This window comes from Acidithiobacillus sp., from assembly GCF_023256195.1.
Classification (GTDB): Bacteria; Pseudomonadota; Gammaproteobacteria; order Acidithiobacillales; family Acidithiobacillaceae; genus Acidithiobacillus_A.
In genome coordinates this window covers 1-57,671 of sequence record NZ_JAGDWX010000036.1, presented here as the reverse complement: position 1 = coordinate 57,671, position 57,671 = coordinate 1, and the positions used below count along the sequence as shown (strand labels likewise).

Below are 57,671 nucleotides of genomic sequence, written 5' to 3'. Positions count from 1 at the left end.
TGGGCGGAACCGGTTTCGGTTTCGGTTTCGGCGGCGCCGGCTGCACCATGTGGATGGCGATGCGCTTGGGTTTGGGCGGTGGCGGTGGCGACTTCTGGTTGCTCACCCAGACCAGGGCAAAGATCAAGCCTGCTTCCAACAGCGCGGCGACGATCAAACCCCGACCAAAATATCCCTGGGTTTTGGGCCCGCGCCGCGGCATTCCCGGGCTGCTGATCGTGACACTCATGGACTGCTTACCTCCGTCATGGCCCAGCCTGCCTTTGGAATCTTTCGCAAAAATCCCAAAGGCAGGCGATGGCATCCGCAGATGCCACGCCCGGGACTATCAGAAATGTGCGGAAATACTGCCGTATACGGTCAAGGGAGCACCGGGCAGAGCCAGCACCTGACCCGCCGAATCGCCACCCAGAAGACCACCACCGGTGATATACTCGAACTCGTTATAGCGGTTATTGGCTATATTGAGGATATTGACGCTGAAATCGACGGTCTTCAGCATCGGTACGCGGCCCTGCATCGGCACCGTTCCGTGCAGACCCAGATTCAGCGTGCCATAGCCCGGCATCTTGGTCGTACTGGGAGCACCCGCGTTGTTGTCGAACAAGGACTGGGCGCCGACGTACTGATACCACAGGCTCGGCTTCAACAATATACCTGCTAGATAGTAGCGGTAGCTGGCGCCGATATTGAAGGTCTTGTTCGGCACGTTGGAGACCGGCAGGCCGTCGTAACTGACACCGCCGGTGACATAGTGATCGAAGGTCGCCTTTTCAAAGTTGGCGTTGGCGAAGACGTGCAGGTTGTAGAGGATATCGTCTTCGATAGCAATATTTACACCCTGATAGATTGAGTCACCGTTGGCATCGCCGATGTAGCTGCCGTTGGCATTGTACAGGGGGATATACTGGTTGGTGTAATGCAGGTGATAAAAGCTCGCCGAGGCCAGAAAGTTATGCAGATAGGGGGCATTCTGGAAGTGTACCTTGACACCGGCGTTGTAGTCGGCGCCCTTTTCCAGGTTGTAGATGGGCGCCTTCTTCTGGAAGAGGCCACCACCGCCGCCGAACTGCGGCTCCTTGTAGGCCTGCGAGTAGCTGGCAAAGACTGCCAGCCAGTGCAGCGGCTGCCAATTGAAATCGACCGAAGGCTCGACCTTGGTGAAGCTGGTATTGGCTGCGGGCAGCTTTCCCTGATCGTTATTGGGATAGAGGGCATAGGCCTGGGCAAAATCCGTCTGCCCCGCCGGCGTGTAATGGGTCTGCAGATTGATGAAACGCACGCCTGGAGTGATGTGCAGATTGCTCATCGGACTGATACGATCCTGCAGGAACGCGGCCAGGAAGGTCTGGTCGAAGTAGTCGCTGCGGTAATGCGCATTGGGAACGAAGCGCGTGCCACCATCCGCCGGATTGTAGAAGGCGTTGCGGGTATTGTAACGGCTGTTCAGGAAGTAGCCGCCAAAGCTTACATCGTTATAGGGCAGTTTGGCGCTGAGCCACAGCTTATCGCCATAAACAGAATCGTGTGGGTTGTTGTACTCGTACAGATTGGATGGGTTACCGAGACCGTAGTTGTTGTAGTGGAAATGCAAACGATGACCGTAACGGTACCACACCATATTGTGTAGTCCCCAAGTCTGATCCAGTGCGATATTGAGCTTGCTGTAGATCAGCCAAGTGCTGTTACTATCCTGCTTGTACCAGATGTTCCTTGGAAGCGAGGAGTAGAAGCCGGAGGTCGCCTGACTGTAGAGGGGGGATCCCGTCGCACCGGTAAAGGTCACACCATTGATGGGATTCACCGGAATGGGCACGGGTCTATATCCGGAGCCCTTGGCCAGGTAGGCGCCGACGGAGAAATCGCCGTTACTGAAGGTCTTGCGCGTTTTCAAGAACCAAGCGTAGCTGTAGCTGGGATTGTTGAAACCATCGGGACTCTGGCGGTAGCTGTTGGAGGACCCGGCACCACCGGCAATGATGGTAGACCAACCATCGATACTGCCGGTGCGGATATTGAAGACGATATCCTTGGAATTGTAGCTGCCGTAGGTCAACTTGATATCGCCGCCGGGCTTGGCCGTCGGCTGTAGAGGGACGAAATCGATCTGTCCGCCGATATTGTTATACCAACGATCTTCGGGGTTACCCGGACCGTAGGTCAACCGGATACCCTGCAGGATGCCCGTCTGTGGCACCTGGGGCGACTGCCAGAGCCCCGTGCCCGGATCCACCATGGGCACGCCGTCGAATACCACGGACAGGCTGCCGTCGTCGATCTGGCCGCCGGAAAAGCCGCCCCAGCCCTGCTTGATGCCATTGATACTGATGGATGTCTTGGTCGCACCCGTGGAGCCGTAGCCGGAGACGCCCACACCCGGGGCGTAGGACAGAGCCTGGGCACTGCCACCCAGAGGACCCGCTGCCGCCATCTGTTCCTTGCCCAGGACCTTGATGGACTGACCGGAATTGAAATTATGCTTCTGCGTCAGGGACTGCGCCTGCGCGCTGCCCAGATAGGACTCTGCCGCTGCCGCAGCACTGACCTCGCCCACCGAGACCGCCGCAGACTGCGTCGGTGCCGTGGGGCCAGCCGCGTCTGCGGCAAAGACACTGGGTGCGAACAGGGCGCCGATCACGGCAAGGACAAGCGGCGAAGGTAACAGGATTGCGGCACCCTGCTGCCCGGCATGGGCGTCGGGATGCGTGTTGGACGCATGGGTATACACGATCGTTCTCCTTGTAGCGGTTAGTTTTTAAAGCGAATCAAGCGCTGGGTTTGGCGGCGATACCGATGTTGCTGACACCGGCCTTCTGACAGGCATCCATGACGTGGATGAAGTTCTGGAAAGGCACGGCCTTGTCGGCGGCGATGGTGATCTCGGTCTTGGCCGGATCGCCGTCACGCGCCAACATATTCTGCAGTCCGGCCAGGTCATAGTGTTTGCCTTTCACTTCGACGCTGCCATCCTTTTCGATGTTGATGGTGTAGTGCGGTCGCGGCAGCTGCTTGGCCTGACTGGACTGAGGCAGCTGCAGGTTGAGACCCTGATCGGGGATCATCTGCAGGGTGATCATGATGAAAAACACCAGCAAAAATAGCATGATGTCGATCATCGGGATGATCTCCACCCGCCCCTTGCGTTGTTCGAAATAACGCCGCTCCATCAGCCGACCCTCGCCATTCGCGGCAGCTCGGCGGTTTCGATGTTCTGGTCGCCCTCGGGATTCAACATGGGCTGGCCATCCATGCGGTTGATGAGCATGGTCTTGACCGAATCCAATTGCAGCAGGATCTGTCGCACCTGGTTATTGAAGCCGTTGAAAGCCAGCAGACCGAGGATGGCGATGAACAGTCCAGAGGCCGTGGCCACCAGCGCGTCGGCGACCCCCCCCGTGACCTCCGTCGGCGCATGTCCGGGCGCGGCCAGCACGTGGAAGGCGTGAAACATGCCGATGATGGTGCCGAAGAGGCCCAGCAACGGCGCCAGGGTGATGATAGTGTCCAACAGCCAGAGGCGGCGATCGAGATTGGGTGCCAAGGTGATGACCGACTCTTCCAGCCGGCTGGCCAGGGCCTCACCCTTGACCTGCCCGGCGTGCGCAGCGGCCATGCGCAGGAGCACGCCCTCCGGCAGATCCCCGGCACGATCGGCAAGCTCTCGCAACTGTTCGCGGTCGAGCCGGCCCTGATTTGCCACCTCGTGGACAATGGCATCGCCGCGCACGATGGTGCGGCGCAGATACCAGAAGCGGTCGACCATGACCGCCAACTCTACCAGCAGCAGCGCTGCCAGAACGTAGAGCACACCTTCAGAATAGTTGGCCAGGTGAATGATGTAGGAAAAGTCCATGGATTGGTCCCTCGCTGTGGAGAGCAAATCCTAGCACTGGAATATGACAGTATTATGAAGCTTGTATGACATTTTTGTGACATTTTTATGATAATTTTATGACAAAAGACCTCAAGGAGCCGGTATATTCAGCCGGTAACCAAAGCCGTGGACCGTTTCCAGCCAAACGTCCGCCCCCGCGCCCTCCAGCACCTTGCGCAGGCGGTGGATCTGCGCGGCGATGGTGTTCTCCTGCACGAATTTACGACCATCGCTCAGGTGGTGCGCAATCTCTGCGGCCGAGAAAGTCTGCCCGGGATGCAGAGCAAGGTAATGAAAGAGGCGAAAAATACGGCGGCTGAGCTGCAGTTCCTGCTCCTGCACCCAGATCCGGTGGGCCATGGGATCGATCCGAAGTATTCCCGGCAGCTCCACGGCGGTGCCCTCCCAGCCTTGACCACCGCGCAGCAAGGCGCTGGCCTGGGCGATCAGCAGGGTCTCGCTGAGGGGATAGGTGAGATAGGCATGCACACCGGCGTCCAGGGCGGCCATGGCCTGGTCGTCGCCCTCCGGGCCAAGGGCCAGAACCCGCAGCTTCTCGCCCTGAGGCCCTGCCAGCCATTGGCGTAGATCCGCCGCCAGCTCGATCTCCCAGGACAGCAGGATGAGCAGCTGCGGACGCCAGTCGCGCAGCACCTCAGCTACGAGCGCCCGGTCCGTGGCGCGGCGCGGAAAGGCGCCGGAACGACGCAGACGCTGCGTCAGCCCATCGATTTCGGGGGCTTGCCCAAAAAGCAGGGTACGGGCACGATAAAGGGGGTCCATCTCGTCCCAGCGCACGGCACTCAACAGCGCCAGGGCATCGCCGAGGTGGACAGCGTGGTGCAAGGTTCCGGCAATCAGGGCGTACAGCATGGTAGGGATCCTCCCAAAGTCGCAGCCCAAGCCCAGGTTGCGAAGCTTAGACTCATGCTGTAAGGATACCCGACTAATATGACATCTTTATGAACCTTTTATGACAAAATGATGACATGTGACGGCATATTCTGGTCGCCTACAGACTGCAGAGGAGACTTTCCACCATCAGGCATCTTATAATCGCGATCTGTTAGGACAAGGTTTTCAACGCTCCCCGATGTCGGCAACCCTGGAAATGCCCTACGCATGCTCGAAACCGCCAACTGCAGAAGCATCTTCATCTCCGACATCCACCTGGGAACCAAGGGTTGCCAGGCCGAGGCCCTGCTCGATTTTTTGCGTCACTATCGGGCGCCACACCTGTATCTGGTGGGCGACATCATCGATCTGTGGGCACTGCGGCGCCGCTGGTACTGGCCTAGCGCCCACAGCACCGTGATCCAAAAAATCCTGCGGCAGGCCCGCAACGGTATTCAGGTGGTCTATGTGCAGGGCAACCACGACCCCATCCTGGGTTTTCTCCATTCCCTGCTGGAGGCCGAGGGCGGTGGGCTGCATTTCGGTGACATCCGCATCGTCACCGACTGCGTGCACGAGACAGCCGACGGCCGCCGTATCTGGGTCACCCACGGCGATCAGTTCGACGTCAGCGCCCGTTATGCCGTCTGGTTGACCCGCCTGGGGGATCGCGGCTACGGACTCCTGCTCGCCCTCAACCGCTACCATCAGCGGATCAATCGCCTGCTTGGCATCCGCAGTCGCTGGTCCCTCAGTGCCTTTGTCAAGCATCGCATCAAAAAGGCCGTGCAGTTCATCAGCCAGTACGAGCAGTTTCTCGCCTTGCGCTGTCACCAGGCGGGCTTCGATGGCGTGGTCTGCGGTCACATCCACCACGCCGAAATCAAGAATCTTGCCGGGGTCCAGTACTTCAACGACGGTGACTGGGTAGAGAGCTGCACCGCCCTGGTGGAGGACTTCGATGGTCGGTTCCACCTCGTCCATTGGGGACCCGATGGTCTGCCTGCCGACCAGCGGCCGTTGCTGGATCCGAAAAGCGTGGTGCTGGATGAGGACGTCCTGGCATGAAGATCGCGCTGGTCACCGACGCCTGGCACCCGCAGATCAATGGCGTCGTGCGCGCCCTCAGTGAGACGGCAAGACAAGCGCAGCAGATCGGTCACGAAGTGCTGGTCGTCAACAGTCTCGGCCAGCGTACCGTACCCTGCCCCACCTACGAGGAAATCCGCCTGACCCTACGTCCCTATGCTCTGGTCCGACGCCTGCTGGGCGAATTTCAGCCGGACGCCGTGCATATCGCCACGGAAGGGCCGCTCGGTCTTGCGGCACGCTTCTACTGCAAGCGGCGGCGCTGGGATTTCACCACCTCTTTCCATACCCGCTTTCCCGAATACTTGGCGGCTCGTGCGCCCGTACCCCTGGACCTGAGTTATGCCTTTCTGCGCTGGTTCCACGGCGGCGCCGTACAGACCCTGGTATCCAACCAGGCCCTGGCCGACGAAATCCGCGCGCGCGGCATCACCCGCCTCGCCTTGTGGAGTCGCGGCGTGGATACCTCCCTGTTCCGTCCCCTATCGGAGTCGGAACGGCGCTCCGTCCTGGATTTGCCGCGACCCATTTTTGCCTACTTCGGGCGGGTAGCCGTAGAGAAGAATGTCGAGGATTTCCTGAGGCTGGAGCTACCCGGCAGCAAGGTCGTCATCGGCGACGGGCCGCAGGCTGCGGACCTCCGGTCGCGCTATCCCAGGGTACACTGGCTCGGCATGCGCCAGGGCGAAGACCTTGCGCGCCACCTTGCCGCCACCGACGTCATGGTTTTCCCGAGCCGCACCGACACCTTGGGGCTCGTGATTCTGGAGGCCAACGCCTGTGGCGTGCCCGTGGCTGCCTACCCGGTGGTGGGCCCGCTGGCCACGGTGCGCAGCGGTATCAACGGTATTCTCGATGAGGATCTCGGCAAAGCCGCGCGCGCGGCCCTCGATCTCTCGCGCGAGACCTGTCGCGAGCGCGCCATGGTCTACGACTGGGCGAGCTGTACCCGCGAATTCATCGCCAACCTCGTGCCGGCGCGCGGCCGGCACTAGGACTCAGGCCGCCTTTCGCTCAAGGCTCTCGGGCAGGCTCTCGCGAGCCATTTCGTTACCGAGCCAGAGGGTGGTTACGACTCCCACCACTCCTGCCCCCGCCAGCAGAAAGAGCAGGCCCGCCTCACCCAGTTTTTCCTGCACGGTGGGCAGCAGGAAAACGCTGGTGGCAGCCCCCAGACGGCTGACGGCCGTGGCAAAGCCGTGGCCGCTAGCCCGAAGCTCCGTGGGGTAGAGTTCCGTGGGAATGATCCAGGTGGTGGTCCCGGGGCCGAAACTGTTGCTGATCTGAAAGAGCAGCAGACCGGTCGCCACGGCCCAGAATGGTGGCTCACCCAGAACTACCAACAACACTCCGACGAGTCCAAGGCCCACGGCATCCCCCAGAAAACCGATGATCTGGGCGCGACGCCGACCGATACGATCGATGAGCAGCGCCAGCGGTATCCAGCCGATCACAAAAGCGAGACTGAACAAGGTATTGCCGATCACTGCCTGTTCGTTGGTCTTGAGACCGAGGTGCAGAAGCATGAGGGGAAGGAAGATAGCCAGAGCGTAGCCCATGACATCCATCATGAACCAGGGAATACAGGCGTAGAGGGTGAGTTTGAGGTAGCGTTTGCCAAAAAGGTCCAGCCAGTTGTGGCGTTTGGCCCCCTCCATGGCGGCTGCCGTCTCTTGTAAGGCGGCTCGCCGCTGCGCCTCCGTCAACTGCGGGGCGAGCCAGGCAACCACCCGCTCGGCGTCTGCCACCCGACCCCGGCGCAGATACCAGCGCGGCGACTCCGGCAGATTGCGTCGCATCCACAAGACCAAGATCGCCGGCAACGCGCCAGAGGCCAGCATCCAGCGCCAGGCATCGGGACCGGTGTGCAGTAGAGCGAGGCCCACCAGGCTCGATACCACCGCACCTCCCATCCACAGCCCGAAGATCCAGGTCATCACTCCACCTCGCTGATCCTTGGGCATGAACTCCGCCATGTAAGTGGAGCTCAGCGGATAATCGGCACCGACGCCGAGGCCCAGCAGGAAGCGAAACGCCACCAGCGAGGCGATGTTCCAGGCAGAACCGGAGAGCAGGGCGGCAAAGAAAAAAGCGGCGATGTCGATGAGGTAGATGGTCTTGCGGCCATAGCGATCGGCAATGGGTCCGCCCAGCAGCCCCCCGACCAGGGCACCCACCAAGGCCGCCGTTCCCAGCAGACCCAGGGCGGCAGAGCTCGGATGCCACTGATCTTTGAGCACGATCAGGGCAATAGCCATGATGCTGAGGTCGTAGCCATCGAGAAAGATCCCCAAACCGGACGCCCACAGGATGCGGCGGTGGCGATTCGTGATGGACTGTTCATCGAGGGTGGTGAAGACGGCGCTCATGGGACGCTTGCTCCTCTGCGGTGGCGCGCGCGGCGGGATCCCGCCGGCAGCAGTGCCGGATCATCGACTCGATACCCAGTATAAAGCTGGAATGTGACACTTTGATGACAGTCACAACCGGCTCGGGTCCAAGAGCTCAATGCAATTTCCCCTCATTCGCCTCGAAGCTGGCCACGGTGGTGCCGTGGGCAGCAGCGTAGCGTCGCAGGTAGGCCTCGAAATTTTGGTAGCTCTGCCGTCCCTTACTGGCAATCCACTCTTGGCGCAGTTGCTCTGGCCCCGACACCTTGAGCAGGCTCGTGGGCGTATAGAGGTCGGCAGCATCCAAAGCCACCTTGGCCCCATGGGGATTGGTATGGGTCTTCAACCAGGCCGCCGTGGGGATATGCCCCGTGGCGCCGGCCTCGCGGCGCAGGAGTAGCTGCCGACTGCATTTACCAGGATTGATCCGGACCGGCACCTGCACGCTCAGGACCGGCATGGGGTCGTGACGCGGACGCTGGCGCCAGATGCCGGAGATCACCTGAGCGTTGGCATCCCATTGGGACATGGGCGGCAGGTCGAACACGCCCTCGATGGTGCGAACGATGTTCACCTGAGACAGGGGCGTGGTATCCAGATACCCGCTTTTCACCCAGGGCCCCATGGCCAGGGCGAAAGTTCGGTGGGCATTGATGTGGTCGGCGCCCGACTGGGCATCGTCCTCCGTCAGGAACACCGCCATGTGCTGCCACTGCGGGGTGCTGGCCAGATAATGGAGCAACTCGGCCGTGGCGTGGTCGTTGTCTGCCACATAGGTATCCGGACTGTAGTAACAGGGAGCAAGACCCGCCGTGTGATCGTCGGGGATCCAAAGGAAAAGGAAGTGCGGAAACTTCGATCCCGGGTGCGCCCGCAGCCAACGGATGGCCGCCTTGACCCGGGTGCCGTCCAGCAGCATCCGATCCCATCCCGGATAGCTGGCATCGACGTGGGCGAGGAGCGCCTGACGCAGAACGCCGTCGCGGCGGCGGCTCAGATTCTCACCGAAATCCTCAAAGGACACCCTGTGCGTCAGGAGATCGTTGAAAAGGTAAAGCCGTTCCGGATAGCTCATCCAAGGGTTGGTATCGTGGCCCAACTGTCGGCGATTGTATTGATAGGGATTGTGGCTGCCGGGTGCGCCAGGACTCAGACTGGAGGTACCGCCGGGGCCGGCATTCCAAAGGAGGCCCCGACTGGAATAATATTCGGGCCACAGGCGCTGGACGACGTCGGAATCCGAGGCGCCGTCGGTCCACTGGTGACCTTGGGCTGTGACCTCGCCATCGGCCATGAAATTGGCAAAGAGCACGTTGTGCGCGGCCATGCGGTAGAGGTTGGGCAGTTCCTTCGGTCCGTACAGGTCGAACTTCGGATCGGCCCAGGAGCCCGCGGCCTGGTAGTCGCCGAAATCCTCATCGAAGGTTTTATTTTCCCTCAAAATGAAGACCACATATTGGATATGCTGGCGCAGGAAGGCTGCGGTTTTCTCGTTCTGCACCGCCAGTTCACGCCGCGTTTTGGCGTCGAAGCCATTGTCCTCGAGAGCCATCGTGGTCCAGTGGGGTAGCTTCTGCGGAAGCTCGCGCAGATCCACCTTCTGCAGGAGGCCGTGCATCATATTGCCGATATACTGCCACTGCAGGTTGGGGCCCGTGCCAAAGCCCTTGCCGGCGGTGATATAGAGGGCACCCCCCTGCACAGCCAAGGCCGTGGGATACCAGGCCGTGGGAATCAGGCCCTCGGCCTTGCCCGACTGGGCGTCGAAGACCGCCACATCGTCGTTGCCGGCATTGGCGACAAAGAGCTTGCCGTCGGCCAGGGCCAAGGCGTCGGGATAGCTGCCGGGTGGCGCGTCTGGATAGGGGCTGTCGGCGATCACGCGCACGGGCTTTAGGGTCTGGCTGTCGATTTCGACGATGGCATCGCTGTTGGCATCGGCCACCCAGACATCGGGACCGGCGCTCGCCGCCACCAGGGCCGTGGGGTGGGCTCCGGCGGCCTGACTGTGCGGCCCCAGCGGCGGTGCCGTGCGCACCCGACCCAACACCCGAAAGCTCTGGCGATCCACCACCGTCACCCCATCGCCCGCCCAGTCACTGACCACGAGCCGCTGCCCTCCGTCGGCCAGCACCACCGCAAAAGGATAGGGGCCGACATTGACGTAGTCGGTCTTGCCGCTCGCCAGATCGATGCGTGCCAGACTGTTGGCAAGCATACCCGTCACGTAAAGGTGTTGCTGCTGAGGTCCGAGGACGACGGAATCGGGATAGAACAACCAGGGCTTCTGCCGGTGGTTGCCTTGATAGACGTAGGGATACTGATCCTTGGGGAAGCTTTGCCAGTGCAGCGGATAGCTGCGCAGGACGCTGACCTTGCCGTCTCGCTCCTGCAGGGCATAGACCACATCGGCCACACCGCCCGTCGCGTACCAAACGCCATTGGGACCGGCCACGAGCCCTTGGAAGAGATCGGCCTTGCCCAGGGTCGTGGTAGACAAGGTCGTGGGATTGGACTCGACCTTGAGACTGGCCTCGGCCTCCCCCTCCAACACCGACGCCGTTTGCGCCGTCGCATAGGCGGTTCCCGCCGCACCGGTGTGGGCAGGATCGATAGCGATGGCCGTACCACCCGGTGTGGCAAAAGCCACGGGCTTGGGCGGCACGGCCTTGCCCAGGGCCGCGAAGCGTTTCTCGCGTTGCAGCTCGGGATCGAACCAAGTGATGGTCTGGAAAGGCGTCGCGCCGTTGGCGAGCACCGCCACCTGGCCGCCGGCCGCCGCGACCTGGGTGGGGAAATTGGGCGTACTCACCACGGACCCAACCGGAGTGACCCGTCGCCAGGTGGGAAGGATACCCGTGTACTCATCGCGATTGGCGGCGGATATCCGCACCGGCTGAGCCACGAGCGCGGGCGCCGCCGACGTGCCGGCGCTAGCCTCCAGCGGAACAGACACTGCACCCACGCAGAGCAGCAAAGCCAAAATCGCAGGACGCCGATTGGCCGAAGACCGCTCAAAACCGGGGGTTTCTGCTGTACAAAGCTTCATACTCGCTTCCTTTTCATCGACTTTTCTGAACTGAGGTGCATCCTGAGCTCAGAAAAAACGCGTCCCGAGGGACGCAAGGCTCTTGAGGAGGAGAACTACCGTACAACCCTTAAAAACTGGCGGAGAGAGAGGCGTAGACCGCGCGCGGCGCGCCCGGAATAACCAGGATGGCGCCCTGACTGTTGGGCCCATATTCGCCACCGCTGGTGATGTAGCCCTGACTGTTGTATTTCCGGTTGAAGAGATTGTCGATCATCAGACTCACGCCGAGCTTCTTGAGTCCCGGAATCATGGAATCGAAGGCCAGGGTATCGGCGGAAAGGCCAAGGTTGACGATATTGTAAGCGGAACCCGGCAAACGCGTCGGATCCGGAAGATTGGTGTTATTGTTGAAAGTGGTGACGGAAGACGCGTACTGATCGCTGAGGCGCAGAGCAAAACGGGTGTTGGCCGCAAACCAACGGTACCCAGCATCAAAGCCCAGAATCAACGTGGGCGTACCAGGCATGCGCGCGTCGATCACAGGGCTCCCACCCGCCGGCAGATAACTCGGGTAATAGGCGTGTTGGATGGTATCTCGTGTGCCCGCAAAAAATCCCAGACCCTCGCCGTACTGCAAAAGTATATTGACGCCGTTGTAGATGGCGCTCACCCGATCCAGTTTGCTGATGAGGTCCGAAGGCAAGAAGGTGGCGATGACGGCGTTGCCCAGATGCTGGTGGAAGCCGCTCAACTGCGCCTGCCAGGCACCCTGATGCCACTTGAGACCGGCAATGTAGCTGTTGATGTCCGTCGGTGATGTTGGCACTTCCACCGTGGCCCTTTGATAATTGCCGTAAGCTGCGGCCGGCGCCGTCTGAAAATTCTTTGCCCAGATAGCGAAGGCATGCAGTCCCGGCAGGAGACGGTAATTGATACCCAGACTGGGCGCGATTTTGGTGTAGTTGTTGTCGTTGTTGCCGGCCGGAAAGGTCAGGGGAGCAGAACCCGGGGGAATGGCGCCTACCGAGTTGTTCACGAATTGGACGTGATAATTGATGAGTTGCAGACCGGGGGTAATGTGCAGAGCCGAAATGGGATGAAAATCGTCCTGCAGGAAGGCCGTGGCGCCATCCCAGTAATCGAAGTAGTCACCAACATACAGGGGTTTGTTTCGGCTGCTCCCATAGATCGCTGGATTATATCCATAGTACAGACTTTGATAACGGCTGTGCTGATAGTAGCCACCGAACCGGACCTCGTTCATGGGCAAATTCCAGCGAAAGGCTAGCCGATCACCGATGGTCCGCGTGGTACCGGTAAAGTTCTCCGTATTGATGGTGTGAAAGAAATAATCGTTCACCCGGTAGTGGTGGCGATAGCCGCTGCGGAAGTAGAGGGTGTTGTTGACGCTGAGCTGTCGGTCCAGATGCACCAGCAGTCGTGCATACACGAGATACATGTGCGCCGTGTCGTTCTTGAAGTACTGCGTGGTGGGAACGGTGTAGTAATATCCCGTCGTTGGCTGACTCAGCAATGCACCAGGCTGTCCGTACCCCCCCGTGGTCACCCCCGGAATGGGGTTCGCCGGAATGTACAGGGGGCGAAATTCCTGAGTGTGGCTAAAGAAAAAGCCGGCGCTGAAATGACCGCTGCTGAAATCCTTGATGGTCTTGGCAAAAAAGGCCTCGGCCTGATTGGGAGCGTGATAAGGCCCCGTGCGAAAGCCAGCGCTGCGGGTATAGCCACCACCCAACTCGCTGCGCCAGCCATCTACGGCTCCCGACTGCAACATGGTTGAGGCCGAATAGGTAGCGAAACTACCTCCACCGAGATCCAGGCTGGCGCCCGCCTTGGCCGTGGGTTCCACCGGAATCAGGTTGATGGTACCGCCCATGCTGTCGTACCAACGGTGCTCCGGATTGCCCGGCCCCTGGGTCACGTGGATATGGGCGAAAATAGACGAAATGGGCGTTTCTGAGCTTTCCCAACCGTCGTACTGCGCCAACGGGTTGTTCATAGGCACGCCATCGAAGAGTACCGACAGACCGTTCTTCTCCGGGTTACCTGGAGCCAGCGCGAAACCCACCTGGATGCCGTTGATGCGAATCTGATAGCGCGAAGCTCCGTTGCCCGAACCGTAACCCTTCACCTGCACCCCCGGCGCCTCGCTGAGCGCCGTGACGATACTACCGCCGGGTTGGACCACGTCACGGATCTGTTGCTTTGTGATCCGGATCTGGTTTTCGGGGGATTGGCCGAGGGCTTGGGCCTCGAGGGCGGAGCTGCTGGTGGCAGCGGTGGAGGAGCTTACCTCACCGATGTCGATGCCACCATCGCCGCTGGCCGATGCGGCAAAAGCAGACGATGGTATCAGACAGAGAGCGGCCAGGATGGCCAAGGAAAGGGGACGTAGCGCGTGCGGATGATTCATGGACAGGCTTCCTTGGAGGGAGACTGATGCGGAAGCCTAGCAGCTTATTGTGACATTATGATGAAGATTACATGACAAATTTATGACATTTTGATTCGGGGAGATACCGAGTGGCCTCGCCCGTGATCAACACTTGCCCCCCCGAAAGAGGCATGCGCCATCCGCGTAGCCACCGAAACCTGGCCCATGGCTAACACAGACCCACAGAATAGCGGCATTATTCCGATCCTAGAGAATAAACCGGCCCAAAATAGAACGCCGAGTTGGCAAAAAAGCCAGCCCGGCGTAGAGCTTCAGGATGCATAGCCAGATAAGGTTCGTTTGGATGAACGCCCGACGATTACCCGACTATGGAATGTTACTGCTGTATGGCCTCACCATCCTGATGAGCGGATGACTGTGCAGCGCTTTCTTTCTTGGCAGTCACAGCACTCTGGGACTGCGCGCAGGATGCGTAACCTGCCGCATATTCCTGTGCGCAGAAACTGAAGGGCGGTGTTGGACTAGTCGTGATATCCGCAGACGCAGCAGCACTCACCGTAAGTAGACTCAGTAATACGAACATGGTTTTCATGATAGGCTCCTCTTTGCTTTTCTCAAACTACGTTTTATGTAGCAATGAGGAATGTATTCCTGCCTGCTTGCAACAGCAAATGCTAAATATGAAAGTGCATATTCTCTCAGCGAATATCATCGCGACCACTGTGGCGCTGCAGTACATTTTACACGCGCGCAATGAGCGCGACGGAACCTTCCAGGAGCGATTTGGTCAGAGCGAGCGCACGCGATCGCCCATCGTAAGTTCCCGAGTCTTGCGTACAAAGGCCTGCAGAGCAGAGCTGCCATTACGACGATAGACGACGCTCAAAGTATGGGGGATCGTTGGGTACAGGCGGATCACAGCCAGACCCGGCCGCTGATCCGGTGAGGCCATGGCAGAGGCAAAGGCAACCCCCAGTCCGCAGCGCACGGCTTCGCGAACCGCCGCGAGCCCATTCAGGGCGTAGTGGATCTCGGGATGAATCCCCTCCCGCTGCAGAGCCTGCAGCGCATGCTCGCGAATACCTGAACCTTCTTCCCGCCAGACGATGGTTTCTTCCTGGAGTTCTTGCAGACTCACCCGGTTCCGTTGTGCCAAGGGATGGTCTAATCGCGTCAGCAGCACGAGCTCCGTCTCGATGAGATCCTCTTGCTGCCACTGGGGCGGTGGTTTCAGGACCTCCAGGGAGTTTTCGATAAAGATCAGATCCGCATCGTTGTGTCTCGCCCAAGCCTCGCGACTGTTCATGGTGGTGAGCTGCACATCCACCGCGGGATGGTCCCGATGAAAAGCACTGATGAGTCGCGGCAGGACGAACTCTGCGCTCGTGTGGCTGGCAAAGACCTTGAGATTACCCAGAATCAGCTCCTGAGCGTGTTGTCGCAGACCGCGGGCCTCCAGCATCAGCATTTCGATCTCTTCGCCAATGCGCTGGAGTCTTCGCCCGAGCATCGTCGGCTCGATACCATGGGGGGTGCGCTGGTAGAGCGGCTCCTCGAACCAGTCTTGCAAGCGACGCATTTGGTGCGACAGCGCGGGCTGTGAGATAAAGAGCTGCTGGCTGACGGTTTTGAGGTTCCCGGCCTGCGCCACCCTTGCCCAGGTGCGCAGCAGCTCTGGATCCAGACGTTCCATGAATTCCCTATCCTTTCTATTTATCCGTCCGAGCCCACCAGCCCGAGACTTGTGGCCCCTGCCCCACTACGCCGCCCGACCCGCTACCCCGACGACCACCCCCGATGCATCTCCGGCACACGTCCAGAGGATATTTGCGCATTGCCACCTGACCGAGTACCACGTGCGGACGCGGCATTCTACGCGTACACCGCAGACACGTGAATAGTGTGAAGGCCGACCCAGCCCTCGGTGCTCAGGGCAGACATTGACGTGGTGATCGCCACCACAAAAAAAGGGCGAAAACATCCGCCCTAAAGCTACCCAAAATACCTCGTATCCGTTACCGACGGCTACCCTCATCCCAATGCCACAGGGGAGAGTCAGGTCGCCAAGAACTCCCGCGCTACCCGGCCAGGGCTGCGCCTGTCAAAAGCTGTACTGCAACATCAGACGATCGTCTATGAGCGTGCCTTTGTAGCCCGCCAAGGGATTGCTGTGATCCACGGCCAGACGGTTACGCAGAGAAAGCCCCTTCCAGAAGCCTCCCGGAGTGTATGTGACATCCAGATAATTGGCATTCACATTGCTGGCAAAGGGCGCCGTATGGTACCAGCTGTAGCTGTACTTGATACGCAGATGATCCAGCGGATAGATGAGAAAGCCGACCTTCCACGCATGTCCCGGCTTGGATACTGAGACCAGGCCGTAATTCATGATACTCGTATAGAGTGGATCGGCATTGTATTGCTGACTGAAGGGAGAGATAAAACCACCGTTATAGAAGGTCTTGCCGGCCAGAACAAAGGGGGTGCGCGACGGAAGTTCATCGTAAGCGGCAAAAAGCTCCCCGTAACTGCTCTTGATACCCAACATGCCGCCGTAGATCGTCGCATTCACGGGACCGGCGTAACGCGCACCGTCGCCCCACTCCCGCACATACTGAAAATCGGCAAAGGGTTTCACGCCCAGCCCAAGACTCGGCAAGGTATAGTGCAAGGTGCCATAGAACAGATTGGCAAGATCGTAGAAGTGGTAGAACCAAAAAGCGGATTTAAAAGGCTGAAAGTTTTCTTGGAGCCCAAAACCCAAAGTACCATTGAGACTTTTTGGCATGCCAGGATAGAGCGGATTTTCATTGAGTAGAGTCTGCCGAAAATAGTTTTCTTGAACTCTATTTTTGTAACGAAATTCGCGGAAGGCGGATACACTCAGACCGGCAAAAGGTGTTACCCTCACCAGCGCCGCCTGGTAAGTGTTAGGGATCATGAAGGCATCGGCCGGCCCCATCCAAGGCGTGTTGAGCAAGATATCACCCGCCCGGACCAATAGATACCGATTGCGATATTGCAGATAGGCCTGTCCCAACACATTGAGACTATTGCGATTGCCCATGAGCAGCGGATCGAGACGCGGACCATTCAGGTCGTTGGCGCCGAGATCATTGGCCGTGTAAAAAGCCACCCCTGCCGACACGCCAGCCAATGAGGCAGTCTGGATCTTGAGCATGCCACCCAAAGAGTAAGCATAACGGTTAGGCAAATCCGATCCGGAAAATATTTGATTGAAGTAGTAACTGCGGATGTTGCCCGTTACCTTGGAATGCATGAGAAACTCTTTTATACCATCATTGGCGGTATTTGTCGCCAGCGCTGGCATCTGATATCCCAAGGGTAACACAGCACACAGCAGCGGTAGGATTGTTCTGCGTATTTTCATCACCGTGGTCTCCTGTTTCCACGCATTTCCAGCAGCCCGGAAAGCCTGGTCCATTTTTTTAAGTACGAGTCATGCTCAGAAGTCCGGAGCTTTTGCTGCCCTCCTCCTGCAGTTCATTGAACTCTGCAGAACGTTATGACAGCCGAGAAATCGGTGCCAATGCTTATTGTGAATTTCTGACATTATTTTTGCTCATCATTCATTTTTTTCATGGGCCCATGGGGTTGTAGACCGGCCTAAGCTCTACCCTCCTGCCAAGGCCACGGATGCTCGGACTTCTTTCCCATTGCACGGATAGCCGCGGGCGGAACACCAGCGGCCCGGAAATCCATTCGCTGGCACCAGAGATTTTCCCCCGATGGCGGCCATCCGGGGGTCTCAAGAATGAAGACCAGCGCCGCACAAGGCGATACGATCGCAGCGATACGGCTGGTTGGATTGTCCGCGCCCATCCGTCGCTTCCCTTCGGACGCCAGGATTTCATTCGCGGCCTCCTCTTTCGTCCTTACCATCCCTCGCCACGCTCGTACGCATGGTCTTGCCCCCCAAAACGTTCTATCTTTGACCCTCGACCTACGGAGGGCCAAGGGTTTGAGGAGAGTGACCTTGAGTAAACGTGTCCTGATTCTGGGTGGGGATGGTTTCTGTGGCTGGCCCACCAGCCTGCATCTTTCAGCCTTGGGCTACGATGTCCACATCGTCGACAACCTGGTCCGCCGGCGTCAGGACGAGGAGCTGGGCGTGCAGTCGCTCACTCCCATCCGACCCTTGAGCGAACGCCTCAAGGCCTGGCACGAGCGCAGCGGGCACGAGATCGCCTTCACTGCTCTGGACATCGCTCGGGACTACGCGCAGCTGCGCGATCTGCTGGCCCAGTGGCGCCCCGAGGCCATCGTCCACTTTGCGGAACAGCGCTCGGCGCCCTATTCCATGAAATCGCCGCGGCACAAGCTCTACACCGTCGACAACAATCTGAACGCCACCCACAACGTGCTCTGCGCCATGGTGGAAGCGGGTCTGGAAGCGGACTGCCACCTGGTGCATCTGGGTACCATGGGTGTCTACGGCTACAAGACCTCGCGCTTCAAACTGCCCGAGGGCTACCAGAAGATCCGCCTGCTCTCGCCCGACGGCAAGGACAGCGTGGAAACGGAGATCCTCTATCCGCCGGACCCGGGGTCTATTTACCACATGACCAAGACCCAGGATCAGCTCTTTTTTTACTACTACAACAAGAACGACGGCCTGCGCATCACCGATCTGCACCAGGGCATCGTCTGGGGCACGGAAACCCCGGAAACCTGCTGCGACGAGCGGCTCATCAACCGCTTCGATTACGACGGCGATTTTGGCACCGTCCTGAATCGTTTCGTCATGCAGGCGGCGGTGGGGCACCCCCTGACCGTGCATGGGACGGGCGGCCAGACCCGTGCCTTCATCCATATCCGTGACACCGTCCGCTGCATCGAACTGGCCATCGCCCACCCGCCAGCGCCGGGTGAGCGGGTGCGGGTCTTCAATCAGACCACGGAAACGCATCGCATCCGTGACCTGGCCCAACTCATCCACGAGCTCACGGGCGCGCCCATCGATTTCGTCGACAATCCACGCAAGGAACAGGACGAAAACGAACTCAAGGTCGAAAATCAGGGCCTGCAGAATCTGGGACTAGCGCCCATCACCTTGTCTACCGGTCTCTTGGCGGAGGTGTCCGAGATCGCTGCCCGCTACCGCCACCGCTGCGACCTCAGGAAGATTCCGGCGCGTTCCCGCTGGCGTCCACAGGCGGCGTCGTGTCCACCTGAAAGGGATTCAGATCCTGTGGATGTACCTGTCCATAGCGAACTGCAGCGCGACTGACGATCAAGGGGTCGACCTCACCGATGGCGGCGAGGTCCTTGTCGTCGTAGGGCAGGGTCTGGAGCAGGTGCCGCATGGCGTTGAGGCGCGCCCGTTTCTTGTCGTCCGATTTGACCACCGTCCAGGGCGCGTAGGCGGTATCGGTGTGGAAGAACATGGTTTCCTTGGCCTGAGTGTAGGCTTCCCAGCGGTCCATGGAGGCCAGATCCATGGGCGATAGCTTCCACTGTTTCAATGGGTGTCGCTGGCGCTCCTGAAAGCGCCGCCGTTGCTCCTCACGAGTGACGGAGAACCAGAATTTGATGAGAAAAATGCCGCTGTATACGAGGTGCCTCTCGAATTCCGGAGCCTGGCGCATGAATTCCTGATACTCCATCTCGGTGCAGAACCCCATGACCTTTTCCACACCGGCCCGGTTGTACCAGGAGCGGTCGAAGAACACCATTTCGCCGGCGGTAGGTAACTGCTCGACATAGCGCTGAAAATACCACTGACCACGCTCTTTTTCCGACGGTTTTTCCAGGGCTACGACCCGAGCTCCGCGGGGATTGAGGTGCTCCATGAAGCGCTTGATGGTACCGCCCTTGCCGGCCGCATCGCGGCCCTCGAATACCACGACCACACGCTGCCCGGTCTGTTTTACCCAGGCCTGAAGCTTGAGCAGCTCCACCTGCAAGCCGTATTTCTGACGCTCGTACTGGCGTCGCGTCATGCGATAGAGATAGGGATACTGACCGTGCCGCCAATCAGGATTCAGCGCATCGTTGGCCGGATCCTCCGGCTCGCGCAGGCGCCGCGCAGCGTATTCCAGATCATCGGCACTGAGGTCCGATGCAGCCGCCTGCGCGGCCTGAGCCAGGGTATCGGCGTCCAGCTGCGCCGCCCCTTGGCGCTGCAACTGGTCGGCCAGCACCGCAGTCTGATGCTCCTGCGCCATCTCCGTCGCATCGGCAATGAGAAACTCACGGATCCCCTCGGCGTCGAGGTTTTCCGGCAGTTCGCCAACGCTCATGGGCTGCGGCGTCGGCGATGGCGCCGCCGTACCCGGCTGTCCTTTCACCTTGCCTGCCGCTTCCTTGGGGCGATCCCGACGCATACGACTCTCCATGGAAAAGCTTGAGTCTAGCAAAGTTATGTGACCGTTTTGTGACAGCCGGTGTTAGATCTCTGCCGGCGGGAATGCGCCACTGCGATAGAGTCTGAGGGTCTCGCGTATCTCTTCCTGGGTATTGAGGACAAAGGGTCCGTACTGAACGATGGGCTCCCGCAGGGGGCGACCTGCCACCAGCACGGCCCCACTGCCAGCCTCCCCCTGCAGCAGTACGCCGCTCTCTGCGCAGTCGTCGGCGAGAATCCCGAGATGCGCTGTGGGTAGGACCGTCCCCTGCACCGACACGGCCCCTTGATAGGGAACCACGAAGGCCGTGTGGGTGGGGGGAAGATCTACAAATATCTCGGCCGCCGCCTGCCAGCGCAGGTCGAGAAGGTAAGGGTCCGTGACGGAACGCGTGACAGGGCCGTGCAGGTCGCGGTAACGGCCGGCCAACACTACGACTTCCCAGAGCTCGGATTCACGCCATCGGGGCAACTCCTCTCGGCGAAAGTCCCGATACCAGGGCGCGGTGCTCTTGTCTCGGGCCGGCAGATTCAGCCAGATCTGCAGGCCCGCCATCCGCCCGCATTCCTGTTCCGGCATCTCCGAATGCAGGATGCCGCGACCGGCCGTCATCCACTGCATGCCGCCGCTGTCGATGACCCCGCGGTGACCGGCGCTGTCTTCGTGGCGCATGCGTCCGGCCAGCATGTAGGTGATGGTCTCGAAACCTCGGTGCGGATGGGTGGGAAAGCCGGCCAGATAATCCTCGGGCGCGTCGCTGCCAAAAAGATCGAGCATCAGAAAGGGATCCAGGCGACGCTGCAGATCGCTCTCCAGGATCCGCGTCAAGGTGACCCCGGCACCGTCCTTGGTGACCCGCCCGGGATGCACGGATTCCATGTGGCGGCCCATTTTTTGCTGTCCATTGTTGTTTGCTTTTGGAACCATGGCATCCATCCCTTCCCGTAGTTTTCTGGCATGCTATGACGGCCCTCGATTTTGGACAAGCTGGAGGGTCCATCTACAATGGCCGCTCCGCGGGCACGGAGTACGGCGCGATGCACGACTGGTGGCTATACCCTCTCCTTTTTGGCGGCGGCTTGGTCGCGGGTTTCGTCAACGTACTGGCTGGCGCAGGTTCGGCGCTCACCCTGCCGCTCCTGATCTTTGCCGGCTTGAGTCCGGCCGTGGCCAATGCCAGCAACCGCATCGGCATCCTCGCGGAAAACGCACTGGCCAGTCGCCACTTCCTCATGAAGGATCTGGTGGCGCCGCGCTTTGCCGCCGGACTTGCGCTGTGGACACTGCCGGGGGCCATCCTCGGAGCCTGGTCCAGCGTTCACCTGGGCAGCACCCTCTTCCAGCGAATTCTGGTTCTGGTGCTGCTCTTCAGTGCCGTCACCCTGTACCTGCCCGCCGACCTCGCGCGCCGTCTACACCGTCTGCCGCAACGCTATCCCGCCGCCATCTACCCCGCCATGCTGCTGCTCGGTTTCTACGGGGGTTTCATCCAGGCGGGGATCGGTTTTCTCTTCATTTTTGTTCTGCGCGCCTTCCTCGATATACCTCTAGCGCGGATCAACGCCCACAAGACTTTCATCATTGCCCTCTACACCCTGCCGGCGCTGCTGGTATTCGTCCTTCTGCACCAGGTAGATTGGCTATTGGGTGGTATCGTCGGCGCGGGCGCCGTTGTCGGCGCGCATTTCTCCAGCAAGTTGACCCTGAGCCGGCATGGCGAGCTGTGGATCAAGATCGTGGTCACGCTGGTGATCCTTGCCATGGGCATCCGTCTCTGGTTTTTCTGAATCCCAGTGACGGGGCCCGCCGGGAAGATGGCGGCTGCGGCGCGGAAAACCGAAGATGAGAGTCCCAGGAGGATGCCGTCTTGGGTGGATATCCGGCGGAGTAAGCGTGGTCCCCAGCGCCGAGGCACGGGCACGCGCTTGGTCATTTTAAGCCAGTGGATGAACTATATCCGGTTAACTACTTGCCTTGTTGGGCTTTTTGCTCTAAAAACCCGGAAAGAGGGAGAAACTGGAGCGAAGTGCCCATGTCCATGCACACCGAAGCACGACCCGGCCGGGAGCGGTCGAACTTTCGTATCTTGGTACCCCTGTCCTTCTTGACCAGCGTGACGCTCCTGCTCGGGGGCTGCGCCACGGACCTCTCTGGCAGCGCGGTGCCGCCCAGCGCCTACGCCAATGCGACATCCAGCAGGCAGTATTCCTATGCCCCCGAGCTGCGTGAGAGCCACCGGGAGGCCACCGTTCTCGACACCGTCCTTGTCAACGCCATCGCCCAGATCGGCAAACCCTATGTCTGGGGCGGCGAGAGTCGCTCTGAAGGCTTCGATTGCAGCGGTCTGATTCAGTATGTGCTGTCCCAGGCGGGGGTGGAGGTGCCACGTACCGCCGCGGCCCAGGCGGCTGCTCTGCCGGCGGTGCCCATGTCGCGCATACAGAAGGGCGATCTCCTGTTCTTCAATACCCTCGGGCGCCCTTACTCGCACGTGGGCATCTACATCGGTGGCGACCAGTTTGTCAGCGCCCTGAATCGACGCGCCGGTATCACCGTCCAGAGCCTTCGTAATCCTTACTGGTCCAGTCGTCTGGACGGTGTTCGCCGCCCCATGCCACCGGAGCTCTTGGCCATGACCGCCCGAGACAGCCATGTGCTCAACCGCTGAACACCCCTGCGGCAACCCTCGCGGGCGTTATCAGGCACGGCAGCTTCTGCTGTCCGGCAGCGTCCTGGGTCTGATTCTGGCGCTGTCCGGCTGCGCCACGCAGGTCGCATCCAGCGCACCCACACCGGCGTCGCGCGGGACGACTCCCGCCGCCACGGTCAGTGTCCCACCGGCTCTTCCGGATCGTCCTGCCGTCACGGCAGCCGCACCGGCAACCGCGTATTGCCCCAGCGATCTCCGTTTCCCCGGATTCCCGCAGCGGTATCAGACAGAGCTGCGGCAGTTTGCCTGCACCCTGCAACAGCGTTACGACCTACCGGCCTCGGTGGTCATCCCGGCCCTGCAGAGCGCCCGTTTCGACGCGCGGGCCGTCGCTCTGATGGCGCCCCCACCGCCCAGCAGTGCCCCCCGGGTGCCCTTGCCCTGGTGGCGTTACAGCGAGCGCTTCCTGAGCCCGGATCGCGTGCGCAATGGCTTGCAGTTCTGGCAGGCGCACCGCCGCAGCCTGGACGCCGTGGCAGAGAAATACGGGGTGCCGCCTCCCCTGCTGCTCGGTATCCTGAACATCGAGACGGGTTTTGGCAGTTTCATGGGCAACTTTCCGGTGCTCGATGCCAATCTCAGCCTCAGCCTTGCGCTCAAGCCGCGGCGCGACTTCTTTCTCTACCAGACGGCCGAGACCCTGAAACTGGCGCAAGCCTTGGGGCAACCCGTGACGCAATTACGCGGATCCCCGGCTGGCGCCATGGGTATGTCACAGTTTCTGGCGAGCAGCTATCTGAAGTATGGCGTCGCCTGGGATGACCCTCCCGGCGAGGGTCTACCCAATCTCTGGCGATCCGTACCCGATGTGCTGGCGTCCACCGCCAACTTCCTCCGCGCGCACGGCTGGCAGCCGGGCCAGCCGGTGCTGGTTCCGGCTCTGCTTACCCAAGACAGCGCACCGGAAACCAAAACACGCCCCGAATATACCCTGGGCCAATTGGCACGCCTTGGGGTATATCCCGAACGCGGCCACGCCCTGCTCCCGGCAGACACCCCTGTCGGCCTGCTGCGCCTGGAAGGCCGAGAGGGTCCCCACTACTACCTGGCCTATCCCAATTTCTACGCGATCATGGGCTATAACCCCAGTGTCTTCTATTCGGCAACGGTCTGGGCCTACGCCAAGGCCCTGGAGCGGGCCGGCGGCTGAGAACCGGCGCACGCTGTGCTAGAGTAGAGGCAGTCTTCTGCTGGGAGTCGGTCGTGTCCGAAGAGACCGTGGTCGAATACGTTTTGGCGGCGCAATGGCTGATCCCCGTCCGGCCTCGTGGGGCCTTGGCACAGCACGGCCTGGCCATCGGCGGTGGGCAGATTCGCGACCTGGGTCCGCAGCAGCAGCTCCGCTCCCGATATCCTGCTGCCCGCTGGATCGAGCTCCCCCACCACGCACTCCTGCCGGGCCTCGTCAACAGCCACACCCACGCGGCCATGACCTTGCTGCGCGGACTGGCGGACGATCTGCCGCTCATGACCTGGCTGAAGCAGCACATCTGGCCCGCCGAGGCGCGCTTCGTCGGACCCGAATTCGTCGCTCTGGGCACGCAGCTGGCCATCGCCGAGATGCTGCGCGGCGGTACCACCTGTTTCAACGACATGTATTTTTTCCCCGAGGCAGCGGCTCAGGCAGTCGTGGAAAGCGGCATCCGCGCCTGCCTAGGTCAGGTGGTGATCGATTTTCCCACGGCCCAGAGTCGGGATGCCAACGATGCGCTGCGACGGGCCGAGACTCAGGCGGTATCCTTGCGGGCCCTGCCGCGGATCCGCCAGAGCGTTGCCCCGCACGCACCCTACACGGTCCAGGATCCGGCCCTGCGCGCGGCCAAGGAGCTGGCGGAATCGCTCGATCTGTTTCTGCACATGCACGTTCACGAAACCGCCCACGAGGTCGAGGAGGCCATCGCCCAGGACGGACGGCGACCACTGCAAAGACTGGACGAGCTGGGGCTGCTCGACGACCGCTTCCTGGCGGTGCACATGACCCGGTTGACGGCTGAAGATCTGGAGCTCGTTCGTCAGCGCGGTCTACGCCTGGCCCACTGTCCGGAATCCAACCTCAAGCTTGGTTCCGGTATCGCCGCCGTGGATCGGTGGCAGGCCGCTGGAATCCCCTTTGGCATCGGTACCGATGGCGCCGCCAGCAACAACGACCTGGATATGTTCAGCGAGATGCGCAGCGCCGCCCTCCTGGCCAAGGGACGGGGCGGCGACACCACGGCATTGGCCGCCGCCGCCGCGCTGGAGGCGGCCACCCTGGGTGGGGCCATGGCCTGCGGCTGGGACGATACCATCGGTACGCTGGAGCCCGGCAAGGCAGCGGACTGCATCGCGGTGGACCTCGACCATCCCGCCACCCAACCGCTCTACGACCCCATCTCGCAGCTGGTCTACTGCGCCGGGCGAGATCAGGTGAGCCACGTCTGGGTGAACGGTCAATTGCTGGTAGAGAACGCGGATTGGACGCGGCTGGACTGGTCGCGTCTGAGATCACAGGCACAGGAGTGGGCGCGGCGAATTGCCGCGAAGGATCGGCAGACGTGAACGTGGATTCGGCAGAAATCGAAAAATTTGGGGCTCTGGCGGAGGACTGGTGGGACGACAAGGGTCCCATGCGTACCCTGCACCAGATCAATCCCGTGCGACTGGAGTTCATTCGCCGCGGCTGTGATGGTCGCCTGGATGGGCGCAAGGTTGTGGATGTGGGCTGCGGCGCGGGCATTCTCAGCGAGGCCATGGCAAGATCAGGGGCCCATGTCCTCGGCGTGGATCTGGCGGAGTCGGCCCTGGCAGCGGCCCGTGCCCATGCGCAAAAAACGGGGCCGGATCTTTCCGGGACCCTGGAGTACCGCGCTATAGCCGTGGAGGATCTGGCGCAGGAGGCCGCGGGCAGTTTCGATGTCGTCACCTGCATGGAGATGCTGGAGCACGTGCCCGATCCCCAGAGTGTGGTTCGTGCCTGTGCCGAGCTTTTGCGCCCCGGCGGTCAGGCCTTCTTTGCCACCATCAACCGCAACCCCAAGAGTTATCTGCTGGCCATTCTCGGCGCCGAGTATGTGCTGGGCCTCATTCCACGAGGGACGCATGACTACGAGAAGCTCATCCGTCCCAGCGAGCTCCTGGACATGGCGCGAAACGCCGGGCTGCAGCTGGAGGAACTCAAGGGCATGCACTACGATCCCATTCGCGGACGTGCCCGCCTGGTGGACGACGTCAGCGTCAATTATCTCTGTCGAAGCCGCAAGGCGAAGGACGCGTGAGTCGCTGGCATGCGGTCCTCTGGGATCTGGACGGCACCCTCTTGGATACCGCTCCCGATCTCGTCGCTGCCGTCCATGCGCTCTGTCGTCGCCACCAGCGTTCAGCACCCCCTTTCGAACGTCTGCGCCCCTTCGCTTCGCAAGGGGCGCGCGGTCTGCTGCGGGAGACCTTCGGTGTCGAGCCGCAGCAGCCGGAATACGAGGCCTTGCGCGAGGAATTCCTCGCCCACTACGCAGCGAACATTGCGGTGCGTACCCGCCTCTTCCCGGGGGTGGCCGACTGCCTTGCGACGCTGGCCGAGCACGACATTCCCTGGGGTATCGTCACCAACAAGCCGGGCTATCTGACGGATGCCCTGCTGGCGGCCCTGCCGCTGCCCGTGGCACCGGCGGTGGTGGTCAGCGGTGATACCACAGCACGCTGCAAACCCGATCCTCTCCCCTTGCTCTACGCCTTGGAACGATTGGCGGTGTCACCGCAGCGCAGTCTCTATCTGGGCGACGATCGACGCGACATCGAGGCGGCCCACGCGGCGAGTTGTGCGGCCTGGGCGGCAGGCTGGGGTTACTGCAGTGGGGAGGCGGCGGCATCCTGGGGCGCCGACGCTGTCATCCCGCGCAGCGAGGACCTAGCTGCGCGGCTCTTCGCCGAGGCTATCGGTGGGGACGGGCCCTGGTAGTGTGGGTCTGCGCATCTGCAAGCCGGCGGCAGCGAGGATGGCAAGGCCGCCCGTGAATTCGGACCAAGTCACGGCCTCGCCGGCGAGGAGCCATGCCGAGGCAGCGCCGAAGAGGATCTCCACTGGCATGATCACCGCCGATAGACCCACGGGGAGGCGAGCCACGCCGTAGAGGGTGGCGGCCGTCGCGCCGCCCACCCAGAACCAGGAAAAGGCCGGAAGCAGCCAAAACAGTTCGGCATGCGGGCGCGGCCAGGGTGAAAAGAGCGCCACCATCAGGCCAAGGGACGCACAACCCCACCAGATGGCCACGGCCCGCTCGCGATCCGGTACACTCTGGTTGCCGCGCAACAGGACATTGCTGGCGGCAAAGGCAAGCCCGGCGCTGACCGCCAGAAGATCGTCCAGGTCGAAGGCCGACCAAGATCCCACTTGGCCGTGACCGATGACGAGGATGCTGCCGGCGATGGCCAGAGCACCGGCCAAGACGCCACGCCACCCCAGCGATTCCTTCAGCACCAGCCAAGCCAGCAACAAAGACCATACCGGCGACAAATAGAAGAGCAGCAACACGCGCACCACGCTGCCATCGAAAAGGGCCAGCATGAAGGCCACGTTGGTCCAGCCACCCAGGAGCGCCAGAGCCAGCAGCACCTTGCCGTCGCGACGCCAGTGCAAGCGCTGCCAGCGCACCACCGTCAAGGCGGGGAGCGCCAGCAGTAGATAGATGCCGGCAATGAGCCAGGGGCCCGCCAACCCTTGGCCGGAGAAAAAGCGTAGCGGCCACCAGAACCCGCCCCACAGTGCGGCTCCCAAAACCAGCGCACCGATGGCCAGATGGCGCGGCGACTCCCGAAAAGACGCGACAGACACTTGTCAGGGGACTCCTTTCTGCACCAAACTTGCATCCATGATGAAATCCACTGGCTGGCTTCGGTCGATCACGGCTGACGGAAGTGTGGCATGAATCCCGGCCTTGCGTCACTGCAGGCCTATCCTTTCGAGCGCCTGCGGCAGTTGCTTCAGGATGTGAACCCGCCAGCACTCCCGCTCATCGACTTTTCCATCGGTGAACCGCGTCAGCAGGCGCCCGAACTGGTGGCCCAGGCCCTGACGGCATCCTTGCAGCAGGGTCTGGCGGAATATCCCAAGGTGCTGGGCGAGCTGACGCTGCGACGGGCGATGGCCGCCTGGGCGAGCCGCCGCTTCTCTCTGCCCAGCGGATTTCTCGATCCCGACCGCTGCATCCTGCCTGTCAACGGCACTCGTGAGGCGCTCTTCAGCATCGCTCAGACCCTGGTGGACCCCTGCCAGGAGCCTAAAGCCCTGGTGCTCATGCCCAATCCTTTCTATCAGATCTACGAGGGTGCGGCACTGTTGGCGGGGGCGGAGCCCTACTACCTCAATTGCGACCCGGTATCGGGCCAGCCGGATTACCACGCCATCCCTGAAGCCATCTGGCAGCGTGCCGCCCTGATCTATGTAAACTCGCCGCACAACCCCACCGGCGCCGCGCTGGACCAGGATACACTCGCCTGGCTCATCGCCCAGACTCGGCGCCATGGTGTGGTTCTGGCTGTCGACGAGTGCTATAGCGAGATCTATTTCCGCGACGCCCCGGTGGGTGTGCTGGCGGTGGCGGCCGCGACCGGCAGCCTCGAAGGTGTACTGAGTTTTCACAGCCTGTCCAAGCGCTCGAGCATACCGGGGGCGCGCAGCGGCTTCGTCGCGGGGGATCCCGCCGTCCTGGCGCGTTTTCTGCGCTATCGCACCTACCTTGGAGCAGCCATGCCGCCCTTCATCCAGGCGGCTTCCCTTGCCGCCTGGGGGGACGAGGAGCACGTGGCGCAGAGCCGCCGTACCTACGCACGCAAGTTTGCGGCGGCGCAGGATATTCTCGGTGGGCACCTGGATATCGCCCTGCCCGATGGCGGCTTCTACCTCTGGCCGGAAGTGGGCGACGGCGAGGCTTTCACCCGTGCGCTTTTTGCAAGCAAGCACGTCCGCTGCCTGCCCGGTGCCTATCTGGCGCGGCATGCCCACGGTCTGCACCCGGGGCAGGAGCGCGTGCGTATCGCCCTGGTGGGGAGCGAGGAAGAATGCATCGAAGGTTTGCAACGCATCCGCGATTTTCTCGATAATCACCCTTTAAAATCGTCACAATCAAAGGAGTCAGCGTGGCACAGCTAGCGGAAATCATCGACAGCGCCTGGGAGGAACGGGACCAGTTCAGCCCGCGCAATGCGCCCAACGAGCTGCGCGACGCCGTGGGAAAGGTCATCGAAGGCCTCGACAAAGGCGTGCTGCGGGTCGCCGAGAAGCGCGATGGCGAATGGTATACGCATCAGTGGATCAAGAAGGCCGTGCTGCTGTCTTTCCGCTTGCAGGACAATGTCCGTATCCCAGGCGGCGAGACCCAATATTTTGACAAGGTGCCGGGGAAATTCGCCGACTACAACAGCAACGATTTTCGCACCGGCGGCTTTCGCGTGGTGCCGCCAGCGACGGTGCGCAAGGGGGCCTTCATCGCCCGTAACTGTGTGCTCATGCCCTCCTTCGTGAACATCGGTGCCTATGTGGACGAGGGTACCATGGTGGATACCTGGGCGACGGTGGGTTCCTGTGCCCAGATCGGCAAGAACGTGCACCTATCCGGCGGCGTCGGCATCGGCGGGGTGCTGGAGCCCTTGCAGGCCAATCCCACCATCATCGAAGACCACTGCTTCATCGGCGCCCGCTCCGAAGTCGTGGAAGGAGTCATCGTCGAGGAAGGTTCCGTGATCTCCATGGGGGTCTTCATCGGCGCCAGCACCCGCATCTACGATCGCGAGACGGGAGAGATCCTCTACGGCCGCGTGCCGGCGGGTTCGGTGGTGGTATCTGGCAGTCTGCCGGCAAAGGACGGCAGCCACAGCCTCTATTGTGCCGTCATCGTCAAGAAGGTGGACGCCAAGACCCTGAGCAAGGTGGGTATCAACCAGTTGCTGCGTGAGCTCTGAGTCATGGATCCGCGCCAGCGCGTGCTGCGCTACGCCGAGACACTCATAGCGCGTCCGTCGGTGACGCCGGAAGACGCGGGCTGTCAGGCCTGGATGCGGGAGCGTCTCGAAAATCTGGGTTTTACGGTGACCAGCTTGCCGGCGGGCGGCGTCGAGAATTTCTGGGCGCTGCGGGGGGAGTCCGGGCCCATCGTCTGCTTTGCCGGTCACACCGACGTGGTTCCACCGGGCCCGCGTGAGGCCTGGCAGAGCGATCCCTTCGTGCCCGTCGTGCGCGACGAGGTGTTGTACGGTCGCGGGGCCGCGGACATGAAGGGCAGTCTCGCCGCCATGCTGGTGGCGGTGGAAGACTTCGTCGCCGCACAACCAAAGCACCCCGGCCGTATCGCCTTCCTCATCACCTCCGATGAGGAAGGCGTGGCCACCCACGGGACCCGCCACGTCGTGGACTATCTGGCGGCGCAGCAGATTCGGCCGGATTATTGTCTGGTGGGCGAGCCCTCCTCCTCGAAACGCCTGGGAGACGTGGTCAAGAATGGGCGGCGCGGCTCGCTCAACGCCCGCCTGCGGATCATCGGGCAGCAGGGCCACGTGGCCTACCCCGAGCTCGCCGACAATCCCATCCACCGCGCGCTGGGAGCTCTGGCGGAGCTGGCGGAGAGACAGTGGGATGCCGGTTATCCCGACTTTCCTCCCACCCGCTTGCAGATCTCCAATATCCATGCCGGCACTGGCGTGACCAACGTCATTCCAGGGCAACTGGAGGTACAATTCAATTTCCGCTTCTCTCCCGCTTCGAGCCCCGAGTCTCTGGAGCAGGCCGTGGTGGCGTTGCTGGAGAAGCACGGCCTGCGCTACGAACTGGACTGGCAGTTTTCCGGGCCGCCCTTCTACACGCCACCCGGAAGGCTGGTGGACGCCACCCAGAAGGTACTGCGTCGCCAGCTGGGTCAAGAGGCGCAACTGTCCACGGGAGGGGGCACTTCCGATGGGCGATTCATTGCCCAGCTGGGCGGGGAGGTGCTGGAGCTGGGCCCATGTAACGCCACCATCCACAAGGTGAACGAGTGTGTGGCCCTGACCGAACTCGAGGAGTTGGCAGCGATCTATCGGGGAGTGCTGGAAGAACTCTGCAGCGGGACCGAAGCGTGAACCGCCGCCACGCCGCCTTATGGTTTTTCACCCTCGCAGGTCTGTTGCTGGGCGGCTGTGCCCAGCGGATGTCGCCCATGCCCGGGAGCAGCGTCGCTCCGGCTTCGGCCGGTGCCTGTCAAGCCGGCGCGCCGAAGCTCGATGCGCCCTACAATCGCAGTTATCTGGTCAACGGTCGTCGCTATGAGCCACTGACCACCGCGCTCGGCTACGATCGACGCGGGACGGCCTCTTGGTATGGCTGGGAGTCCGGTTCCGTCACCTCCATGGGGACGCCCTTCCTGCCGCAGGCCTACAGTGCCGCCAGCCGCGAGCTACCGTTGCCCACCTGCGTGCGCGTCACCAATCTTGCCAACGGTCGCAGCATCGAGGTGCTGGTAAACGATCGCGGTCCCTTTGTCGACGGCCGTATCCTCGACCTCTCCTACGGTGCTGCCAGGGCCCTGGACATGATCCGCAGCGGCACGGCGGTGGTACGCGTCGAGGCCCTGGCACCGACGACCCAGGCCAGTTCGGCCGCGGCTCCCAACCCAGGTGCGGGCAGACCGGCGGAGTTCTATCTACAGACGGGCGCCTTTCAGCAGATCAATCTCGCCATCCGCGAACGCCATCGTCTGCAGGCCATGGGCGTCGGCCCGCTGCTGATCGTGCCGGGGCTGGTGCGGGGCACGACCTTCTATCGGGTGCAGATCGGCCCATGGACCGATCGGAGTGTGGCCGAGACCCTGCGCGCGCGACTGCTGCAGGCGGGCACAGCGGAAGTCCTGGTGGTCCAACAGTGAACCTTCGGCAGCCATGATCTCCTTGCGACCCACGGCTTCCCGCAAGGGAGCGGCCGTCATGCCCAATCTCTTCATCGTTGGCGCCGTCAAGTGCGGCACGACCTCTCTCTATGCCTATCTGCGCCAACATCCGGAGATCTTCTTCCCGGAGATGAAGGAGCCGCATTTCTTCACCCACCCTCAGCCTTCGGCGGAGCAGGCCCACCTCATCCAGTATGTGGCCGATGCCGACCACTACGCCAAGCTCTACGCCCACTCCGGTAACTATCGCTGGCGGGGCGATGCCAGTCCCTCCTACCTTTGGTCGGCGGAGGCGGCAAGGCAGATCCACGCCGAGATACCCGAGGCGCGGATCCTGATCCTTCTGCGCGATCCCGTGCAGCGTGCCTACTCCCAGTACCTCATGGATTTTCGCGAGGGTGTCGTCAATGACGATTTCTATACGGCGCTGATGCGGGATTGGCAGCGATCGGACAAGGGCTGGGGGATATCGCAGCTCTATGTCGAGCTGGGTCTCTATCTCGACCAGGTTCGGCGTTACCGGGAATGGTTCGGGGTAGAACAGGTGCGTGTCTTTCTGCTGGAAGAACTCAAACGGGATGCGCGCGCCGTATTGCTGGAGATTGCCGACTTCCTGAAAATCGATCCTGGCCCCATCGAGGGCATCGATCTGCATCGAGCACACAATCCGCACCGTCGTCCCCGGGGGGAGTGGGCGCGGCGTCTGGCTGCCGCGCCCTGGAGTCGCTATATCGGCGAGCACCTCTTTCCACAGCGCTGGGGCGAATATCTCTGGCAGCACTTTTTCCTGGCGGAAGGGAAAAAGCCGCCCATGGATCCGCGGGCGCGCGCTTTTCTGCAGGGCATCTACGAGCCGGAGATTCGCGGACTGGAGCAGCTTCTGGATCGGCCCCTGCCGGAGCTGCGTTTGTCGTGGCGCCCGGATGAGCGTAGCACCCTTTCCGTTCCAGAGCCGGCGGAAGGTCTGGAAATACCCGACCGCCCCTGAAGACGCGCCTTGCCGCGGGCGGTTCCCTGGACTAAGGTGAATAGGAGACACGACTCGGAATTTAAGGAGAGACTCCTGTGGCCTACCGGTATCTGCGTTTTTTCAGGGAAATCGGCATCGATGACCTGCCCCAGGTAGGCGGCAAGAACGCCTCCCTCGGGGAGATGTACCAGAAACTGAGTAGCCAGGGAGTGCGGGTCCCCAATGGCTTTGCCATCACTGCCGAGGCCTACCGGGCCACGCTGGACGCAGCAGGCGCCTGGGATGCCCTGCACGCCTGCCTGGACGATCTGGATCCCAACGACGTGGATGCCCTCGCCCGCGCTGGCGTGCGTGCACGCGAGATCGTCTACGCCGCTCCCCTACCCGCCCAACTGCAGCAGGAAATCCTGGAAGCCTACCGCGAACTGCAGAGGGAATACGGCGAGGGTCTCTCTCTGGCGGTGCGCTCCTCGGCCACGGCGGAAGATCTCCCCACCGCGAGCTTCGCTGGCCAGCAGGAGACCTACCTCAATATCCGTGGCGACGCCGAGCTCATGGACGCCTGCCGGCGCTGCTTTGCCAGTCTTTTCACAGACCGCGCCATCCATTATCGCGCCGAGCAGGGCTTCGATCACTTTCACGTGGCCTTGTCTGTCGGCGTGATGAAAATGGTGCGCTCGGATCTCGCCAGCAGCGGCGTGATGTTCTCTCTGGATACCGAGACGGGTTTTCGCGACGTGGTCTTCATCACCGCCGCCTGGGGTCTGGGGGAAAACGTCGTCCAGGGAGCCGTCAATCCCGACGAGTTCTATGTCTTCAAGCCCACCTTTCGCCAGGGCAAGCGCGTCGTCCTGCGACGGCTGCTGGGGAGCAAGAAACTGAAGATGGTCTATGCCGACGACGGCGAACACCAGACCACCCGCAATGTCGACACGAGCCCCGAGGAGCAGGAGCGCTTCTGTCTCGACGATGCCGACGTCCTGCAGCTGGCGGAATACGCCATGATCATCGAGGAACACTACAGCAAGCACGTCGGTGAGTCGCGGCCCATGGACATGGAGTGGGCCAAGGACGGCATCGACGGTCTGCTCTACCTGGTGCAGGCGCGGCCGGAGACCGTGGCGTCGCAGCAGAAAGGCCAGGTTCTGGAAGAGTATCGTCTGCAGGCCCGACCGGAAAAGGTCCTGGTGGAGGGTCGGGCGGTGGGCGGCAAGATCGCCACCGGTAAGGTTCGGGTCTTTCGCGATATTCGCCAGATCGACACCTTCCGGCGCGGCGAGGTGCTGGTCGCCGACAATACCACGCCCGACTGGGAACCCATCATGAAGGAGGCCGCCGCCATCGTTACCAACCGTGGCGGACGCACCTGCCACGCCGCCATCATCGCCCGGGAGCTGGGAATCCCGGCGGTGGTGGGTGCCGCCGGCGCCACCGAGCAGCTGCACGACGGCGACGAGGTGACCATCTCCTGCGCCGAGGGCGACGTCGGTCGGGTCTATGCCGGTCGTCAGCCCTTCGAGGTGCGGCGCACCGATCTGGCCCAGCTACCTCGGCCGGCAACCCACATCATGATCAACCTGGGGGATCCCGATCTCGCCTTCCAGATCCGCAATCTCCCCAACGACGGCGTGGGTCTGGCGCGGATGGAGTTCATCATCGGCAACTACATCAAGGCCCACCCCATGGCCCTCCTGCACCCCGAACGGGTCGAAGATGCCGATGAGCGGGAGGCCCTGCAGCGACTGCAGCGCGGTTTTCGCAGTGGCGAAGCATTCTTCATCCAGAAGCTGTCCGAGGGCATCGGCACCATTGCCGCCGCCTTCTACCCCAAGCCCGTGGTCGTGCGCATGTCCGACTTCAAATCCAACGAATATGCGGCGCTGCTGGGCGGGCGGAGCTTCGAGCCGCGTGAGGAAAACCCCATGCTCGGTTTTCGCGGTGCCTCTCGCTACGCCCACCCCGCCTATGCCGAGGGCTTCCGTCTGGAGTGCCTGGCCATGCGCCGGGTGCGGGAGGACATGGGCCTGATCAATGTCGTCCTCATGCTGCCCTTCGTACGTCGCCTGGAGGAGGCCGATGCGGTACTGGCGCGAATGGCGGAATACGGGCTGCAGCGCGGTGCACACGGACTGCAGGTCTACGCCATGTGCGAGGTGCCCAGCAACGTGATCCTGGTGGATGAGTTTGCAAAGCGCTTCGACGGTTTTTCCATCGGCAGCAACGATCTCACCCAGCTGACCCTGGGCGTGGATCGGGATTCGGAAATCGTGGCCTTCGATTACGACGAGCGGGACGCGGCGGTGCGCGCCATGATCCGCCTGGCGGTGGAAGGCTGTCAGCGCAATGGCATCCACTCGGGCCTGTGTGGACAGGCGCCCTCGGATTACCCGGAAATTGCCGAATATCTGGTACAGATCGGCATAGAATCCATGAGCCTCAACCCCGACACCGTGCTCAATACCACGCTGCAGGTGCTGGAAGTGGAGAAAAGGCTCGGTCGTTCCGGACGCGATTCTGCGTCCTGAGCCCGGCGGCGACACCCCCACGGATGTCGCACGGGCTCAGCGAGTTTCCCGTCTCGACAAGGAGTGAACGTGAGCAGTCCAAGGCCCGTCTTGGTAGTGATTTTCGATGGCTTCGGCCTCAACCCCAACCGCGCCTACAACGGCTGGGCATTGGCTCGCACCCCGCACCTGGACCACTATTTCAGCAGTTTCCCACACAGCGCCCTGCAGGCCTCCGGTCGCGCCGTGGGCCTGCCGGACGGACAGTTCGGTAATTCCGAGGTCGGCCATCTGACCTTGGGCTCCGGCCGCATTCTCAAGCAGGATCTCGTCCGCATCTCCGACGCTTTGGAGGACGGCAGTTTCGGCGAACTTCCGTCCTGGAAAAAATTCCTGCAAAGCCAAGGCCGCCTCCACCTCATCGGCATGGTCTCCGACGGCGGCGTGCACTCCCACATCGACCACCTCCTGGGTATCCTCCCGCTCGTGGTGGCGGCGGGCATGGAACCCGTCGTACACATGATCAGCGACGGCCGCGACACCGCGCCCCAGTGTGCCGACGGTTACGTCCGCCAGGTGGAGAAGGTTCTGCAACAACTCGGCACTGGGCGTATCGCCAGCGTCGTCGGCCGTTACTACGCCATGGACCGCGCCGAGCACTGGGAACGGACGCAAAAGGCTTGGCGCGCCTACCTCCTGGGGGAGGGGGAGCGGGCCGCGGACGCCGAAAGCGCCGTCCGCGCCGCCTGGAAACGAGGCGAAGGGGACGAATTCATCCAGCCCACCCTCGTCGGTGACCCGGAAACGGCGCGGATCGGCAAGGACGAGCACGTCTTCCTTTTCAATTTCCGCTCCGATCGCATGCGCCAGCTGAGCGCCGCCTTGGGCATGCCGGATTTTTCCCATTTCGACCGCGGCAGCGAAGGACCGCGACCGCTTCTGTGCATGACGCCTTACAACGACGATTATCCTTTCCCGGTACTTTTCCCCACGGAATTCCCCTATCAGGTCCTGGCGGAAGTGATCGCGGACGCGGGACTGCGCCAGTTCCACTGCGCCGAAACGGAGAAGTACGCCCACGTCACCTACTTTTTCAACGGCGGTCGGGAGGAAGCTTTTCCCGGCGAAGACCGCGCCATCGTTCCTTCACCTCAGGTGGCCACCTATGACCTGCAACCGGAGATGAGCGCTGCTGCCGTAGCCGATCGCGTCATCGAGGCCATCGAGTCGGGGCAGTACGCCTTCGTCCTGGTGAATTTTGCCAACGGCGACATGGTCGGGCATACCGCCAAGATCCCTGCCATCCTCCGTGCCGTAGAGACTCTCGACCTACAATTCCATCGCGTGGCACAGGCCGCGCTGGCCAGGGGGTTTCGCATCATTCTCACCGCCGATCACGGCAACTGCGACGAAATGGTGGACCCGTTGACGGGCGAGCCGCACACCCAGCACACCGTCTATCCGGTGCCCTTCCTGCTGCTGGGCGTACCCGGCGCGAGCCTCGGTATCGGCCGGGGTCTGGCGGACCTTGCCCCGACGGTCCTCGATCTCCTGGATCTGCCGGTACCGGAAGCCATGAGCGGCAAGAGCATCATCCTCAATCGTCGACGGGATTAGGCCGCCATGCCAATGGGAGGAAGATCATGGGCAGCATGAACGATCGCATCCGCGAGGTCGCCGAGCTCACGGAGCGGCTCAAGGAGCAGTATCCGGCGGAGATCAACGCCTTTTTGGGGTTCATGGGCAAGACCGAGGGGAATCCGGCCCTGACCCACGCCCAGAAAGAACTCATCAATGTCGCCCTGGCTGTGGCCGCCCAGTGTGAATGGTGTATCGCCATCCACGTCAAGGCAGCCGTGAAGGCGGGGGCCAACCGTGACGAAATCATGAGCGCCGGCTTCCAGGCGGTGCTCATGCACGGTGGCCCGGCGCTCATGTATCTGGTCTCCCTCACCCACGCCGTGGACGAGTTCGCCCCGGCCACCACCCAGGGGGTCTGATATGGATCGCGACACCATACGGACCATGTTGCGGGATATGCTGCGCGCCCGCGCCTTCGAGGAGGCAGCTGCCCAAGCCTACGCCCAGGGCGAGATTGCCGGTTTTCTGCACCTCTACCCGGGCGAGGAGGCCGTCGCCGTGGGCGTGCTGCACGCCGCGGAACCCGGTGACTATGTCGTCAGCACCTATCGGGAACACGTGCACGCCCTGGTGCGCGGCATCCCGGCCGCAGCCATCTTTGCTGAACTCCTGGGCAAAAAGACGGGCGTGAGCGGCGGCATGGGCGGATCCATGCACCTCTTCGATCGGGAACGGCGCTTTCTCGGCGGTTACGCCATCGTCGGCGAAACCTTCCCCATCGCCCTCGGCGCCGCCTACGCCGTGGCCTACCGCCAGCTTCCCGAAGCCGTGCTCTGTTTCTTTGGCGACGGCGCCGTCAATCAGGGGACCTTTCACGAGTCGCTGAATATGGCCGCCCTCTGGCGCCTCCCCATCCTTTTCGTCTGTGAAAACAATCGCTACCAGATCGGCACCGAGATCCATCGCCACTCCGCCGTGACGGAAATCTACAAGCGGGCCTGCGGCTACGGCATCCCCGCCGAGAAAGTGGACGGTATGGACGTGCTGGCCGTCCATGAGGCGACCCGCCGCGCCTTGGCGCGGGTTCGGGCGGGGGAGGGGCCGCAATTCCTGGAGATGGAAACCTATCGCTTCCGCGGCCACTCCATGGCCGATCCCGGGAGCTACCGCCCGACGGTGGAAGTCCAGGCCTACGAGGCCAACGATCCCATCGCCGCCACTCTGCGCGGCGTCGAGTTTCACTATCCTTCGGCGGATGAGCTGGGTAGCGGCCACGATTGCATCCAGGGCTTTTGCGACCATTGCTGTCAGGAGGGGCACCTGGACGAGGCCGCCCTCGCCCGACTTCGGCAGGAGGTCGCCGACGAAATCGCCGCCGCCCGCGACTTTGCTCGCCAAAGCCCTGCGCCCTCCATGGACGACGCCTGGGCAGCCTTGCTGCGCAACCGTCGGTACGACCGTCTCTTCGAGGAGCAAGCCCCATGACGACCATGCGTTACTGGCAGGCACTGAACCGCGCCCTGGATGCCGAAATGGCGGAGGACGACGCCGTTCTGCTGCTTGGGGAAGACGTAGGCCTCTATGGCGGCACCTATCGCGTAAGCGAAGGACTGCTCGCCAAGTACGGCGAGTGGCGGGTGCGCGACACCCCCATTTCCGAAAACAGCTTTACGGGCCTCGGGGTAGGCGCCGCCATGCTGGGACTGCGCCCGGTGGTGGAGATCATGACCATCAATTTTGCCCTACTGGCCATGGACGCCATCGTCAACATGGCCGCCAAAATCCCCTTCATGTCCGGCGGCCAGTTTCCCATGCCCCTGACCGTGCGTATGCCCGGCGGTGTCGCCCGCCAGCTCGGAGCCCAACACTCGCAACGATTGGAGGCCATGTTCCTGGGCGTTCCCGGCCTGCGCATCGTCGTCCCGGCCACACCCCAAGACGCTTACTGGCAGCTGCGTCAGGCCATCCGCAGCGACGATCCCATCCTCGTCCTGGAACACGAGCTGCTTTACTTCACCGAGGGTGAGGTGGACGAAAACCTGCCGGCGCCGCCGTTGCACCAGGCCATCTGCCGACGGGCCGGTACGGATTTGACCTGCATCAGCTACTCGCGCATGGTATCCGTAGCCGAAGCCGCCGCCGAGCAACTGGCCAAGGACGGTATTGCCATGGAAATCATCGATCTGCGCAGTCTGAATCCGGTGGACTGGGACCGTTGCATGCATTCCGTGGAAAAAACGCACCGGGCCTTGATCCTGGCCGAGGACCCGCGTTTCGGCGGCGTCTCCGGCGAGCTGACCGCCACCCTCCAGGAACGGTGCTTCTACTGGCTGGATGCACCCATCGGGCGCTTGGCGGGGCTGGATATACCAACGCCCTTCAACGGTGCGCTGGAGGCCGCGAGTATTCCGCGCGTCGCCGATGTCGTCACCGCCGCCAAGGCCCTGCTATCACCGGATAAGGAGCGCTGAGCATGAAAGATCCCGTCACGATGCCCGTGCTATCCGACACCATGGAAACCGGCCGCCTGGTGCGCTGGAACAAGGCCGTGGGTGACCCCGTTCGAAAGGGGGAGGCCATTGCCGAGGTGGAGACGGACAAAGCCATCCTCGACGTCGAAGCCTTTGCCGACGGTTACCTAGCCGGACCTTTGGCGCCCGTGGATGTGGATATCCCGGTCCGCCAGACCATCGCCTACATTGTCGATACACCAGCAGCGGCGCAGCCGGGAGAGGATGCACAGTCCGCCGTGCAGAGCAGTCCTGCTGCAACAGCAAGCGATACCGTCGATCCGGTCCAGACGGATGCCGTCAGCAGCGCCGCGCAGAAGACGAAAAGCAGCGAGGCGAAGCAGACCGCCACCAGCCATCCAGCAGAGCACGGCACGATCCCAAAAACCGGGACGGCGGCAGCACAGGGGCAAAACACCGAGGCCGCCTCCGAAGCAGCCCCTCCGGGGGCTGATGCCGCGCCCAAGCCGAGCCAACAGGACGAGGGTCCCGCCGGCGAGGCGATGTTGGTCTCGCCCTACGCGCGCGCTCTTGCTGCGGATCTGGGGGTGGATGTACGTAACCTTCGACCCGGCGCCGACGGTCGCGTGCACGCCGCCGAGGTTCTGGCCGCGGCCATGGCGGGTCCGGAACCGGATCTGCGCTATGGACCACCCTACCGCGTGGAAAGGCTGCGACCCATGCGCGCGGCAGTGGCGCGCAACATGGCCGCCACCCTTGACACCCCCACCTTTCAGATCGGCTCGCGCCTGCCGCTAGGGACCCTGCACCAGCAGGCCAAAGACCGCAAGGTGAGCCTGACCCTGGCCCTGGCGCGGGCCTGTGCCTTGACCGTCGCCGAAGACCCTTGGTTCAACCACGCCTGGACCCGCGCCGGTCTCGCCCGGCGGGAACGGGTGGACATCGGCATCGCCGTCGATACCGGCGACGGTCTGGTGACTCCGGTCCTGCGCGATGCTGCTCGCCGCCCCCTCAAGGAGCTGGCCGAGGACTGGCGCATCCTCTTGGGCAAGACCCGTAAAGGACGACTCGCGCCCGAGGACTACGAAGGCGCCACCTTCTATCTGTCCAATCTCGGCGTGTTTCCCCACGTCACCCACTTCAACGCCATCGTGCCCACGGGCGCTTCGGCCATCTTGGCGGTCGCCGCCAGCGATGCCGAGGGCCGAACGGATTTTACTCTGAGTTGCGACCATCGGGTGATCTTCGGAGCGGACGCCGCGCGTTTTCTCGGTCGCTTGGCCGAACGCCTGGAGCATTGCCAGTGGCTGGAGGACTAACGTCTACGCTGCTCTGCATCAACAGCGGCTCATCTTCGCTGAAGTTTGCCGTTTATGCCCTGCCCGTCGTCGATCAAGGCCAGTGCCTGGCCGAGGGCGCGGTAGAACGCATCGGCCAGAGTGTGGGTCGGCTCTGGATCCAGACCGCAAACACGGACCGGCACGAAGAACGCGGCCACTTTGCCGACCCCGGCACGGCCCTGGCCGCCCTCTTCCGCAGCTTGGACACCCTGTCCTGTCCGCGTCCGGCGGCGGTCGGCCACCGGGTGGTCAGTGGCGGGCCGCGGCGGCTGGAGCACACTCGGATCGATACCGACGTCCTCCAGGATCTACGCAATGCTCTGGCCTTCGCCCCCCTCCACCTCCCCGCCGAGATTGCCGCCATCGAAGCCGTCGCCGCCTCCTGGCCGGAGATCCCCCAGGTCGCCTGTTTCGATACCGCCTTCCATCGCGATATCCCCGAGGTCGCCGCGCGTTTTCCTCTGCCCCGCAATCTCTGGCACGAAGGGGTGCGCAAGTATGGTTTCCACGGCCTCTCGTATGAGTACATCGTGTCGCAGTTACCCGATGCGGGGCGCGGCCGCAGCATCGTTGCCCACCTGGGCAACGGCGCGAGTCTGGCCGCCATCGCCGACGGTCGCTGTCTCGACACCAGCATGGGCCTGACCCCTACTGGCGGTGTGGTCATGGGCACCCGCAGCGGCGATCTGGATCCCGGTGTCCTGCTCTACCTCATTGAGGAGAAGGGCTACAACGGCCCGCAGCTGGAGCGGCTCCTGAACCGCCTGGCGGGGATGCTGGCCATCTCCGGCGTGAGCGGTGACGTCCAGACCCTGCTGGCACAGCGGGACAAGGAGCCGCATGTGGCTCAAGCCTTGGACATCTTCGCCTACAGCGTGCGCAAGACCATCGGCGCCTACATGGCCGTCCTCGGCGGACTCGATCGCCTGGTCTTCACCGGCGGCATCGGCGAGCATGCCGCCCCGTTGCGCTGGTCCATCTGCCGGCCTCTGGAAGGCCTTGGCATCCGTCTCGATCCCGTAGCCAATACCGACGCACGCCGCTGCATCTCCCGGGAAGACAGTCCCATAGAGGTACTGGTGATCCCCACCAACGAGGACCTCACCATAGCCCGACACACTCAGCGCATCGCTAGCCTGGCCTAGTCCAGGTCGCCCGGGTCCTGGTCCGGATGGAAGCCGCCGTAGACCGCCAGAGTAAGCGAGGCGGGCCGCCATGAGATGGGCGATATAGACTCAAGGCCGAAGGGCCACGCGCACGGTACGCAGGTCGGCTCGACCGTGATCGTCCACGACCCGCAGGCGATAGACGCCCGGTCGCCCGGGGCGCCAATCCAGGCTCTGTCCGCTCACGGTCTGACCCAGATAGGTTTTGTCGGCAAACCAGTATAGGCGGGCCACATCGCCGTCGGCATCGGCGCTCAAGTGCAAGGGCGCCCAGGTATTGCCGCTGGCAGCGACCAGATAGGTCAAGCCGCGCAGGGGACTGCGGATCCGAGGCGCGGAACCCTCTACCGAAGTCTCGGCCGCATTGCCGCAAGCCGATGGCGTGGGCGGTCGCGCACGGGGAATGCCGGCGTTGGCAAAAACCTGGCGCAGCTCGCTGGGCCAAAAGGCATAGACGCGCCGTTCGTGGCGCGCCGGGTCGTAGGGCGGACAGACCGCCCGACCGCTCAGCCGATCGATCCACACCGGCCGATACACCGTGTCCACGGCAATGGGCGACACGCCGGGAATGAACCAGCTCCAGCCCTTGCGCGGACACCAGACTGTCGGCAGAGCGCCACTGGAGAGACAGACCTCCACGCGGCGTAAGCGCGGTGGCGGCAGGCTACGAACTCCCTCCATCGCTATGCCATTGGCTCGCAGAGCGTCCAGAGTGCGAAACAGCAGAGGTGCCGCCACCTCGGCACCGATCAGCGCTGGATTGGCAGTACCGTCGAAATTGCCGACCCAGACCACCAGCACGTACGGACCGAACACCGCCACGCTCCAGGCATCGCGAAAACCGGACGAGGTTCCCGTTTTCCAGGCGACGGGCAGATCCTGTGGCTGCCCCGTCCGGGCCACCAGGGGCGCTGGATTCTGGCGCAGTATATCCAAGGTCAGGTAGCTGGCCTCCGGACTGAGCAAACGCGTTGCCCCCTGCGTCGCTGCCGGGGTACTGCTCGCGAGCAAAGACAGAGGCCGCCACACTCCCCCATGGTTCAACAGGGCATAGAGGCTGGCCAGCTCCTGCATGCTGATCTCGCCCCCGCCCAGCACCAGTGCCAGGCCATAGTGGGATTCCGGCGCCAGCCCCGCGATATGGGCCATGCGCAGAAAGTCGTAGAAACTCGGGTGATGCAGATGGGCTGCGACATCTACGGCGGGGATATTGCGGCTGCGGATGAGGGCCTCGGTGACCGTGATGGGCCCCTCGAAGCGGCTGTCGAAATTCTCCGGCGTGTAGGGACCAAAGGCACTGGGCACATCGCGCAGTACCGTGGCCGGGGTCACCAAACCCTGATCGAAGGCCAGCGCGTAAATGAAGGGCTTCAGGGTGGAGCCGGGGGATCGTTTTGCCAGGGTGCCGTTCACCTGACCGGAAATCTCGCTGTCGAAATAATCGGCCGAGCCCACCAGCGCACGCACGCCCATGTCCCGAGTGTCCACCAGCAGGGCAGCGGCGTTGCGGATGCCTTTCAGACGCTGCTCCCGAACAAAGCTGCGCAACTGCCCGGCCACGATCCGCTGCATGCCGAGGTCGAGACTGGTGCGCAGCTCCGCCGGCATCTGCTCCTGCTTCAGCAGCGTACGGGTCTGCTGTTCCAAAAGCACCTGCTCCACAAACCAGGGAGCACGGAAGGGCAGCTGCGGCACGCCGGACAGATCCAAGGGAAGGCGCAGCGCTGCGTCCTCGGCGAGTGTCACCCGATGATGGATGCGCCACTGTGCGTAGAGCCGCTGACGTGCCACCGCCAGAGCCCTATTGCCTCCCTCCTGGATACGGCCACGTTGCCCGGGATCCTGCGGCAAAACGGCCAGTGTCAGCACTTCCGGTAGGCTGAGGGCGGCGGCGGAATGACCGAAATAGATTCGGCTCGCCGCGCCGACGCCCTGAATGTTCCGACCGAAAGGTGCATAGTTGAGGTACGCCTCCAGGATCTGCGCCTTGGAATAATGGAACTCGAGGTCCAGCGCATAAAGAATCTGTCGCAGCTTTCCGAGGGGATGGCGCGTATCCAGATTCCACAAGAGGCGGGCCAATTGCATGGTGATGGTAGAGCCGCCTTGGGGATGCTGATGGCGCAGATAGCTGCGGTAAGCACCGCGCAGCAGACTCCAGGGGTTGAAGCCAGGCTCCCAATAGAAATAGCGATCTTCCTTCAGGAGCATGGCTTCGCGCAGACGTGGGTCGATGCCTGCCAGCGGGGTCCAGAGCCGGTACTGTTCGTCCTGGGCCAAGGTGAGGCGCAGCCACTGACCGTGACGATCCGTCACCAGCGTGGATTGCGCCCGCCAGTTCTCCAGGGTCGGGCTGCCCCGCAGGGGGTCGTGGCGCTCGAGGTACCAGGCCCCCACAAGCAACGCGACCAGCAGCACGACGGCCGGACGATGCCAGCGGTGGCCAGCCCTTGCGCGCCCCTCCGCCTCAGCCACGCGTCTTGGCATCTTGCCAACCGATCAACGCTGGCCTCAGGGCTTCGCCTGCGCCGCCGTCTTCGAGCTCTTCGGCGCGGGCGCTTCCGTGACCTTCAGTACGCCCTCGGCCGGCGCATAGGCCCGCTTGCGACGATCGTACAGACTCTCCGCGTAGATAGGTGCCGTTGTAAAGCTCCCCACGCTGGTCGGTCGGATGCGATAGACGTACTCCTGGGCCTTCTCCTCGGCACGGGCGTAAAGCAGCACGCGGTCCTCGCGAACTTCGACGAACGCTGGCGACAGGGTCGTCCCGGGTTGCGCCAATGGGTCCGCATCCGGGACATCCGCATCCCTCTGCGCATCGCCGGTATCGGCCGCATCGGCGTCTTCCTCCTCGCTCGTCTGCAATTGGGCTTGGACTGGAGCCGCCTCCCTGGACGCGCTCACCACCTCGAAGCCGCCCGGGAGGACGTCGACGATAGCCACATCGTCTACAGGATTCTTGAGACTACGCAGACGGATGCGGACCGTTATCTCCTGCCCCAGTTCCAGGCTGTGCACCCGCTTGCCTCGACTGTCCCGGTATTCACGGAGGATCTCTATGCCGTCCTGAACTGCCTTGGTGGGCATTTCGCGCAGATAGCCGGTCTGACTGAGGCTGTACCAGGCGGGGCGTTGCGGGTCGCCGCCCTTGGACCGGGAGAGGCGCAAGGCGCGGCTGGCGGGATCCAGCATGCCTTGCAACAGCGCTCCGCGTACCGCGCCGAAAGTGCTGAAGCCGTCATCCTTGCCAGCGCGGGAGCTCTGCGCCATGGAGAGGCCGTCGGGCGGCAGTGCACCTTGGGGTAGATTGGCCAGCGCCAGGAGGGTCAGAGCAGAAGACAGAGAGTTGTAGCGATCCTCGCTCACCAGCCTGAGCATCCCGTCCAGACGCTCCGTGCTGAGATCCGCTGCGAGCCTGGGGAAATGTCGCTCCACCAGCGCCAAGGTCTGAGCGCGGCGAATGAGGGGATCGTCATAGTAGCCATAGTGCCAATCCTCGTCAGGATCTTTCAGGAAGCGCTGCCAGGGGCCGCGGATGAGCTCCTTCGCGGCATCCTGCTGCTTCAGCATTTGATAGGAGGCGGCCAGATAGACGGCGGCCAGATCCTGTTTCCAGACAGCCGGATAGCCTTTCTGGAGCCGCTGCTGAACCCCGGCGATGAGATTGCTGGTGACCTGACCCGATGCCGTCAAGACGTAGATGGCATAGGCGCGCGCCCGCAGCTCCGGCAAGGACCCCAGACCGTCGTCGGCAGCCATGTGCCTCAGATAGGCCAAGCCCCGATCCAGCATCCCTCCGGGAATGGTGAGGCCACCCTGCCGGGCCTGGAGCAGGAAATCCACGGCATAGGCCGAAACGAAGGGATCGGCCACCGGGGTAGCCGTCCACACCCCAAAACCACCCTCGCCGTTCTGCCGATTGCTCAGGGTGTCGAGCATGCGGGCCAGCTGCTGCGGCGCGCGTTTCGCCGCATCCGGACTCTCGGCAAACTCGGGCCGCTGTACCGAGATGAGGGCCGGGGTCGCGATGGAGATGAGCTGCTCCGTGCAATAGTGGGCATAGTTCTGTAGATAGGTGGTCAAAGCTCCGGCCAGAACCAGGGGAGAATAGGACAGAGCCGCAAGACGCTGGGAGCGCTCCGGAAAGAAGTCCTGCAAAGGGGCGATGGTCAGGGTCTGGCCCGCTTTGAGCCGACCGGAGGCGAGCTCTGTGACCCGCGGGGTTGCCGGCCGGACCGACACCGACATCCGTCGCAGCGCCGCGTGATCGCCCGCCGAAACCCGATAACGCAGCACGCTCGGTCCCAGTCGCGTCAAGGCCCTTACCGGAAAATGCGCGAGCCCGGATTGGCCCGGTGCAAGCCGCAGCTCCTGCAGCTTCGGACCATCCAAGGCCAGCCCCGGCTCGACCTGCAGCTCCACCCGCAGACTGCCCCCACCCGGGGTACCGGCCGGAAGATTGTTCACGACCTGTACACTGGCATCGAAGCGGTCACCCGGTGCCACGGCAGAGGGGACGTTGGGGCTCAGCACAAAGTCCCCGCGGACGGTGGTTTTCCCTTCCGCGATCCCCATGCGCTCCGGCGTCACGGCCACAGCCATGAGTTTCAGCTCGCCGTTGAAGGACTCCGGCACGGTATAGTGGAACTGGCGGCTGCCATCGACGGAAACGATCCCCGACCACCAGGCCACGGGGGCCTCGTGCTTGGACTTGAAAGGATTCAGGAGCTGGCGGCGACTGGCATCCTCGTCACCTCCGACGTGGCTGGCATCCAGGAACTGGCGGAAACTCGGGAGGATGAGATCCAGGATCTGCGCCGACTGAACCTCCAGCATACGCTTGCGCAGGAAGTAATCCAGGGGGTTCTGCAGACGATAGTGGGCTACCTGGAGGATACCCGCATCCACGGCAAACACCGCCACTCGGGACTTGCCAGCGGTCTTCACCGTGAGATCCAGGGTCTGCCCCGGCTTGATGTGCTGCGGCGCCTCGATCTGCAGGGCTTGAGTACGTGCGGAACGATCCACCGAAAACGGCACGACGCCATAGCTCAGAGGACTGGTGAAAATATCCGCAGCCGAGGGATCCCGGACGAACTGGACGTTGACGTAGGCATTGCCCTCCAGCCCCTGCGGTACCCGAATGTGCTGCACCGAGGCCGAGGAATCGGCATGGAACCAGGCCCAGGAGTAGACCTTGTCGCGCTCGATGGTGATCAGTCCATTGCCGGCGTAGGGGGCCCGGACGGCCACGGTGATGGTATCGCCCGGCGCGTAGTCCTTGCGATCCAGTCGCAGCTCCAGTTCGGCATTGCGCTCCAGGGATCGGCTGAGATCGGCATTGCCCGCCACCGTGTAGTCGATGCGATTGAGGCGACGTCCATCGCGATCCACCAGGATCAGGGCAAAGTTTCCCGGTCTCTGGGTCGGCAGCGCATATTCCAGTGGCCCCGCCCCAAGCCTAAGCGCTGTGCTACTCAGCTCCGTCTCCTTGCGCCGGGACTCGTACTTGTATACCCCGGAATCCTGTTTGGTGAGTACGGAAACGTAGCGGGATTCGACGATCTTTGCCCGCAGGCCATCGACGGCCACCGCCTGCAGTGTGGGATTCACGGCGACGATGCGGACCTTGCGCGATGCATCGCGGGGTATGAAATCGAGGTCATCCTCACTTTTCACGCCCACCAGATAATCGGCACTGGACACCAGGGTGCTGGCCTGCGCCGCCACACTGCGGCCACTGCCTGGCTCAAAGACCTGGGTGTAGAGGTTCAGGGTATAGGTAGCGGGGGCAAAGCCGGACAGATCCACCGGAAAGACCAGCCGACCGCTGTCGTCCGTCTGCATGTCCTGGAGGGATTCGGAATACCCCTCCTTGGCCGCATTCGGATCCGAGAAGCGATAGTCGGCCCACTCGGCAAAGGCCGGTACCGTGGGCCGCAGCTGCAGGCTGGCGCTCACCCGCCGCTGCGCGGCCGGCGTACCATAAAGGGTATCGGCCTGCAGCTCGGCCTTGAGTCCGGCGGGCTTGACCCAGCCGCGAGTCACCGCCGGCAGAAAAGCCAGGCGCGAACGCGTCTGATCGGGCTCGAAGGCTTTCACCTGCACCGTCGTCGAGCCGAGGCGCTCGCGACCCTCATCCTTCGCCAGATAGAGTTCGGCGGTCCAGGTACCGGTGGGTGCGCTGTCGACGCTGCGGTAACTCCAGTCCAGGAAGCCATCGCTATCGGCGCGCAGCTTCTCTCGAGCGATGACGCGCCCGCGAGCGTCGTTGAGCTGGATCTCCAGCGGCAAGCCGCTCAGGTCACCTTTCCAGTTGGCGGTACGCAGAATGATGCCCAGATGCATGCGCTCGCCGGGGCGATAGAGCCCCCGATCGGAAAAGAGGAAGGCACTGAGGTCTCCGGCATCGCGCGCATTGGGCGCACCGCCCACGTCAAAACGCGAGTAGTTCAGTTCGCGATCACCGCGATCGATGGGCAGGAAAGAAAAATCCAGACCATCGCCGCCGGTCGCGGTAAAGGCGACGGGACGCCGCTCATGCTGGAACTCCTTCAGTGTCGGGAAGTGGACATGGCCCTCCGCATCCGTGGTCGCTGTCTGCAGGATCTGACCATTCACCGCCAGGACTCGGACCACGGTACCCGCTACAGGCCGTCCTCGGCTCAAGGACTGAACGAAGACCTCCCAGCTGCCGTCACCGTTGCGCTTGGCAAGCAGTCCGAGATCCGTGATGACGATGAGGCGACTGTCCTGGTCCGCGCTGTCACTGTGGTAGCGGTCGTCGTCGAAGGCATCGGGATCGCCTTGCCAGCGCTTTGGCTGCTGCGGGTTCCAGGGAGCCAGCTGCAGCAGGAAAACGCCGCGCTCGCGGCTGTTCTGTGCCAGGTAGGGACCCAGATCGAAACCGCGATAGTGAAGACGACTGGGATCGCCGGCGGGCAGGACCACTTTCTGTTGAAAGCGGGCCACCAGGTGCTCGCTGCCGATCTGCAATCGAGGATTCCGGAAATCGCCACGGTTGAGTGCCACGAGATGCTGCAGCTGCTCCGGTTGCAAACGCCCGATCCGCATCTCGATCCCCGGAAGATTACGGGCCACCACCGATACCTGGCGATCGCCATTAAGCGTCAACAAAGAGCCAGAGCCCATGAACTTCAATAGCTTAGGGTAGTCCGGAACGCGCATGGTCCAGCTGGCCGAACGGCCCAGCTGGTAGCCTCCCACCGCCGTCAGGCCCGCTCGGATTTCTACGTAGATGCTGCGCCGTGGCGGTGCCTGCAGCCGGAAGGACTGCAGCGTGGCCGCGTCCCGCTCCGTAGGCTGCAGATCCAAAGCCACCGGGCTCGCACGTTGCAGAACCTGGGCGGATACCGCGGAAACTGGCCAGTCGTCCCGCCGCGCTCCGGAATCGTCCGTCTCCGGTAGCAACCAAACCCGTATCTGCCTTTGCAGGTCCTTGCCCGACACTGGCGAGCTGGACTCAACCAACAAAGTCTGATGGGGGATGCCCTGCTCGTCGTTCACCAGCGCAAGCTTCACCTCACTGAGGCTCAGGCTGTACAGTCCAGGGATGGTGACACGACCCTGCTGCGGCTCCGTCGTGGCCGGTCCACCGCGCTGACTGCGCACCCCCTTGGCCACCGTCAGCAGCATCTGTCTACTGTCTACCGAGGTCGACAACCGCTCGGAGCGCACGAAGGCCTGGAGCCCGCGGGGATCGTAGGTGATGGTCGCGCGGACCGCGCGGCCGGGACGGAACAGACCTTGCAGGTCGGGGTCGGGCAACTGCTCACGCAGACTCACCGCCTTGGTCAGGGTCTCCGGGGCTACGGGGTAATTGAATTTTAGCGTGAAAATGGCCGATTTCTGGAGTGGATTTTCCGGATCCTGATAGAACTCCGCCCGCTCTATGGCATAGGTGAAAGGCGCCGTGTGGAACTCGTAGCGAGTCTTCTGCAGACCTGCGCCGGTACGCAGCGCCTTTTTAGGGTCGATACGCAGGCGAAAGTTTTGACCCACGGGCCAGTCCGTCTGCGGCGTGAAGAGCAGTCGGTCATCGCCTTCCCAGCGCCATTGACCCGCGATGTGCGGCCGCAGTTCCAGACCGGCCCCGGCCAGCTTGTCTACCAGGGCCAAGGGGGCTGCAGGGTCGGAAAATTTCAGAATGAGGGGATGAATCGCCACCGGGGTCTTGTTGTAATCCGCCACCGCGGGCGCCTGCAGCTCCAGCGCGATCCCGCTGGGTTGCGGTCGATGACTGTACCAGCGGTAGCCGCGCTCGAGGCCAAGGCCGGTGCCTACGAGCAGCAGCATCACGATCATGGCGGTGAACGGTCGGCTGCGCAGCCCACGCCCGAGCCTCTTGAGCCACTGTGGCCCCACCCAGTAGATCGTGCCGAAGAGGGCGACCCACAGCTTCGCGAGTCGCACTTGCAAACGGCTCAGCCCTGTGGCTGCACCCTGTCCCGGGGGAGGCGTGGAATCCGGGGACCCTTCGTTGGCTTCGTCCATAAAACCCGGTCCTCCCCTTCCTGATCCGTCAGCCTAGGCGTGAGCAAGCCACGGACGGCCGGTTCCAAGCGCGTCCCTGGTCAGTCGGTATCTTCGATATCGCGAGGGAGGTGACCCGATAGTCGAGGCGCGACCTCCCCGGAAGGGGGGCAGAGGAGGCGAAGCAGGAAGAGTGCAAATCGCGAGACGGATACCCGCCGGGCACCCTTGCGCCGTGCGGACAGCTGATCTGGAGGACCGGGCTTGCCGGAATCACAGAATCTACATCAAGACATACCGCGGCAAACCTCGTAGACAAGGCACGCACGTCTTCGCTCCCTCATGATTTTGTTCTCAGACTAGCGGCCAGACCTGTCGACGTCAAGGCGGCAAAATCGGCAAAGATACCTGGCCTGGCGGACCTTGGCAGGCTGGGCAGAGCGCGGTACGGGACAACATCGCCTCCCCCAAATCCGGAGCGGTTTTCCCTTGCGCCCTTGCAGATGTGAACACAGACAAGCAGAATATGCGGATGTTTACGTCAGGAGTGACCCGCGCAAACGGCGCGGTCGCGCCCAGGAAGCGATCGATGAGGTATTCTTAATCCCATGCCAGCCAATTCCCAGGCTCTGGAGCAGGACGATAGTCCCTATTGCTGCTGCTCGGCGGCCACTTTCAATGAGATTCTCGAAAAACAGCGGGCCAATCCCCTGCCCTTCATGGAACTGCTGATGGTTCACGCCGGTTGCGGCAGTGGCTGCGGCAGCTGCATCGAAGAGCTGGAAGCCTTCTTGCGCGATCACGACGCCTATCTCGAGGATTGAACCCTCCTCCCTGCGCCTTTCGCCCTCCTCGGTGGCTGCCCGATGGCCACTGGGAGACCCTGTGGGCGCCTTTTCTGGCGCGGGCGCCGCGACCTCGCTATCGGCGGGAAATCTGGACCACGCCCGACGCCGACCGCCTGGCCGTGGACTGGGTCGATGGTCGCGACGATCGGCCGGTGGTCGCACTCTTCCACGGCCTTGCCAGCAGCAGCCGAGGTCACTATGCCCGCGCCTTTGCCGACCGTCTGCAGCGCCAGGGCTGGACCGGAGCCCTGGTGAATTTCCGCGGCTGCGGCGGCCTCGATAACCTTCGCCCACGCGCCTACCACGCCGGTGACAGCGCCGAGCTGCGCTGGATCCTGGCAGCCCTGGCCGAGCGTTTTCCGGAACGCCCCCTGTTCGCTGCCGGCGTTTCCCTGGGCGGCAACGTGCTCCTCAAGTATCTGGGTGAGGAAGGCAGGGCAACACCGCTGCGCGCCGCTGCCGCCATCTGCGCCCCCATCGATCTCACCGCCACCGCCACCTATCTGGATGCGCCCCAGAACCGGGTCTACGCGGCTTTTTTTCTACGCACCCTGAAAGCCAGCATGGGCCGCTATCGCCGCCGCTTTCCGCAGATGGCGGACTGGCAGGCCGTGCGCCGGGCTCGCAGTCTGCGCGCCTTTGACGACGCCTTCACGGCACCGGTCCACGGCTTTGCCGATGCCGCCAGCTTCTGGCGTGAGTCCTCCGCCGGCCCCTTGCTCAAGAACATTTCCGTGCCCACCTGGTTGCTCCACAGCGCCAATGATCCTATCGTACCCATCGATAGCGTCCGTGCCTGGGCCATCAGCTCCCAGGTCATTCCCTGCGTCACCGACGGCGGCGGACACGTGGGCTTCGTCAGCGGCAAGCTTCCAGGTCACCTGTATTGGCTCGCCGAGAGCCTCATCGCATTCTTTGAAGGACAATGGCGCCATGAGCAAGGGTAAACACAGTCACAGTACCGCACCGAGGCTGCGCATCCTCCTCGCCGAGGCCATCGCCATGGGGCCGGGCAAGGCAGAGCTGCTGCGCGCCATCCAGCAGCACGGGTCCATATCGGCGGCGGCGCGGGCCATGGGCATGAGCTATCGCCGCGCCTGGCTGCTGGTGGATACCATGAATCGCTCCTTCGTCGAACCGCTGGTGGGCACGGCAACGGGCGGCAGTCGCGGTGGCGGCGCCCGCCTCACACCCCTGGGTACGGAAGTCCTACGCCGTTACGAAGCCATGGAGAGCAAGGCCGAGAGCGTCCTGCAGGCGGACATGGACGATTTCCGGCGGTGGCTACGGCCAGACGGCCCGCTTCCAGCCAGCGGTGAGGACGCCCCCTCGTGAAGAATCTGCTCCGTGAAATCCTCTGCAGTCGTGTCTACGATGTCGCCCGGGAGACCCCATTGGAGGCCGCTCCCAAATTGTCGGCGCGCTTGCAACGTGCGGTACTCTTCAAGCGCGAGGATCTCCAGCCCATCTTCAGCTTCAAGATCCGCGGTGCCTACAACCGCATGGCCCACCTCAGCACCGAGGAGCGGGCGCGCGGGGTCATTGCCGCCAGTGCCGGCAACCACGCCCAAGGGGTGGCCTGGGGCGCCCGCCATCTCGGCATCGACGCCGTCATCGTCATGCCCCGTACCACGCCCGACATCAAGATCCAGGCGGTGCGCAGCGCCGGCGCCGAGGTGATCCTGCACGGCGACAGCTATTCCGACGCCCAATTGCACTGCAACCGTCTGATCGAAGAAACGGGCATGGTCTTCATCCACCCCTTTGACGACCCGCTGGTCATTGCCGGCCAGGGGACGGTGGGCGCCGAGATCCTGCGCCAGCACGGCGAGGGACTGGAGGCCATCTTCGTGCCCGTGGGAGGTGGCGGTCTCATCGCTGGCGTCGCTGCCTATCTGAAGGCCATCGTACCGGAGCTGCGCATCATCGGTGTCGAGCCCTTCGAAGCCGATGCCATGTACCGTTCCTTGCAGGCAGATTCCCGCATCGCCCTGGAACAGGTGGGCATCTTCGCCGATGGCGTGGCCGTGCGTCAGGTGGGCAAGCACACCTTCGCCCTCTGCCGTCAATATGTGGATGAGATCGTGCGGGTCAGCAACGACGAAATATGCGCTGCCATCAAGGACGTCTTCGAAGAGACTCGGAGCATCATGGAGCCGGCTGGCGCCCTGGCGGTTGCCGGCCTCAAACGCAAGGCAGCAGAAGCGGGACCCTCCAGCGGCGCCTGGGTCGCCATTCTTTCCGGCGCCAACATGAACTTCGACCGCCTGCGCTTCATCGCCGAACGTACCGAAATCGGCGAAAATCGCGAAGCCCTCTTTGCCGTGACCATCCCGGAACAGCCCGGCGCCTTCCGCGCCTTCTGTGCCGCCATCGGTCGGGAGCGCGTGATCACCGAGTTCAATTACCGGCTGCACCGGCGCGACGAGGCGCAGATTTTCGTGGGAGTCGCCGTCCGCGATCGCGCCGACGCCCGCAAACTCCTGCAAGGGCTGCAAGCCCTGGGACATCGCGCCGCGGATCTCTCGGACGATGAGCTGGCCAAGCTGCATATCCGCCACATGGTGGGGGGACACGCCCGCGCGGCACGACACGAGCGCGTATTTCGCTTTGAATTTCCGGAGCGTCCCGGTGCCCTCATGGATTTTCTCGAGAAGACGGGTGGACGCTGGAACATCAGTCTTTTTCACTATCGCAACAACGGCGTGGACTTCGGCCGGGTACTGGCGGGTTTCGAGGTGGATCCCGCCGACGCCCAGGACTTTGCCCGGATGCTCGCCTCCTTGGAACTCCCCTACGCCGAAGAGACGGACAACCTCGCCTATCGCCTCTTTCTCGATCAAGGCGACCGAGACGACTCGGAGAAAGCAGCCGAGATACCGCGCGTGGCGCCCCTAGTGGTCGCGGGCGAACATCAGTCGTAGGGATTCACCGATGCCTTGGGCCATCCCGTGCCAGCGGCGCGCAAGCTCTGGCTCGAGGTGGTCGGCCATGGTCTCCTGAAAGAGGGCCAGCCAATCGTCCACCAGGGCGTTGCTGAGCCCGAGAGGTGCATGCTTGTCCCCCAGGGCATAGCGAAAGTCCTTGTAGGGCAGTCCACCCATGACCGTCCACCAGTAGTGGGTGAGGCGCTCCTTGTGCAGATCCCAGTCGCCGACCACGGAAAAAGGCCCCGCCAGGGTCGGGTGGCGTTGAATACGCTCGTAGAAGTCGTCGACCACGGCGCGGATGGTGGGCAAGCCGATCTTGTCGCACAGAGGCTCCAGACGGCGCTTGGGCAGCACATTCAGGTCATGGGTCATGGTGAGGCACTCCGATGATGGCGATGCCCATAGTGTACCCTGCCAGCACCTACGACCCTAGCCCAGATAGTCCGCGGTCTGTGTGATATCGCGCCGATGGGCGAGCCCGACAAGGCGAAGCACCAGGGTCGCCAGCACCGCCACCAGCAGATTCAGCAGCAGGGCGTAGATCCCGACGTAGCCTGGAATCGTCCAGCTACCCAGGGACAGGGCATAGACGGATTTCTGAAAACTCGTCAGAGACAGGGCCCAGATCCCCCAGCCCATACCGGCCAGCCACCCCATCAGCAAGGCGCGGGGATCGAACCAGCGGGTGTAGAGTCCACCGGCGATGGCCGGCAGGGTCTGCAAGATGAGGATACCGCCCATCAGTTGCAGCTGGATGGCAAACTGCAAGGGCAGGAAGAGGATGAACAGCAAGGCGCCCAACTTCACCACCAGCGACATCCACTTGGCCATCTGGGTCTCGTCGTGGGGCGAGCACTGGGGTCGAAGATAGGCCTTGTAGAGGTTGCGGGTAAAGAGGTTGGCCGCCGCTATGGACATGATGGAGGCGGGCACGAGAGCACCGATAGCGACTGCTGCCAGTCCCAAGCCAGCAAACCACTGCGGGAAAAAGTGCAAGAGCAGACCCGGCATGGCGAATTGCGGCCCGAAGGTCTGAAAATATGGGGCAAGATCCGGCATTCGGGACAGATCTGCGGCCTGCGCCATGAAGCCCAGCAGAGCGATGAGACCGAGGACGAGGGAGTAGGCAGGCAAGAACACCCAGTTCCAGCGCAGCGTATCCGTGCCGCGGGCCGACAGCACGGCGGTGGTAGCGTGGGGGTAGAACATCAGCGCCATGGCCGATCCCAGAGCCAGGGTCACGTAAAAACTCTGCAGGCCCAGCTGCCCCCCGTGTACCGCGGGCAGCAGCAGGTGATCGCGGGGGACTTGAGCGAATATGGCCGCAAAACCACCCAGCTTGATGGGAAGCACGAGGATCAGCGCGAGGATGGTGATGTATACCAGAGCATCCTTGACGATAGCGATCATGGCGGGCGCACGCAGCCCACTGACGTAGGTGAAGGCCGCAAGGACGGCAAAAGCAACGAAAAGCGGGATCTCTCCCACCCAGCCGGGCCCGGTGGGAAGGCCCAGAGCCGCAATGACCACCTGGATGCCCACCAGCTGCAGGGCAATGTAGGGCATGGTCGCGACGAAGCCGGTGGCGGCCACAGCCAGCGCCAGCAGCGGACTGCCATAGCGGCCGGCGACAAAGTCGGCGGCGGTCACGTAACCGTGCCGGTGCGCCACGGACCACAGGCGCGGCAGTATGGCGAATACCAGGGGATAGACCAGCACCGTGTACGGCAGGGCAAAGAAACCCAGGGCGCCAGCGCCAAAAACCAAAGCCGGTACCGCGATGAAGGTATAGGCGGTATAGAGATCCCCGCCGATGAGAAACCAGGTCACCCACCTGCCGAAACGGCGACCACCCAGACCCCATTCGTGCAGTTCCCGCAGATCGCCGCTTTGCCAGCGAGCAGCACGCAGACCGATCCAACCGACCAGAACAAAACAGACCAGAAAGACCGCGATCGTCCAGAAGTGCATGTCAGGATCCGGCTCGCCGACGACGCAGACGCAGATAGACCAGTCCCAGGAAAACGCTGCACAGGGGTACCCACATCAGTTGCCACCAGTAAAAGAAAGGAATTCCCCAGAGCTTTGGTTCAACCCGGTTGTAAAAAGGAACGATTAAAACGGCTACGCAGGGGATGGCCAGTAACAAGATATCGAACCATCTCAGGCGTTTAGGATGATGGGGATGCCTGGATTCTGTCATGGTGTGTGCGGGGCCGTGAAGATCGGGTTCCATGGTAACGAAGCTACCGTTACGGTAGGCCATTTCGGACATGCGAGACAAGAGCCGGTATGGGCTTCCACACGGGAATCCAACTACAATATGGGGGAATCCCAGGCCAAAGGAGTCTCCCGTGAACGATGCTGTCCTCATCCTCACCCTCAACGACTGTCCCGGTCGTGCCGTTGTCCGCGTCATCGGTCCGGTCTACGGCACCAGTGTGCGTTCACGCACCATCGTCGGTAATTTTCTCGGCGGCGTGCGCGCCATTTTTGGCGGCAAACAAAGCGGTTTCACCCAACTCATCAACGAAAATCGCGACGATGCCCTTGCCGCCCTCGCCGAGCATGCCCAGAGTCTAGGCGCCAACGCCGTCTTGGGGATGCGCTTTGACTCGGGTGAATTCGACTCCGGACAAGGCCAGGCCATGAATGAAATCACCGCCTACGGCACCGCTGTCGTGCTGGCACCGGCATCGGCATGACCCTGCACGATAGCGCAACCGTAGCGATAATACGTTGTTTTATAGCGAGGACTCCCGTAGACTCGGTTTTCCACAGGCACTCTTGGAGGATAACTACATGAGCATCGCAAGCTTGATCGTTTTTCTGCTGATCGGTGCCGTCGCCGGTTGGCTTGCTGGTCTTCTCGTCCGTGGACGGGGCTTTGGCCTCATCGGTGACATAGTGGTCGGTATCATCGGTGCTTTCATCGGCGGCTTTCTGCTCACAGCCCTAGGGCTCGCGGGTCTTTTCGGGGCCGGCATCATCGGCGCCATCGTCGTCGCCTTCATCGGCGCTGCGGTACTGCTTTTCATCATCAAACTCATCAAGAAGGCCTGACGCGCCCAATGCGGGAAAAGGTCGGCGAGCGCCTGGCCTTTTCCCAGAAGCGTGCTATCTATGGAGTATTTACCTAGCCGTGGAGCGCTCATGAATTCCTGCCAAGCCCAACGCGATCCCCGCACCGGCATCGTCCGCCTCGATGGTGAGGCGATGGTTTTCCACTGCAATCACTACAATCGCTTCCTGCAGCTTGTGGTAGAGGATTGCCACTACATCCAGCACGAACCGATCCTGCGGGACTCCGCCGCGGAGATTGCCTACCGGCAGTTGCACAGCCTGTTCCAGCAACATCCGCACTGGACACCCGCCGAGCGCCTGGCTGCTGCGGAGATTCGCTACCGCTATTGCGGATTTGGCGATCTGGAGCTCAGCCCGGCGGCCAGCGGTCTGGAATCTGCCCCCCTGCGCCTCGGGGAGCAGCACTCCCACTACGGTTGCGCCCTGCGCCTCAACTACGGCAAGCGGCGTCAGGCCGGCGAATTCTTCGACCTCGGCTTCGCCATCGGTGCCGTCGCAGCCAGTCTTGATACTACAGGGCACCTCGAACAACCCCGGTTTTTTGGGCAGAACGGCACGTAAAGGTTCAGATCACCCCTGAGAAGGCGATTTTTGGCTGATATCCCCCTATATTTCGACCCTTTCAGG

46 protein-coding genes (1 of these 46 running past the window's edge) are annotated in these 57,671 nt (G+C 62.6%); 28 read left to right on the top strand and 18 right to left on the bottom strand.

All coding sequences use genetic code 11. The features are described 5' to 3' along the window. The 5 genes from Q0C23_RS09175 to Q0C23_RS09155 form a co-directional block, all read right to left on the bottom strand. Positions 1-229, bottom strand: the 5' portion of a protein-coding gene (locus Q0C23_RS09175; protein WP_291512074.1) for an energy transducer TonB. 521 nt of this gene lie to the left of the window's left edge; only the first 229 of its 750 coding nucleotides appear in the window; its start codon is at positions 227-229; its stop codon lies beyond the left edge, outside the window. A 99-nt stretch (positions 230-328) separates the two neighbouring features. Then, complete coding sequence (locus tag Q0C23_RS09170) at positions 329-2,728, bottom strand: TonB-dependent receptor (RefSeq protein ID WP_291512073.1); 2,400 nt, start codon at positions 2,726-2,728, stop codon at positions 329-331. A gap of 37 nt (positions 2,729-2,765) precedes the next feature. Next, a complete protein-coding gene (locus tag Q0C23_RS09165) occupies positions 2,766-3,167 on the bottom strand; it encodes a biopolymer transporter ExbD (RefSeq protein ID WP_291512072.1) in 402 nt (133 codons plus the stop codon). Beyond that, entirely contained in the window at positions 3,167-3,853 is a 687-nt protein-coding gene (locus tag Q0C23_RS09160) for a MotA/TolQ/ExbB proton channel family protein (RefSeq protein WP_291512071.1), read from the bottom strand. Before Q0C23_RS09160 ends, Q0C23_RS09165 begins: the two co-directional genes overlap by 1 nt. A gap of 111 nt (positions 3,854-3,964) precedes the next feature. Continuing rightward, positions 3,965-4,747: a response regulator transcription factor gene (locus tag Q0C23_RS09155; RefSeq protein WP_291512070.1), complete on the bottom strand. Its 783-nt coding sequence runs from the start codon at positions 4,745-4,747 to the stop codon at positions 3,965-3,967. 249 nt (positions 4,748-4,996) lie between these two features. On the opposite strand from Q0C23_RS09155, the gene Q0C23_RS09150 reads away from it, so the two are divergent. Both Q0C23_RS09150 and Q0C23_RS09145 read left to right on the top strand, forming a co-directional pair. Further along, a complete protein-coding gene (locus Q0C23_RS09150) occupies positions 4,997-5,836 on the top strand; it encodes a UDP-2,3-diacylglucosamine diphosphatase (RefSeq protein WP_291512069.1) in 840 nt (279 codons plus the stop codon). Continuing rightward, entirely contained in the window at positions 5,833-6,852 is a 1,020-nt protein-coding gene (locus Q0C23_RS09145) for a glycosyltransferase family 1 protein (RefSeq protein WP_291512068.1), read from the top strand. The genes Q0C23_RS09150 and Q0C23_RS09145 overlap by 4 nt, the downstream gene beginning before the upstream one ends. A gap of 3 nt (positions 6,853-6,855) precedes the next feature. Here Q0C23_RS09145 and Q0C23_RS09140 read toward each other — a convergent pair whose 3' ends face one another. From Q0C23_RS09140 to Q0C23_RS09120, 5 genes are all read right to left on the bottom strand, one after another. After that, the gene (locus Q0C23_RS09140; RefSeq protein WP_291512067.1) at positions 6,856-8,226 is read right to left on the bottom strand and encodes an MFS transporter; all 1,371 of its coding nucleotides are present in this window, start codon (positions 8,224-8,226) and stop codon (positions 6,856-6,858) included. A gap of 136 nt (positions 8,227-8,362) precedes the next feature. Continuing rightward, on the bottom strand, positions 8,363-11,296 hold the full coding sequence (locus Q0C23_RS09135; RefSeq protein WP_291512066.1) for a bifunctional YncE family protein/alkaline phosphatase family protein: 2,934 nt from the start codon (positions 11,294-11,296) through the stop codon (positions 8,363-8,365). Positions 11,297-11,405: 109 nt separating this feature from the next. After that, positions 11,406-13,709 carry a TonB-dependent receptor gene (locus Q0C23_RS09130; RefSeq protein ID WP_291512065.1) on the bottom strand — a complete coding sequence of 768 codons (2,304 nt, stop codon included), beginning with the start codon at positions 13,707-13,709 and terminating at the stop codon, positions 11,406-11,408. Positions 13,710-14,478: 769 nt separating this feature from the next. Next, positions 14,479-15,384, bottom strand: coding sequence for a LysR family transcriptional regulator (locus Q0C23_RS09125; protein ID WP_291512064.1), 906 nt, complete (start codon positions 15,382-15,384; stop codon positions 14,479-14,481). A gap of 408 nt (positions 15,385-15,792) precedes the next feature. Next, on the bottom strand, positions 15,793-17,082 hold the full coding sequence (locus Q0C23_RS09120) for an OprD family outer membrane porin (RefSeq protein ID WP_291512154.1): 1,290 nt from the start codon (positions 17,080-17,082) through the stop codon (positions 15,793-15,795). 606 nt (positions 17,083-17,688) lie between these two features. Between Q0C23_RS09120 and Q0C23_RS09115 the strand changes: the two genes are divergently transcribed. Beyond that, positions 17,689-18,942, top strand: coding sequence for an NAD-dependent epimerase/dehydratase family protein (locus Q0C23_RS09115; RefSeq protein WP_291512063.1), 1,254 nt, complete (start codon positions 17,689-17,691; stop codon positions 18,940-18,942). Here Q0C23_RS09115 and ppk2 read toward each other — a convergent pair. Both ppk2 and Q0C23_RS09105 read right to left on the bottom strand, forming a co-directional pair. Beyond that, a complete protein-coding gene (ppk2, locus tag Q0C23_RS09110; protein ID WP_291512062.1) occupies positions 18,830-20,038 on the bottom strand; it encodes a polyphosphate kinase 2 in 1,209 nt (402 codons plus the stop codon). The two genes, Q0C23_RS09115 and ppk2, sit on opposite strands and share 113 nt — an antisense overlap. A 63-nt stretch (positions 20,039-20,101) precedes the next feature. Continuing rightward, positions 20,102-20,986: a pirin family protein gene (locus Q0C23_RS09105; protein ID WP_291512061.1), complete on the bottom strand. Its 885-nt coding sequence runs from the start codon at positions 20,984-20,986 to the stop codon at positions 20,102-20,104. 110 nt (positions 20,987-21,096) lie between these two features. On the opposite strand from Q0C23_RS09105, the gene Q0C23_RS09100 reads away from it, so the two are divergent. From Q0C23_RS09100 to Q0C23_RS09075, 6 genes are all read left to right on the top strand, one after another. Continuing rightward, entirely contained in the window at positions 21,097-21,846 is a 750-nt protein-coding gene (locus Q0C23_RS09100; RefSeq protein ID WP_291512060.1) for a sulfite exporter TauE/SafE family protein, read from the top strand. 245 nt (positions 21,847-22,091) lie between these two features. Continuing rightward, complete coding sequence (locus Q0C23_RS09095) at positions 22,092-22,727, top strand: C40 family peptidase (RefSeq protein ID WP_291512059.1); 636 nt, start codon at positions 22,092-22,094, stop codon at positions 22,725-22,727. Next, on the top strand, positions 22,711-23,919 hold the full coding sequence (locus tag Q0C23_RS09090) for a lytic transglycosylase domain-containing protein (RefSeq protein ID WP_291512058.1): 1,209 nt from the start codon (positions 22,711-22,713) through the stop codon (positions 23,917-23,919). The genes Q0C23_RS09095 and Q0C23_RS09090 overlap by 17 nt, the downstream gene beginning before the upstream one ends. Positions 23,920-23,972: 53 nt before the next feature. Next, complete coding sequence (locus tag Q0C23_RS09085) at positions 23,973-25,307, top strand: TRZ/ATZ family hydrolase (protein WP_291512057.1); 1,335 nt, start codon at positions 23,973-23,975, stop codon at positions 25,305-25,307. Then, on the top strand, positions 25,304-26,023 hold the full coding sequence (gene ubiG, locus Q0C23_RS09080) for a bifunctional 2-polyprenyl-6-hydroxyphenol methylase/3-demethylubiquinol 3-O-methyltransferase UbiG (RefSeq protein WP_291512056.1): 720 nt from the start codon (positions 25,304-25,306) through the stop codon (positions 26,021-26,023). The genes Q0C23_RS09085 and ubiG overlap by 4 nt, the downstream gene beginning before the upstream one ends. Continuing rightward, a complete protein-coding gene (locus Q0C23_RS09075) occupies positions 26,020-26,703 on the top strand; it encodes an HAD family hydrolase (protein WP_291512055.1) in 684 nt (227 codons plus the stop codon). Before ubiG ends, Q0C23_RS09075 begins: the two co-directional genes overlap by 4 nt. On the opposite strand, the gene Q0C23_RS09070 is transcribed toward Q0C23_RS09075, so the two are convergent. Continuing rightward, positions 26,653-27,576: a DMT family transporter gene (locus tag Q0C23_RS09070; RefSeq protein WP_291512054.1), complete on the bottom strand. Its 924-nt coding sequence runs from the start codon at positions 27,574-27,576 to the stop codon at positions 26,653-26,655. The genes Q0C23_RS09075 and Q0C23_RS09070 overlap by 51 nt on opposite strands. 90 nt (positions 27,577-27,666) lie before the next feature. Here Q0C23_RS09070 and dapC point away from each other — a divergent pair, with 90 nt between their 5' ends. From dapC to Q0C23_RS09010, 12 genes are all read left to right on the top strand, one after another. Beyond that, complete coding sequence (gene dapC, locus Q0C23_RS09065; protein WP_291512053.1) at positions 27,667-28,893, top strand: succinyldiaminopimelate transaminase; 1,227 nt, start codon at positions 27,667-27,669, stop codon at positions 28,891-28,893. Next, positions 28,881-29,702, top strand: coding sequence for a 2,3,4,5-tetrahydropyridine-2,6-dicarboxylate N-succinyltransferase (gene dapD, locus Q0C23_RS09060; RefSeq protein WP_291512052.1), 822 nt, complete (start codon positions 28,881-28,883; stop codon positions 29,700-29,702). Before dapC ends, dapD begins: the two co-directional genes overlap by 13 nt. Positions 29,703-29,705: 3 nt before the next feature. Continuing rightward, the gene (dapE, locus tag Q0C23_RS09055) at positions 29,706-30,854 is read left to right on the top strand and encodes a succinyl-diaminopimelate desuccinylase (protein ID WP_291512051.1); all 1,149 of its coding nucleotides are present in this window, start codon (positions 29,706-29,708) and stop codon (positions 30,852-30,854) included. Further along, entirely contained in the window at positions 30,851-31,636 is a 786-nt protein-coding gene (locus Q0C23_RS09050; RefSeq protein WP_291512050.1) for an SPOR domain-containing protein, read from the top strand. Before dapE ends, Q0C23_RS09050 begins: the two co-directional genes overlap by 4 nt. A 58-nt stretch (positions 31,637-31,694) precedes the next feature. Then, complete coding sequence (locus Q0C23_RS09045; protein ID WP_291512049.1) at positions 31,695-32,645, top strand: sulfotransferase; 951 nt, start codon at positions 31,695-31,697, stop codon at positions 32,643-32,645. 77 nt (positions 32,646-32,722) lie between these two features. Continuing rightward, positions 32,723-35,152, top strand: a complete 2,430-nt coding sequence (gene ppsA / locus Q0C23_RS09040) for a phosphoenolpyruvate synthase (RefSeq protein WP_291512048.1) — start codon at positions 32,723-32,725, stop codon at positions 35,150-35,152. A 69-nt stretch (positions 35,153-35,221) separates the two neighbouring features. Beyond that, positions 35,222-36,748 (top strand): 2,3-bisphosphoglycerate-independent phosphoglycerate mutase, encoded by a 1,527-nt coding sequence (gene gpmI / locus Q0C23_RS09035; protein WP_291512047.1) that lies wholly within the window; start codon positions 35,222-35,224, stop codon positions 36,746-36,748. Between the two features lie 35 nt (positions 36,749-36,783). Continuing rightward, positions 36,784-37,131, top strand: a complete 348-nt coding sequence (locus tag Q0C23_RS09030; RefSeq protein WP_291512046.1) for a carboxymuconolactone decarboxylase family protein — start codon at positions 36,784-36,786, stop codon at positions 37,129-37,131. A 1-nt stretch (position 37,132) separates the two neighbouring features. Then, positions 37,133-38,197: a thiamine pyrophosphate-dependent enzyme gene (locus Q0C23_RS09025; protein WP_291512045.1), complete on the top strand. Its 1,065-nt coding sequence runs from the start codon at positions 37,133-37,135 to the stop codon at positions 38,195-38,197. After that, positions 38,194-39,183, top strand: a complete 990-nt coding sequence (locus Q0C23_RS09020; RefSeq protein WP_291512044.1) for an alpha-ketoacid dehydrogenase subunit beta — start codon at positions 38,194-38,196, stop codon at positions 39,181-39,183. The genes Q0C23_RS09025 and Q0C23_RS09020 overlap by 4 nt, the downstream gene beginning before the upstream one ends. A 2-nt stretch (positions 39,184-39,185) precedes the next feature. After that, positions 39,186-40,502, top strand: coding sequence for a dihydrolipoamide acetyltransferase family protein (locus Q0C23_RS09015; RefSeq protein WP_291512043.1), 1,317 nt, complete (start codon positions 39,186-39,188; stop codon positions 40,500-40,502). Continuing rightward, a complete protein-coding gene (locus Q0C23_RS09010; RefSeq protein WP_291512042.1) occupies positions 40,487-41,668 on the top strand; it encodes an acetate/propionate family kinase in 1,182 nt (393 codons plus the stop codon). Before Q0C23_RS09015 ends, Q0C23_RS09010 begins: the two co-directional genes overlap by 16 nt. Positions 41,669-41,758: 90 nt before the next feature. On the opposite strand, the gene pbpC is transcribed toward Q0C23_RS09010, so the two are convergent. Both pbpC and Q0C23_RS09000 read right to left on the bottom strand, forming a co-directional pair. Then, on the bottom strand, positions 41,759-44,164 hold the full coding sequence (pbpC, locus tag Q0C23_RS09005) for a penicillin-binding protein 1C (protein ID WP_291512041.1): 2,406 nt from the start codon (positions 44,162-44,164) through the stop codon (positions 41,759-41,761). Positions 44,165-44,200: 36 nt separating this feature from the next. Next, positions 44,201-50,122 carry an alpha-2-macroglobulin gene (locus Q0C23_RS09000; protein WP_291512040.1) on the bottom strand — a complete coding sequence of 1,974 codons (5,922 nt, stop codon included), beginning with the start codon at positions 50,120-50,122 and terminating at the stop codon, positions 44,201-44,203. A gap of 668 nt (positions 50,123-50,790) precedes the next feature. Here Q0C23_RS09000 and Q0C23_RS08995 point away from each other — a divergent pair. From Q0C23_RS08995 to ilvA, 4 genes are read left to right on the top strand one after another with little or no spacing between them, the layout of a single operon-like run. After that, positions 50,791-51,006 (top strand): (2Fe-2S)-binding protein, encoded by a 216-nt coding sequence (locus Q0C23_RS08995; protein WP_291512039.1) that lies wholly within the window; start codon positions 50,791-50,793, stop codon positions 51,004-51,006. Further along, positions 51,003-51,977: an alpha/beta fold hydrolase gene (locus Q0C23_RS08990; RefSeq protein WP_291512038.1), complete on the top strand. Its 975-nt coding sequence runs from the start codon at positions 51,003-51,005 to the stop codon at positions 51,975-51,977. Before Q0C23_RS08995 ends, Q0C23_RS08990 begins: the two co-directional genes overlap by 4 nt. Then, positions 51,964-52,365, top strand: a complete 402-nt coding sequence (locus Q0C23_RS08985; protein ID WP_291512037.1) for a winged helix-turn-helix domain-containing protein — start codon at positions 51,964-51,966, stop codon at positions 52,363-52,365. Before Q0C23_RS08990 ends, Q0C23_RS08985 begins: the two co-directional genes overlap by 14 nt. Beyond that, a complete protein-coding gene (gene ilvA / locus Q0C23_RS08980; RefSeq protein ID WP_291512036.1) occupies positions 52,362-53,954 on the top strand; it encodes a threonine ammonia-lyase, biosynthetic in 1,593 nt (530 codons plus the stop codon). Before Q0C23_RS08985 ends, ilvA begins: the two co-directional genes overlap by 4 nt. Here ilvA and Q0C23_RS08975 read toward each other — a convergent pair. From Q0C23_RS08975 to Q0C23_RS08965, 3 genes are read right to left on the bottom strand one after another with little or no spacing between them, the layout of a single operon-like run. Next, on the bottom strand, positions 53,925-54,332 hold the full coding sequence (locus Q0C23_RS08975) for a group III truncated hemoglobin (protein WP_291512035.1): 408 nt from the start codon (positions 54,330-54,332) through the stop codon (positions 53,925-53,927). The genes ilvA and Q0C23_RS08975 overlap by 30 nt on opposite strands. A gap of 57 nt (positions 54,333-54,389) precedes the next feature. Then, the gene (gene mctP / locus Q0C23_RS08970; RefSeq protein ID WP_291512034.1) at positions 54,390-55,931 is read right to left on the bottom strand and encodes a monocarboxylate uptake permease MctP; all 1,542 of its coding nucleotides are present in this window, start codon (positions 55,929-55,931) and stop codon (positions 54,390-54,392) included. Between the two features lies 1 nt (position 55,932). Beyond that, a complete protein-coding gene (locus Q0C23_RS08965; protein WP_291512033.1) occupies positions 55,933-56,235 on the bottom strand; it encodes a DUF3311 domain-containing protein in 303 nt (100 codons plus the stop codon). Positions 56,236-56,314: 79 nt separating this feature from the next. Here Q0C23_RS08965 and Q0C23_RS08960 point away from each other — a divergent pair, with 79 nt between their 5' ends. The 3 genes from Q0C23_RS08960 (at position 56,315) to Q0C23_RS08950 (ending at position 57,605) form a co-directional block, all read left to right on the top strand. After that, positions 56,315-56,665: a YbjQ family protein gene (locus Q0C23_RS08960; protein ID WP_291512032.1), complete on the top strand. Its 351-nt coding sequence runs from the start codon at positions 56,315-56,317 to the stop codon at positions 56,663-56,665. Positions 56,666-56,762: 97 nt separating this feature from the next. Next, positions 56,763-57,023, top strand: a complete 261-nt coding sequence (locus Q0C23_RS08955) for a GlsB/YeaQ/YmgE family stress response membrane protein (protein WP_291512031.1) — start codon at positions 56,763-56,765, stop codon at positions 57,021-57,023. Positions 57,024-57,113: 90 nt separating this feature from the next. Next, complete coding sequence (locus Q0C23_RS08950) at positions 57,114-57,605, top strand: hypothetical protein (RefSeq protein ID WP_291512030.1); 492 nt, start codon at positions 57,114-57,116, stop codon at positions 57,603-57,605. The last annotated feature ends 66 nt before the right edge of the window (positions 57,606-57,671 follow it).

Excerpts from the sequence above, each read along its gene's own strand:
- Q0C23_RS09165 (WP_291512072.1), bottom strand. The coding sequence starts at position 3,167 with ATGGAGCGGCGTTATTTCGAACAACGCAAGGGGCGGGTGGAGATCATC.
- Q0C23_RS09160 (WP_291512071.1), bottom strand. The coding sequence starts at position 3,853 with ATGGACTTTTCCTACATCATTCACCTGGCCAACTATTCTGAAGGTGTG.
- Q0C23_RS09155 (WP_291512070.1), bottom strand. The coding sequence starts at position 4,747 with ATGCTGTACGCCCTGATTGCCGGAACCTTGCACCACGCTGTCCACCTC.
- Q0C23_RS09150 (WP_291512069.1), top strand. The coding sequence starts at position 4,997 with ATGCTCGAAACCGCCAACTGCAGAAGCATCTTCATCTCCGACATCCAC.
- Q0C23_RS09145 (WP_291512068.1), top strand. The coding sequence starts at position 5,833 with ATGAAGATCGCGCTGGTCACCGACGCCTGGCACCCGCAGATCAATGGC.
- Q0C23_RS09140 (WP_291512067.1), bottom strand. The coding sequence starts at position 8,226 with ATGAGCGCCGTCTTCACCACCCTCGATGAACAGTCCATCACGAATCGC.
- Q0C23_RS09135 (WP_291512066.1), bottom strand. The coding sequence starts at position 11,296 with ATGAAGCTTTGTACAGCAGAAACCCCCGGTTTTGAGCGGTCTTCGGCC.
- Q0C23_RS09130 (WP_291512065.1), bottom strand. The coding sequence starts at position 13,709 with ATGAATCATCCGCACGCGCTACGTCCCCTTTCCTTGGCCATCCTGGCC.
- Q0C23_RS09125 (WP_291512064.1), bottom strand. The coding sequence starts at position 15,384 with ATGGAACGTCTGGATCCAGAGCTGCTGCGCACCTGGGCAAGGGTGGCG.
- Q0C23_RS09120 (WP_291512154.1), bottom strand. The coding sequence starts at position 17,082 with ATGAAAATACGCAGAACAATCCTACCGCTGCTGTGTGCTGTGTTACCC.
- ppk2 (WP_291512062.1), bottom strand. The coding sequence starts at position 20,038 with ATGCGTCGGGATCGCCCCAAGGAAGCGGCAGGCAAGGTGAAAGGACAG.
- Q0C23_RS09105 (WP_291512061.1), bottom strand. The coding sequence starts at position 20,986 with ATGGTTCCAAAAGCAAACAACAATGGACAGCAAAAAATGGGCCGCCAC.
- Q0C23_RS09100 (WP_291512060.1), top strand. The coding sequence starts at position 21,097 with ATGCACGACTGGTGGCTATACCCTCTCCTTTTTGGCGGCGGCTTGGTC.
- Q0C23_RS09095 (WP_291512059.1), top strand. The coding sequence starts at position 22,092 with ATGTCCATGCACACCGAAGCACGACCCGGCCGGGAGCGGTCGAACTTT.
- Q0C23_RS09090 (WP_291512058.1), top strand. The coding sequence starts at position 22,711 with ATGTGCTCAACCGCTGAACACCCCTGCGGCAACCCTCGCGGGCGTTAT.
- dapC (WP_291512053.1), top strand. The coding sequence starts at position 27,667 with ATGAATCCCGGCCTTGCGTCACTGCAGGCCTATCCTTTCGAGCGCCTG.
- dapE (WP_291512051.1), top strand. The coding sequence starts at position 29,706 with ATGGATCCGCGCCAGCGCGTGCTGCGCTACGCCGAGACACTCATAGCG.
- Q0C23_RS09045 (WP_291512049.1), top strand. The coding sequence starts at position 31,695 with ATGCCCAATCTCTTCATCGTTGGCGCCGTCAAGTGCGGCACGACCTCT.
- Q0C23_RS09030 (WP_291512046.1), top strand. The coding sequence starts at position 36,784 with ATGAACGATCGCATCCGCGAGGTCGCCGAGCTCACGGAGCGGCTCAAG.
- Q0C23_RS09025 (WP_291512045.1), top strand. The coding sequence starts at position 37,133 with ATGGATCGCGACACCATACGGACCATGTTGCGGGATATGCTGCGCGCC.
- Q0C23_RS09020 (WP_291512044.1), top strand. The coding sequence starts at position 38,194 with ATGACGACCATGCGTTACTGGCAGGCACTGAACCGCGCCCTGGATGCC.
- Q0C23_RS09015 (WP_291512043.1), top strand. The coding sequence starts at position 39,186 with ATGAAAGATCCCGTCACGATGCCCGTGCTATCCGACACCATGGAAACC.
- Q0C23_RS08995 (WP_291512039.1), top strand. The coding sequence starts at position 50,791 with ATGCCAGCCAATTCCCAGGCTCTGGAGCAGGACGATAGTCCCTATTGC.
- Q0C23_RS08985 (WP_291512037.1), top strand. The coding sequence starts at position 51,964 with ATGAGCAAGGGTAAACACAGTCACAGTACCGCACCGAGGCTGCGCATC.
- Q0C23_RS08975 (WP_291512035.1), bottom strand. The coding sequence starts at position 54,332 with ATGACCCATGACCTGAATGTGCTGCCCAAGCGCCGTCTGGAGCCTCTG.
- mctP (WP_291512034.1), bottom strand. The coding sequence starts at position 55,931 with ATGCACTTCTGGACGATCGCGGTCTTTCTGGTCTGTTTTGTTCTGGTC.
- Q0C23_RS08965 (WP_291512033.1), bottom strand. The coding sequence starts at position 56,235 with ATGTCCGAAATGGCCTACCGTAACGGTAGCTTCGTTACCATGGAACCC.
- Q0C23_RS08955 (WP_291512031.1), top strand. The coding sequence starts at position 56,763 with ATGAGCATCGCAAGCTTGATCGTTTTTCTGCTGATCGGTGCCGTCGCC.
- Q0C23_RS08950 (WP_291512030.1), top strand. The coding sequence starts at position 57,114 with ATGAATTCCTGCCAAGCCCAACGCGATCCCCGCACCGGCATCGTCCGC.